This window comes from Bradyrhizobium sp. AZCC 1577, from assembly GCF_036924575.1.
In the GTDB taxonomy this organism is placed as follows: Bacteria; Pseudomonadota; Alphaproteobacteria; order Rhizobiales; family Xanthobacteraceae; genus Bradyrhizobium.
The window spans coordinates 6,255,407-6,313,077 of the sequence record NZ_JAZHRQ010000001.1 but is presented as its reverse complement, the minus strand read 5'-3'; the positions used below and the strand labels follow the sequence as shown (position 1 = coordinate 6,313,077).

Here is a 57,671-nt window from a genome sequence, read left to right as displayed (position 1 = left end):
CTCTTCCATCGCCGCCCTCGAGTTGATTGAGTGCGTGAACAAATCCGCCAAGCGCGGTGGAGTCCGCAGTCAGGTTGTCATTGCCTTTCCCGCCATCGAGGTAATTCGTGACATCCGTGACGGTGTTCTCCCCGTCGGTGGAATGAGTCGCATCGAGGGTGTCGTTGCCATCATCGCCCCAAAGCTGGTTGATACCAATCGGCCTGCCGCTATTGGAGTCTGTCAGGTTGAAGGCATGCAGCACGTCGTTGCCCCGACCACCGTGAAGCTCATTTGTAACCGACTCGGTGAAATTGGATCGCCCCTCAGCAGACGCGTCCAGGACATCGTTGTCGTTGCCACCGAACAATACGTTGCTGGCTGTGCCGCGGAGCGCAGCGAATTCCGTTTCGGCATGAGCTATGATGTGGTCGTTGCCCCAGCCGCCGTCGACGGTGTTCATCGCGATACTGGTTCCGATAACATTACGGCCATCAGCAACGGCTTGAATGGTATCATTGCCGCTTCCGCCGATCACGTTGGTTCTGACGGTCACAATTCCAAAGGCAGGAAGCGTCACATTTGCCGTGGCATTGATCGTGTCGTTTCCGCTGCCGCCATCGAGTAGCACATCTGCGATTGGCTCCGTGCTCTGAGGCGTGCTCCCACCCTGAAGGGTGACGGTCGCATCAAGGTCATCGTCGCCTGTTCCGCCGAACTGAATGGCGAGACCGCGCACAGGCGCATCGCTTTGGAGCGGGACAACAACGGTGGTGGTCAGCGTGTCGTTGCCGCTACCTCCGATCAATGCTGTGCGGTTGAATGCACTGCCCAAAAGGTCATTGCCTGCAAGGCCCAGGACAACATCGCCGTCAGCTTGTGCATCTAGGACATCGTCGTCTCCGGTGCCAATGATCAAGCTGTTGATGGGATAAATAAGGGAGAGCCAATCAAAGGCAGAATCCGCAGAAGACTCAGTTCCCATTAATTGCTGAACGGCCCGGCTTTTTGTTGGATTGGCATTCGTCATCTTTTCCTCCATGGCACCCAGACAACGACATCGACCAAAATCCAGCGCTGAAATCGTATTAAAGACGCGCTGAAACATACGAGGTCGATTTAATTTGGTTGGCGATGAGATAATTAAATTAAAAGTTGCATCGTGTCCAATCACATTTAATTTGTTAATGTGAGAGTAGCCGGGCGGCAATGAGCGCGGACGCGATTACGATTGCGGCGGGGCGTGCATCACCGCCGGCCGCGTGTTTCGCCATGAAATGGTTCCTTGTTCTCGGTGGGGAACCCTTGCTGGGCGGAAATGACATCTAATCGCAGGCTTCAATGGACTGTCGTGCAGGAACATGGACGACGCCCCAGCGCTATGCGTCTCTCATGCGTTTGACGGGAGACGGTTTGCGCGACTTCAGCTCCAGCTTCGCGAGTCTGCGGTCCGCCCAGGGCGGGTGGAAATGATCGGTGGCAAAATCAGAGGCCGCTTTTCCAGCAGACAATCGACCCGAGCGCGCCTGTGTGTCATTGAACATTGTCACTCGCTGATCGCTCCTGCTGAAATTGAAGAACAGCCGACGATCTTGTTGCCAAACTCAGGGCTCTCAGAAGACCGTGCGCAGCATCCGCCGTGCTGAATCGCATTGCATAGCACGAAAGTTCCCAAGCTTCGATAAGCTTTGAAGACAAGCCGGCGGACGATATGCCCATCTGACGAGAGTGAGGGACGAACCCCCGACGAACTGGCAGCGAAACTGAAGAAGAATCTGAAGCTGGAAGCTAAGTCGACGAGCTGCTGCACTAAATTCCGGCGCGGGAACTTTGACGGGACAATTGAGAAATCACCTTGGGTGGGCCGACATGTCGTCCCAAAAAAGCCTCCGCCGACGGCGACCTCGTCCGTCGGAATGTATGGTTGGCGACGACGGGACCACACAACACGGTAACGTTGGTCGGTACAACGGTTGCTCAATGAAAAACCGCTGCGTGCACGGATGCGGCGCTTAAGGAAACAAAACACGATGGCCACCTACGACAACATCCCTCTGAACTGGAACGACCCGTTGTTGAGCGGGGTTACGAGTTCGAGTTCGGTCACGCTTAGAGATGGCGGGACGCTTTCGTACAAGAGCATTACCGACACTGGCTCCACGGCGTCCGTTGTCGGTCTTGGCTCGTTCAGCCTCGACCATATGCGTATTAGTTCGAGGGAAGGTGTGCGCATCGGGGGTGACGGTGACGTCACGATCAGCAATTCGTATCTCGAGTCGACGGGACAAGGGAGCGATCATGCCGATACTATCCAGATCTATGCCCCCGGCAGCACCGGGAATGTGGCGATCACGAATACGACGATCGTCGCCCACACCACCGCTGCAACTGCAGGTATGTTCGTTGCGGATGGTTGGAGTGGCACGCTCACGTTCGATAACGTGGTATTCCAAGGTGGTCCGTTTGGCTTGCGTATTGCCGCGGATGCGAACGATATCTCGGTAGCGCTCAAGGACGTGTATTTTGTCGGACCGTTTGGTTACGACGATATCCTCTTTGAGCAAGTCAATGCGGACATAAACATTACTCAGTGGGAAAATGTCCGCTCCGCAACGATCGTAAATGGTGAACTCGTTCCGGGCGAACTTATCCCGCCACCTTTCCCGGTGGAAGGGGGTGGTGGCGCTGGGTTGACGACGATCGACCACTTCTCGAACGACAGCGGCACATCCGGTGATGGCATCACCAACGACAGTACGCTGACCCTGAGCGGCAGCGCGGCCGCGAACAGCACGGTGAAGGTGTTCGACGGTACGACCCAGATCGGGACCACCACGACCAACAGCAGTGGCGCGTGGAGCTACACGACCGCTGCGCTGTCGAACGGCAATCATAGCCTCAAGGCCACGGCCACCACCACGTCGGGCACCAGTTCGACGTCATCGGTGCTTGCCGTGAAAATTGACACGGTGGCGCCCACGGCCCCGACGATGGCGACGCCCACCAACAACGCCAACGGCGGCCTGAACCTGACCGGCACGGCGGAAGCGAACAGCGTCGTGAAGGTGTTCGACGGCACGGCCCAGATCGGGACCGCGACGGCCAACAGCAGTGGCGTGTGGAACTACACCACCGGTGCCCTTGCGGCCGGTTCGCACAGCCTCACCGCAAAGGCGACGGATGCGGCAGGCAACACCGGCGCGGCGTCTGCCGTGGTCACGGCCAGCACCGGCACCTCGGCACCCCCGGCTACGCCGGCGACGCCGACCATCGCGTCGTTCTCGAACGACACCGGAGCGGCCGGCGATGGCATCACCAGCGACAATACCCTCCAGCTCAAGGGCACCGCGGCCGCCAACAGCACCGTCAAGATTTACGATGGCTCGACCCAGATCGGCACGACGACCGCCAGTTCGACCGGGAGCTGGGACTACATCACCTCGGTCCTGACCAACGCCAAGCATGTGCTGACCGCGACCGCGACCACCTCGAGCGGCCAGACCAGTGCCGCATCCGGTGCGGTGACCGTGACGGTGGATACGCTGGCGCCGACTGCCCCGGCCCTGAGCAGCAACGCCATCGTCAATACCAATCAGGTCAAGCTGTCGGGGACCGCCGAGGCCAACAGCACGGTCACGGTCTACGACGGCACCACGGTCGTCGGAACGGGGACGACAAACTCGACCGGAGCCTGGAGCGTCACGACGAACGCCTTGTCGACCGGCACGCACGCGCTGACGGCCAAGGCTGCCGACGCGGCCGGCAATGTCAGCGCCGCCTCGCAGTCGGTCAGCAGCGTGATCGGTGGGACGTCGCCAACGCCAACTCCGGGTGAGCAAATCGAGTCGGCTGGTGAGACAAGTCTCGTTGAGAGCGGCGGCAAATATTACCTCAACAGCAGCAGCGGATCCGGCCCCACGTTGAAGTATGGCGGTGCGGATTTTGTGGACGGGCAAGATGGCACCTGGACGCCGATCGGTTCGGAGAAGACGGCGACGGGCTATCAGGTTGCCTGGAAGGAGGCGAGCACCGGTCAGTACACGGCCTGGAACACCGACAACAACGGCAACTACGTTTCCCATGTCAGCGCCCTGACCGGCTCCGTGTCGGGCGGCTCCGTGTCGGGCACGAACGATGGCCTTAAATTGCTCGAGACGAGCTTCCATCAGGATCTCAATGGTGACGGACAGGTCGGTGCTTCCAGTGCACCTGCGCCGACTTCGTCCGTCGATTTGACCACCATGTACAAGAACTGGAGCGATATCGTCACGATCAAAGGCGTCGCCGATGCCAACAGTCAGATCAAGCTGTATGATGGCAACGCATCACTGGGAACGGTGAATACGGCTGCCGACGGCACTTGGTCCTTCAAGACATCGTCCGCCGTATCCGACACGGTGCACACGTATACTGCCAAGCAGATCGATAGCACCGGTCAGGTTGTTGGTACTTCGGGCAATGCGATCCTCGGCTCGACAGGGAGCAATACACTGACGAGCAGCTCCGCCGACGATGTCTTCGTTGGGAATGGAGGCGCTGACACCTTCGTATTTGCGCCGAACTTCGGGAACGACGTCGTCAAGGATTTCGGTACATATGGACAGTCCCACGATGTGGTTCAGTTCAGCAAGAGCGTCTTCGACAGTTTCGCGAGCGTTCTCGCCCATGCAACGCAGGTAGGCCAAGACGTCGTCATTTCGGCTGATGCGGACAACTCGGTGACGTTAAAGAACACCAAGCTGGGCGCCATCAATAGTCATGACTTCCACTTCTCGTAGTAGCTCAGCCTGAAAGCGTTCGGATGCGCTCAGCCAAATTTATGAGCGCATCCGAAGTATCGGCATAAGCGTTGGTCGTGCGAAGGATCGCCGGAGAAGCAGCAAACGCTGGCTCGCAAACCGCTAGCAGGCATTGATGATCTCCGATGAGCCAGCTAGCGACGGCAACCTAACGCGTTGTTTGTACTGAACCTCTCGAACGTTGGCACCACGGCCAGCAGGTATCAACCTGCCCAGCCGCTAGCCGCCTAATACCTAACTGAAATGACCGCACTCGCTCGATAGCGCCAGCAAGGTCCGTAATGCGCAGGTCCAGGATACCAGCCGGACCCGAAAAACGGCACGGTCAGGGGGGTAGCACCCCGGACCCCTTCTACTAGCTCGCACCGAGCATGGCGAGGTCCGACTGAACGCGGCGGTCTTGCGTTCCAGCGGTGCGCGCTAACATCCGCTCCTGCCATCGAAGTCGGCTGAACGGCCCTATCTGCTGCTTCTATGGAGCTCGTGGAAATAGCCAGACATGCGGTCAACGAGACCGACAAAATGAGAATTCGAGGCGCAGTCGACATTACGGTCCCTCTTGTTGATGTGTCCCGAGACTATCCTCAAGCTCCAGCTTGGCCCAGCCCGATCAACAGGGGAAGGTCCCGCCCCGGTATCCCCAACTCCCACGGGATTCCATCCTGAGGCTCGAACTGCCGTGGACTGTTCACGCTAGGTCCCCTGCCAAGTGCATTGGCGGGAGCTGATCGGCCACCGTAGCATCCGACCAGATTATCGTTCCGGCTTCTGTCGGCGGCCCCCTCATTGCAACGCATAAACTTCACGGAAACATTGAACCTACTTCCCGCCACCGTCGTCTAATCTTCTCGGGAATTCCAGCTTTCCTGGTGCAAGGGGGGCTTCTATGGATGACGATCTTACAAGCAACGCCTACAATAGAACTCTTCAGGATTCGCTCAAAACAATAAAGCAGGCTAACGAGCAGCTTCACGTTGTGACCAAGGCTAACGCAACACCGGCAGCCCTCACATCATGCATGGAACTTTACGGGATATTGCTTGGGGAAGTCACAGGTATTCGCAGCAACTTAGTGACCTACCTCGAGTGCACGCGTGCAGCGGGCCAAAATTCCTACGCAATGGAATGCGTTAACCGCGACCCGCTTCAAGAGGTCTCGTCGTTGTGATTATCGTCGTCTGCAAGGTTAACGCTTTTGTCTATTACAAAGTCTTCCAACTTCCGTCCGGCGCTTAAGGCGGCGACCAGCCATCTCGGCTGCTTTCCGCGCCCAGACCACTTTTGCGAGGGCTGAGAGGGGTTCCAGTATTTTGGCTGAACTTTTGGATATTTGCGTCGCGGACGGTTGGCAGGCGCGCCCTCAATGTCGCGCATCTGCTCTACGCGGCTCAATTGCGCCAGCCGCCGCTCCAATTGAAGTTTTTCTGTCGTGATTTTTTCGGACAGGAGTTTGGTGAGCTGCTCATGCAAGAGCCAAAGCTCGTCAAAATCCATTGTCTCCAAGTCTGTCCTGCGCATCGCGGGTCCGTTAAGGCTAACAGATTGCGGTCTTTCCGGAAGCATCCAATCCTCGAAATATCGCTGGCGATGACGCCAAATACGTGCGAAGTTTGAATCGATAGGTTTAGGTTTTTAAACATTATTTGATTGTAAATTTAATAATTTAATTCAGTTAAAAGCAAGGGCGTATTTAGGGTTTTGAGCAGAGCGGGTGGGCGTCGGAAAGGGAGCGTGACACGCTGCTATGAAATGATTGGGGTAGGGTCGTTGCTGTAGAGTTTTTGTGTAGGTGCCCAAATGGATTTTCAGATGGATTCTATCGGTTCATCCCTTTCTCGCCTTCAAGATGCGGTTGGCCGCTGCATGGTGCCGTCCGGCGCATCGAGTGATGTTAGCCAACTTAGACACCAGATTGAGCTTCGGCAGCGTGTCCTGAAGGATATCGAAGTCATCAGATGCCGGCTGTCGCTTTTCTTTCGCCACAGAGGCGAGGGGCCGCGCAGGAAAGCGCAGCACCGGCGGGGCCGATCGAGCCTTGGCGCACGCCAGGACCACGGCTGGCGAACTCCTCGTCCTTGACTGCAGCTTTTTGATCGGTGCAGTTCAAAGGGCCTCCCAGGCTGGGGATTTCGCGCGGCTAGATTTCTGTGTAAAGCAATCGCGAAGAACGCCAGAATAATCCATTTTCCCGTGGAACCCTTGTAATCCCCCTTGATTGTTATTCGGGGGTGTGACATCGCATTATGTTCTAAGGGGAAATCAAGAGCGACGGCATGGCTCCGAAGAAGATCGATTTAGAGTCCTGGTCTCTGGATGAGCTTTGGGCGCTTCACGGAGAGATCAGCGGGATTTTGTCAGCGCGGATCAGGGCCGAAAAAGGCGAACTTGAGAAGCGCTTGGCGGTGCTTAGTCGCGGCACAATTGTCGGTGATGATTCGGGAAATTTGCAACCGGACCGCAAGCCTCGCCGCAAGTATCCCCGGGTATTGCCAAAGTATCGGAATCCTCAAACCTCCGAAACTTGGTCGGGTCGCGGCAAGCGGCCGAGGTGGCTGGTTGCGGCAGTCAAGTCGGGACGCAAAATCGAAGATTTCCGGATTGGCGAGGCTGGCACGAAGGCTCGTCAGCGAGCGTGAGCTGATCGACGGGGTATTGTATTATTAACCACAAAATTAATGGGTTAGAGGCGCGGCTGGCGAACTGAGATAATTTGCCGTCAGGCATTATCGATGCGCGGCAGAGGCAAGCGGTGACCAATCGGGATTGGACAGAAATCGAGAATGAGCTGAATGGGCTGGTGCCCGGCCTTCCACAAGGCGAAAAGAGGACGTCGCGCACTCAAAGCGTTCGCCAAACGATCCAAACGGACGAACATGCGCTTCTGGCGCACATAGCTGACGCTCTGGTCCAAGAGAAACAATACTGACGTGTAATTCCCGGGCTTGAGTTGGCGCTACGCCGGCCATGTTGACTTGCAAGGTGCCGCCTCATTGAGCGCGCCTTGAATCAGTTCGGATCAATCTGCTCGACTGTCAGGCCAATTCTAGCGCCTAGTAGGCGTTGCGACCGCGCAGCACCTCAATCGGTGTCCGGACCAGGATAGCCAGATCCAATCGAGCGCTCCAGTTGTCGATGTACCAAAGGTCGTACTCAACCCGCCGTTCAATGGAGGCGGCGGTGGGTGTGGGTCCTCGACACCCGTGTATCTGCGCCCAACCCGTCAACCCGGGCTTCACGCGCCGCCGAAAGGCATAATTGCGGACAACCTTGTCAAACTGGCCGTCTTGAGAGATGGCGTGCGGCCGCGGCCCGACAAGTGACATGCTTCCGTAGAGCACATTGATGAGCTGCGGTAACTCATCGATGCTCGTCCGGCGCAGCCATTTTCCAACGCGAGTCACACGGCTATCGACCGGCCGCGCCTGGATGACCGATGGCCCGTCCTCCAGCACGCGCATGGTGCGGAACTTGTAGATTGAGAAACTCCGACCGTTGAAGCCACAACGTTGCTGCCTGAAAAGGACCGGACCAGACGAGTCCAGCTTGATCGCTAATACAACTACAGCAAGCAGCGGCGACAGAGTAACCAGGGCAAGTCCGGCGCCGACCAAATCCGTAAACCGCTTGATGGCTCTCTCAAAGAATGTAAGTGGCCCTCGCTGGATTTCCACGCATACCGTGCTGCCAAGGTCCCGCGTGGGTCGCCTGAACATCTCCGAAAGCGCGCCAACGGGTACAAACGAGACGGGAGTCGGCAGAACCCGCAGTTCGGCGACAAATGCACGCAATTCCGACCACTGGTTCGGATCTGCCTCAACGATGATTTCCTCGACGTTTGAGCCGCGAGCATTTTCAATTACGCGAGCGCTAAGCCGCTTGCGGTGATCAGAACCGAAACGAGGCGAAGGCAACCTGAAATGCTTGGTCACACAAAATCCGAGCATGTTCAGCGTTGGCAAAAGTCCCACATCACTAGACTGTGGTTGATCCGAAATCAGAATGATATTGCCGCCGGCGAATTTTCTTTTGCTGAGGCCTCTCATGAGCAAGCTCTTGATGAGAGCTCGTCCGACAACGAGTAATGCAAGACTGGTAAGGGCAAAGGCCATTCCGGCGCCGCGAGGGTATTCGTCACTAACGTTGAGCGAGCCGGCCGCAGCGGCTAGAACGATAAATGCGAATAGCAAGGCGCCGCAAACGGCGCGAACCTGACTGCGCAGGACCAGTAGTTCACTTGGATTGTACATACCTTGCATTTTTAACAACGATACGAACATCGCTGATACGACGATGGCCGAGCCAATGGCGTTTGTGAAGCCGGCCGCGGTCCAACCAATGCAGAGCCGATACAAGAAGACTGAAACGATGCTTGCGAGGACGATGGTGCCGAGATCGGTACAAATCGCGACCAACTCGATAGACCGATATCGGATTGGCCATTTTCGCTGTGAGCCCGAGGGAGGGCTGTACAGTTCGAGGGCAATCTCCTCGTGGAGGCCGGCTGCAACCTGTCGGTTAATAAAGTTCATGCCAGAACCAGACTGTTCGAGGCTTTCTGCAATAAGTTTAATCTATTATTAACGCTTTAAATAAATCAAGCCAAAAACCGCGTTGAATTAAATGAGTCGAGTTATTTTTTGGGCGCTGATTATAGCGGCGCCGGTTTCTCGCGCGGGGGGTGATCCGTGCAGCAACTCGTAGTGGAGCGCCGCATCGCCCGCCGGTGATGATGATCATCATCCTCGCGGGATCGATCTGCCGTGGTCGCTCTCCGGGCAGCGTCGGTCGCTGGCAGGTCAAGTCGTTAGCAGCGTGGCTGCGCGGATCTTGCGCCGCTATGGCGCGAGAAGGACAACCTGATACGAAGAGTAGTTCACTTGGCGGAAGCCGTGCCGGCGCGGTCACTTCTTGCGACCCGCACCGATACTCAGATCTATTGGCCGCATCAGGCCGCGTGTTCCGGTTGTTCAGCCGGGAACTGAACTACTATGGGGTGGTGGTCGTAATCGGCGGCGGCGTTGTGATAATCGTCGTCGTTCCGGTGCCCGAAGCAGCAGCTTTGAGAGCAAAGAAGTTGGTTGCGTAGATGATCGGGTCGTTCACGGTCGCCATGATGGTTCTCAGGAAGACCAGGAACTTGGTGGTCTCCACGCTAACCGAGTTAGATGTGTAAATGACGTCCTTGTTCCGCATGGCGAAGGACTGGGCCAGGAAATAGCCGGATGGATCCCGCAGATTCACGTGAAAAATGATCGGAATGATCTCGCCCTGAAACGGTCTGACGTCGACACCTATCTCCTTAGCAATCGCCCGCGTTTCGCCGCGGTATAAATACACCGACGCTGGATCGGCTTGAGAATCATTCAGTCCGCCTTGTTTTCCGATTGCCTCGGCCAATGACAGGCGCCAGGCGTCGAACTTGAATAGGCCTTGGGTCCCGCCGGCGCCAAACCCGACGAAGGTCTGCGGCATATTGAATAGGTAGATGACATCGTTGGGGAGTACATAAATGTCATTGGCGGGCTCATACATCAGCGCGCCAAAGGGCACGCTCGCACGATGTCCCATACGTTTGAGTGAGACCCAGGTGTCGTAGCCTTGCGCAGATGGGCCGCCCGCACGTGCGATCGCATCGAGCACGCGTTCGCCAGAGGGACTGGCTGGAAAACGGCCGGCGGTACGCACGTCCCCTAGGACGGTGATCAAAGAAGTGTTCTGCGTCGCGAGGCTGACGACGACTTGCGGTTCTAGGGCGCGAGCCTTCAGTTTGTCCGTGATCTCCTTGCTAATCTCAAAGGGCGTGCGGCCCTTGGCCCGAACGGAGCCCGCGTATGGAACCGAGATATTGCCTTGTTCGTCGACCGCTTGGTTGGGAATGGTGACAAAATTGCCGGCGCGAACGCCCGCATCGGACGTGAAAAGACCGCCGGCTGCGGCCTCAAAAATCGTGACGCTGACAATGTCGCCGATCCCGAAGCGAAATGCTTTCGGCGGCGTTTGAGCGGCAAACGCCGTGGATAGCCTGGGTATGTGGTTTCCAAGAATGTTGACGACTTCCGGGGTCAGCTTGACCAGCGCGTAGGGGAGGGCGGCCGGCTCGCTGCCTTCCTTGGCTCTTTGGACGTCCGCGCCCAACGGGCCGCTACCGGGCGTGATGATACACCCGGCACAGAATAGGGTCAGGATGCCGACCGCGATTGTCGCGCCAATTTGCAGCGTGCGGATCAGAGCCGTTCCCCCAACTATCAACTGAGACCAATCGCCGGGCACGTTGGCACCGTCGCGCGAATCGAACCAGCCTGTTCGCGTATCTATATGAAAAGCAGTCCCCGTGTGTTGCGCGGCTGCAACAGTTGCGGCCGGCGCTAACAACTAATTATCACCGAGATAGAATAACAAATCCCTGCTTAGCCGGAGTTGGACAGGCCGTAGCGGGCGCAGTGGTCGTCGCTGTAGTAGTCGCGCAGATAGCTGTCGTAGCGAGCCATTGCCTTGATGTCGGTCTTGTTGAGGACAGTGCCGATCAGGCTGTCGTGGATGGTAGGCGCGGTGTGCAGGGCATGCTTGACGACGTCGATCTTCGTCTGTCCCCATTCGACAACCAGGATAAAGTGGTCGACGAGCTGTGTGGTGGCGCGAACATCAACCAATGGAGTCAGGGGCGGAAGATCGACGATGACGTAGTCATAGCTCGCCCGTAGTCGGTCGAAGAGCTTGTGCATCGAGTCAGTTGAAAGGAGTTCGCTGCTATGCAGCAGGTCACTCCGCCGAACTGCCGGCAAGAATGCCAGGTTCGTTGTTGGATCCCGCCAGACTGTCTCTTCTATCGACCGGCTGCCATTGGTAACCTCGATTATGCCGGCGGCTGCATTTGGGGCTAGACTGGAGGACAGCGAGGGATTCCTCAGGTCGCAATCGACGATGATGACGCTCTTTCCACCATGCCCAATGAGCTGCGCCAGCGAAGCTGCAATTGTTGTCTTGCCCTCATTGGGCAGAGCCGAGGTGATGCCAATAACCTGATTTGAGGTCTTGGTCGCATTGAGGTCAATTGCCAGCTTGATCGAACGTATCGCCTCGGCGAACCTCGATAGCGGCCTGTCAACGACGGCACGGTGGATAGCCGAATCCCTCGCAATGGTCCGTTGGCCCGAATCCCCTTCAGTCGAACGCGATTTGGCTCTGCGCATCGGCGAATGCGGCACGACGAGCTCCGGCACCAACGCGAGGCATGGCAGTCCCAGTTCGGCTTCGATCTGGGCGGAGGTGCGAAAGACCCGATCCATTAGCTCTCGGAACAAGCCCAACATGACCCCCAAGCCGATGCCGCCAATCAAGCCCAGCGCCATGACGACCTTGCTTTTCGGCTTGCTCTTGCTCTGCGGCGGTAAGGCAGGCTGGATCACCCTCGTCTCGGAGATGGGAAAACTCTCCTGTTGCTTGGAGCCGATGTAGCGCTGCTGGAACATGTCAGACAGGCTGCGCAAACCCTTCGCACGGTTTTCCAGTTCTCTTATGGTCAGTTCAGCCGCATTCGTTGTGCGGGATTGGACCACCGCCTCGGCGAGCTGTTTCTCAATCTGTACCTGTCGCTGCTTGGCAACTTCGACGTCATTTCGAGTATTTTCGGCAAGCCTCCTGACCTCGTCGAAAATCGAAGAACGCAGGTCACGCATGCGATTGCGGAGAGTGAGAACGGCCTGATGGCTAGGTCCGAATCTGGCCGAATACTCGTTTTCGCGCCTCGTCAGTTCAAGATACTGTTGCCGGAGGCCATTTATAATCGGATTACTGCTGACATCGGAGCCAACTGCGTCCAGGGTACCCATCGAAGACGAATTTGCCGGGTTGGTGCGCAAGATGGCTTCATACTGACTCAACCTCGCCGATGCTTCGGTGAGCTGCGCCCGAATGGCCATTAGTCGATTATTGAGCTCTGTGACCTGCTGCTCGTCGATCGACTTTCCTTCCGGGGAAACGATGTTGTTCTGAGACTTATATTGGTTAACTTCCCGTTCGGCGTTGAGCGCCTGATCGCCAAGATCGCGCAGCCTGTCCTGAAGCCAAGTCGTTGCACTTCGATTGGCTTCGAATTTCGCGTTCAACTGCTCCGTGATGTATGCCTTTGCTACCGCATTCGCGATTTGCGCGGCCCGTTCGGCGTTACTCGAATTGAAGCTGATCTCCAGTATGCTGCTCATGCCGACCCGCTTTGCTGAGAGTCGATCCTGGAACGCCGCGATAACGGCATCCGACAGCCTTTCCGGAACACCGGCCTTGGATTGATCCGGCGGAGTCGAGTTCCCTGTTGGTGTTCCGCGCCATAACGAGGATAGCGACGGTCCGGAACCGCTGAAATCAGGGTCATTGACGAGGTTGAGCTGCGTGATCACTGAAGTTGCTAGCGCGCTCGATTTGAGCACCTGGATCTGGGTCTCGATCTGGTTGAGATCGAAGGCTGGCTCCGAAAGTATCGACTGCTGCTGAACGAACTGTGCCCTGGGGTTTGCCAGAAGGACTTGCACATGCGCGGTATAGGTCGGTGGGGTGATCCGCAGGTAGATTACGCAGGATGTTAATGCGAATACCGCGGTAAGGATGATCACGAGATATTGGCGTCGCAATAGACCCAGCGCGAGATTGACAAGCTCCGCCACACCGCCAGATCCGGCATCGTCGCTGGGCGCCGGACCGGTCTGAGGACTGCGGCTCTTCTCGGCGTTTAACATATTAGTTTGAAGCATTCTGGTGCTCGCTGCGCCGCCTGTGATCTCGCCGCCCGGCGGCCGCACCAGTAATTTGTGTGGGGCCGGACGCCGGTGGAAGCCTCCGGCCGAGGATTTGAGGCATTTAAATATAACAGGAAAGAAATCTGCTGTCCAAATTAAATGATGGTAGTTAATGTGACGCTTCCAATGCGCTGCGGCTCAAAGGCATGGACCAAGGAGGTGAGGCGGATTGAATTTCGGGCGGCGTGACCATCCGTCGCGGATCTGGAGTACCATCCATGAACATGGCCGGCGCTGCTTGGGACAAGCTAGGCTCCGGCGCAAGATGCCCGGCACGGTTGCGGGATAGCCGTTGTTCGGGGAGTATGGCGGTTCAATCGCGCGAGCGATTAGGGGGTTTGCGAGAATTCGATTTTTTCCGGGAATGTGGTTGTTTTGACCGGGCGAGCAGCCTCTCAAGTTCTTCTCGCAGGCGGAGAATTTCCTCGTAACGAACCGTCAGATCATCCTTCATGTGCGGCCTATCGCGCTTTGGCATGTGCTGCAACTTAGCGAGAGCCCAATCGCCTGCAACAAAACTCCTTGATTAAGCTTGATAGACGCTCAGGATGTTAATTCTGGAACCGTCGCTCGCCGCTACTTATCTTGCGGCTGCAGATGGTAAATGGATCCATCGTTCAGAATGGCGCTCCGCCGCCGCTACATTGAATCAGCCCGATCGCCGTCTCCTATAAACGATACCTCATTTAATTTTTAGAATCGAATTGACGGCGCTATTAAATACAGATTAATGTATTATTATTCTGTCGGGTTGCCATGCTGCTGATGCAAAATGCTTTCCGATCCTCCTTTACGATTTAGCCTCGGACACAGGCACCTATCTGCGTCGGCTCGAGGCTGTTTGCGACCGACGCTTCAATTCGATCAGCTACGGCGCTGACCCAATCATCAGGCCAGAATTGGCAGCATAGGAGTCACGACAATGGAAGCGGAACTCTTTACGGACGGCATCGGTGAAATCACCGTGGGCGGCTCGATCGTACGTGTGGACCTGTTCAGTCTTTCACCGACGGAACGGGACGCCAACAACGCTCCGAAGCGGGTATTCCGTCAAAGACTGATCTTCTCGGTGGAGTCGTTCGCGAACTCGGTCGAGGTGATGCAGAAGGCACTTCAGGGCCTGGTCGATGCTGGCGCAGTTCGGCGCACCGAACCGTCACATGCTGGTTCACCTACGGGCCAACCTACTCCGAATAGCCCACGGTCTCCGAATGTCTCAAGCAATTTCCGCTGAAACCGATAGTGCTGGCGCGTTGGAAGTGGCGTCGCAGGACGCGTGTCCACAGACGGCGCTAGACTGTCTTGCCAGGGTGGCCACTCACCACGGCATTGATTTGCCGGCCGAGCGCCTGCGGCATGCCTATGCGGTCGACGGCACTCCGACGTCAGTGGACCTCCTGCTGCGGATGGCGAAGGAGGCGGGCCTGCGCGCGCAGGCCGCGCAGCTCGATTGGGGCGTTCTCTTCCGGATGGGACAGGCATACCCGGTTCTGCTCCGTCTCTCGAACGGTAATTGGGTCGTCGTTCTTCGCGCTGCGGAGATGTCCGATGGCACCGCGGCGGTTGTTGTTTTTGACCCGCTTGCCGAGCGTCAGAATGAGCCGCTCGTCGTTGGCCAAGAGCAATTTTGCGCGCGATGGCGGGGGGACGCCATTCTGATAAAACGCGAAAACATATTGTCGGATGGCCGGAAGAAATTCGGGCTTCGCTGGTTCGTCCCCGACCTGATGCGTCAGTGGCGGCTGTTCACCGATGTCGCCATTTGTGCCGTGCTGCTTTACGCGCTCGGTCTCGCGCTCCCCATCTTCTTTCAGCTAGTCATCGACAAAGTCCTGGTGCATGAGAGCTTCACCACGCTTTATGTGCTGGCGGCCGGCGCCGCCGCTGCGCTGGCTTTCGATGCGATATTCGGTTTCCTGCGGCGCTACCTGCTGCTCTATGCGACGAACAAGGTCGACATCCGCATAGCGACCAAGACATTCGGCCATCTGCTGGGCCTGCCTGTAACCTTCTTCGAGCACATTTCGGCCGGCGTTCTCGTGAAGCATATGCAGCAGGCTGGGCGAATTCGTGAATTCCTGACGGGGCGGCTCTTCCTGACAACGCTCGACGCGTTGTCGCTATTGGTGTTCATCCCGGTACTGGCGCTCTACAGCTTGAAGCTGACCTCTGTCGTTCTGGCCTTCACCGCTCTCAGCGGTCTCGTTGTTGCCTTGTTGATGGGGCCATTCCGCCGGCGACTTTATGACTTGTACCAAGCGGAGGGTGCGCGGCAGGCGCTGCTGGTCGAGACCGTACACGGCATGCGCACCGTGAAGTCACTGGCCATGGAGCCATTGCAGGGCAAGACTTGGGACGACCGCTGTGCACAAGCTGTGTCTATGCGTTTCGGAGTCGAGAAGATTTCAGCGACCGCCCAGGCAGTCACCGGATTTCTCGAGAAAATGATGACGCTCGGGATCATTGGCCTGGGTGCGCTCGACGTCTTTAGCGGCGAACTGACCATCGGCGCACTGGTAGCCTTCAATATGCTGGCGGGGCGGGTTTCTGGGCCGCTGGTTCAAATGGTCACCATGGTTCACGAATATCAGGAAGTCGCTTTGGCCGTTAAAATGCTGGGCGAGGTGATGAACCAAAAGCCGGAAAGGGACGGCAACCGCGACGGGTTGCGGCCGGATCTGACCGGGAAAATCGAGTTCGAAAACGTCTCCTTTCGGTACGGTGCCGAAGGTGCGCCGGCGCTGAATGACGTGTCGTTCTCGATTGCGCCTGGCTCGGTATTCGGAATAGTCGGCCGAAGTGGTTCAGGCAAGACAACGCTCACGCGCCTGATTGCTGGAATGTATCCGGTGCAGCAGGGTTTGCTGCGGATCGACGGCTACGATTCCCGGGAGCTTGAGCTCGAGCATCTGCGCCGGAATCTCGGCGTAGTTCTGCAGGATAGCTTTCTGTTTCGAGGCACGGTTCGAGACAACATCGCCTGCGTGAAGCGCGATGCGACGTTTGCCGAAGTGGTGAGGGCCGCGCAGCTCGCCGGCGCCGACGAATTCATCGAGCGCTTGCCGCGTGGCTTCGATACGATCATTGAAGAGAACGCTTCAAACCTGTCGGGCGGGCAGAAGCAACGTCTTGCGATCGCCCGGGCACTCATCACCGACCCCCGTATTCTCATTCTCGATGAGGCAACCAGTGCGCTCGATTCCGAAAGCGAGATGATCATCCGCCGCAATTTGCGACGGATCGCCGAGGGACGAACCGTTATTATCGTTTCGCATCGGCTGTCGATGCTCGCGGACGCCAACGAAATCCTGGTGATCGACCGAGGTCAGATCGTTGACGTGGATCGTCACGATCATTTGCTTTCGAAGTGCACTATCTACCGACATCTCTGGAACCAGCAGACGAAGCAAATCGCATGAGCACGGAGAAACCGCGAGCCGTTGCGAAAGCGGATAAGTTGGCGCAGCCCCGAAAGGTTGAGCGGCGCCGGGGAAGGCTGTTCAGGGCCTCCCGACAACCGCGCGTGATTGCCGAATTCCAGTCCGATGCGATCGAGGTAGAGCAACGATCGCCACCGCGATTCGCTCGCCTCACGCTCTATTGTATCCTTGCGCTGATTGTAGCTGCGGTTACCTGGGCCACGGTGTCACAGGTCGACATGATTGTAACGGCCCAGGGCAAGCTGGTTACCATGCGCCCGAATCTCGTGGTGCAGCCGCTTGAGACCTCGGTTATCCGCGAGATCCATGTCAAGGCTGGTGATAGGGTAAACCGCGGCGACCTGCTGGCGACGCTCGATCCGACATTCTCGCAGGCGGATCACGACCAGTTGCGAAACAGGGTTGCTGCTTTCGATGCATCGATTGCTCGTCTGAAAGCTGAGTTGGCTGGCTCCGATTATGTCGTGGCCAATTTCGGCGATGCCGATTCTGTCCTGCAGCACAAGATGTTCCTCCAAAGGAAGTCGGCGCGCGAAGCGCAGATGCAGAATTTCGATGCGCAGATCGCTTCCGCTCGGGCCAATTTGAAGACAGCGCAGAACGAAGAAGCGGTCCTGGTGCAGCGGCTTGATAACATGCGGTCGATCGAGTCAATGCGCAGCACGTTGATGGACAAGGAAGTCGGATCGAAGCTGAATTTCCTGCTTTCCCGCGATGCCCGCCTCGACGTCGAAAGCAATCTGGCTCGTGTTCGCGGCAATATCGCCGATTACACCCACCGGGTCGACAAAGCACGAGCCGACCAGAAAGTGTTCGCCGAGGATTTTCGCCGCACAGCGTACCAGGACCTGGTCGAGGCGCTGACCAAGCGAGACAGCGCATCGGAAGAGCTAAAGAAGGTCGAACTGCGCAGACAACTAATCGTATTAAGGGCCCCGGCAGACGCCATCGTGCTCGAGATCGCCAGCCGTACGATCGGTTCGGTCGTGCGCGAGGCGGAAACGCTTTTCGTGCTCGTCCCGCGAGATGTACCGCTTCAGGCGGAGGTCAACGTCGAGGGCAGGGATGTCGGACAGATGTCAATCGGCCAGCCGGTGCGGATCAAGTTCGAGCCTTTCCCGTTCCAGAAATACGGGACGGGAACAGGAACGGTCCGCGTCATCAGCCAGGACTCATTTGCGCCAGATCCTAAAGCCGAAGCTGCGCGTCGCACGACAGTTCCCTATTACCGCGTACTGATCGATTTGTCCGACGTGCAACTTCGGCTGCCCTCCGCGCGTGCTCAGCTGATCCCCGGGATGGCTGTTACGGCAGAAATGAAGGTCGGGCAACGCAGCGTGATCTCTTACTTTCTCTATCCATTGCTACGTGGATTGGACGAAAGTATCCGCGAATACTGAAGCAATCATAGCATGGCAGTCATTTCATGAAGATGGGTTCAAAAGTTGGCGTTCAACTGGTTGCAGGGGCTCCGAGTGAGCCGTCACGAATTCGAACTTGGTGACCTATGCGGCGAGAGGTCTCCGGCCGTGCTGGTTGCGCGAGCGCGGTTGCTGGTCGCAAACCCACCATTTCGATAAGCGCCTGCTGCGGCGCCGCGAGCCGGAGTTAAGACAGGAAGAAGGAATCGAGGACAGCTCATGCAAGATAGTCGTGTTGGAATAGGCGTTGTTGGATACGGCTACTGGGGGCCGAATCTTGTACGCAACTTCGTCGGCAATCCGTCCGCTCGCGTCGTCGGCGTCGCGGATTTTGATCCGGAGAAGCGCGCAGCGAGCGAGCGCCTCTATCCGGGAGTAGCTACCACTGGTTGCTACGAGGACCTGCTCAAGAATCCGAGCATCGATGCGATCGTCATCGCTACTCCAGTGCGAACACACTACGAATTGGCACTTTCAGCTCTCAAGGCCGGCAAGCACGTTCTGGTGGAGAAGCCTTTGGCACCAAGCGCGGAAATGGTGCGCCGACTAATCGATGAGGCTGATCGGCGTGGGCTGACGCTGATGGTCGACCACACGTTTCTCTACACGCCGGCAGTTCAGAAGATACGCGAGCTCGTGCAAAAGGACGAACTGGGCGACATCTATTACTACGACAGTACGCGCTCAAGCCTTGGGCTGTTCCAAAGCGATGTCAATGTCATTTGGGACCTCGCGGTCCATGATTTGTCGATCATTCAATACATTCTGAATGAGGATCCTGTAGCTGTCTCGGCGACGGGGTCGTGCCATGTGACCGGCACACCGGAGAACATGGCCCATATCACGCTGTTCTTTGATAGCAAATGCGTGGCTCATGTGAGCGTTAACTGGCTCTCCCCCATCAAGGTTCGTCAAACCTTTGTAGGCGGCAGCAAGAAGATGATCGTCTATGACGATCTCGAGCCGAGCGAAAAGATCAAGGTCTATGACAAGGGCATTACCCTCAGCGGTTCGTCCGAGAATGCCCATCAATTCCGGATCGGATATCGTGCCGGTGACATGTGGGCGCCTCATATCTCCGCGAAGGAGGCACTGCTGACCGAGATCGAGCATTTTATCGATTGCGTGCGTACAGGATCGCCGCCAATCTCCGGCGGCATGTCGGGCCTGCGTGTGGTCGAAATTCTTGAGGCGGCATCACGTTCGATAGCCGACCAGGGCCGTCCCGTTCCGCTGACGGGAAGGCGAAGCCCAGTAAGGCCGGTCAGAGCGATGGCCTGATACATGAGCGACCTCGATCAGCCCGATCAGTCAAGCGTTGCGCCAGGTTCGCAACGCTCGGTGCACCGTTCGATCGCTTTTTCCGCGATCGAACGGTACGGCAATCTTGTGCTGTTCTTGGTCACTATTGCCGTGCTGGCACGTCTGCTGACGCCCGCTGAGTTCGGTATCTATGCGGTCGTCAATGCTGTGACGGCAGTCGTTGCCGCGTCCTTCCAGGAGTTCGGAGGTGCCAATTACCTGATTCAGAAGCGCGAGTTGTCGCGCGCCAGTGTGCAGACTGCTTTTACGGTCACATTTGGAATTTCGGCACTTGTCGGGCTGGCGCTGCTCGCACTTTCGGGCGTTCTGTCACATTTGTTCGAGCAGGAAAGTTTGCAGAAAGGGATCGCGGTCTCGGCGCTGAGCTTCCTGCTTGTACCGTTCTCGGGAACGATTACCGGTCTGTTTCGCCGCGATATGGAGTTTGGAAAGCTCGCCATTTGCAATCTTGGATCGGGCGCCGTTGGGGCCGCGGTATCTATAGCACTAGCAATGTTGAGCTTTGGCTTTATGGCCCCGGTCTGGGGCGGCGTAGCGGGCAACGTGGTCTTGACTATCATGTTGCTGAGGCAGCATCGCGATCTCGGCGCGTTCAGGCCTTCAGTTGCACAGTTCCGCGATGTCGTGGGCTTCGGCCTGTATTCCAGCGGCGTAAGCGTCATCAACGTGCTGTACAACCTGTCGCCGCAGCTCTTCTTGGCGAAGATTCTCGACTTTACTTCTGTCGGCTTGTACAGCCGTGCCACGAGTATAACTCAGATTTTCGACAAGCTCGTTGTGCAGGTTTTGAATCCCATCATCATGCCCGCCCTTGTCTCGAGACGCAAAGATGCATCGAATTTGAGGGTTGCCTATCTTGACGCGGTTGAGCTGCTCTCGGTTGTACAATGGCCCTTTCTGCTCTTCATCGCGATCATGGCGCATCCGATCATTCTGATCTTGCTCGGTCAGAACTGGTTGGAAATCGTGCCACTGGTTCGCTTGCTCTGCGTCGCGAATTTGGCCCTGTTCGCTGCCTGTTTGACCTATCCTACACTGGTGGCTACCGGAAGCGTGCGCGATGCGCTAACTTCGTCATTGATCTCCCTGCCGCCCTCACTTCTCGTCGTTCTGTGTGCCGCTTTCTTTGGGGCCCAGGCCGTGGCAGCATCAGCATTGTTGACCCTGCCGTTCCAGGCTGCGGTGGCTTTGTATTTCATCGGGCGACGGCTTACCATTAAGCCAAAACACCTTTCTTGTGCGTTGCTCAAGAGCGCCGTGGTGACTGTTATGACCGCTTCAGGCGTCATGGTCTGCGCGGCGCTCATCGAGGCGAGGATCGTACCGTCCTTCGTGGGCCTGATCGCTGCGGGCGGTGTCGCGGCCTTCTGCTGGTGGTTAGGGCTGATGGTTACCGGACATCCCTTGCTGCACCATCTTCATCGAGCGGCAGGTGGGTTGGTCGTGAGTGCGCCGTGGCTTAGGCTGCGGCGTCTATGAGACTGTTGCAAGGTTGTTGAAGAGCTTGGAGATAGCAGATGCCCATCGCGAAGGACGTGCAGCTCGGTCGCGACGTCCGAATATTCCATCCGGACCTCGTTAATCTCTATGGCTGCTCGGTCGGAGACGACACGAGGATAGGAACTTTCGTGGAAATTCAGATCGGCGCGAAAATCGGCGCGCGCTGCAAGATATCTTCGCACAGCTTCATCTGTGAAGGCGTGACCATCGAGGACGAGGTTTTCATTGGGCATGGCGTGATGTTCACCAACGACAAATACCCGAGGGCCACCACTGCGGACGGCAAGCTGCAGGGACCAGCAGACTGGAAGGTGGAACGAACTCATGTCGGCCGCGGGGCATCCATTGGCTCCAACGCCACCATTCTCTGCGGTATTACGATCGGCGCCGGGGCCATCGTGGGCGCCGGCTCGGTGGTGACAAGGGACGTTCCACCACGGGCTATTGTTGCTGGCGTACCCGCGCAGGTTCGAGAACCGCGCCACGTTGCAATGGAATCCGCGGACCGTTAATCAAGGATTAAATTCAACCTAAATTCCCCTGCGCGGCTATTTTCATTGCCCCGTTTATATGATTTAATTTTGCCGAAAATAATGGTTTAAATGAATTTAATGGATCGGGCTTGCCCGGCGAGGATAACCACTTGATACCTTTTCTGGATCTGAAGGCTCAATATCGCCAAATCAAGCCACAGGTTGATGCCGCGGTTTTGCGGGTCATCGACAGCGCTCAATTTGTTCTGGGACCGGACGTCGCCGCCTTTGAGGATCGCTTTGCGGCCTATTGCAACGTTGATCACTGCCGCGCGGTCAATAGCGGAACCTCGGCGTTGCATCTTGCGCTGCTCGCGGCCAACATCGGGCCGGGCGATGAGGTGATCACGGTGTCGATGACGTTCGTCGCTACGACAGCAGCCATCCTGTACAGCGGCGCCAAACCGGTCTTCGTCGACGTCGACCCTGTCTCCTGGACAATGAACCCGGAATTGATTGAAGCCGCGATCACGCCTCGAACGAAGGCGATCCTGCCCGTGCACTTGCACGGACTGATGGCGGACATGGATCCGATCATGGAGATCGCCCGCCGCCATGGGCTTGTCGTCATCGAGGACGCGGCGCAGGCTCATGGTGCAGAATACAAGGGTCGGCGCGCCGGATCCATCGGCGATCTCGGCTGCTTCAGCTTCTATCCGGGCAAGAATCTTGGAGCGTACGGAGAGGGCGGAGCGGTCGTTACCAACAGCCCGGACCTCGCTCGACGAATTTCGCTGCTCCGTGATTGGGGCCAGGAATCCAAATACAATCACGTTGTCGCCGGCTACAATTTCCGCATGGACGGCATTCAGGGCGCCGTGCTGAACGTCAAGATGGACCACCTCGAATCCTGGACCGAGGGGCGCCGGACAGTGGCCATGCAATATGACTCTGTGCTGGAGAAGCTTCCGTTCGAACGTCCCCGAGCGCCGACCCACAGCCGGCACGTCTACCATGTGTATGCGGTGAGGCTGCCTCGGCGCGACGAGACGCTGAAGGTGCTGCAGGAAGGCGGGATTGGCGTGGGCATTCACTATCCCGTTCCGGTTCATCTGCAGAAGGCCTACGCGAATCTAGGCTATCGCGCAGGCGATTATCCCGTCACTGAGCGGCTGGCGAACGAATTCCTCTCGCTGCCGATCTATCCGGAACTGCGGCCGGATCAGGTTGCGGAGGTCGTGGCTCAGCTACAGAGGGCGGCAGTCGTCGAGGCTGCCTAAGGCATCCCGGTCGAAGCGAACGTCATGCACGTCTGCTTGCCGAGACCAAACAATAGGAGGGCATCTTGGCTGATCTGAAGGGTAGGCGCATTCTGGTTACGGGCGGAGCCGGCTTTATCGGTTCGCATATCATCGACCTGCTGTGCAACGAAGGCTGCGCCGAAATCGTTGCGCTCGATAACATGGTGCGAGGGCGGCCGGAAAACCTCCGGCGGGCCGTCTCGCGCGGGCCCGTGCGTCTGGTTCACGGTGATATCCGCGACCGTGAGCTCATGGCAGGGCTGGTGCAGGCGGCGGACATTGTCTTTCATCAAGCAGCACTTCGCATCACCCACTGTGCGGCCGAGCCGCGCCTTGCCATGGAAGTCATGGTCGATGCAACCTTCGATCTCCTGGAATTGTGCGTCGAGCATAATGTCGAAAAAGTCATCGCTGCGTCCTCGGCATCGGTGTACGGCATGGCGGAGGAGTTCCCGACGACGGAGCGCCAGAATTCCTACGACAACCGTACCCTTTATGGGGCGGCCAAGGCGTTCAACGAAGGGCTGTTGCGCACGTTTAATGAAATGCACGGGCTCGATTACGTCGCCTTCCGTTATTTCAACGTCTATGGCGATCGCATGGACATCCATGGCCGCTATACCGAGGTCTTGATCCGCTGGATGGAGCGCCTGGAAGCCGGCCTGCCCCCGATCATCTTCGGCGATGGTCAGCAAACCATGGATTTCGTCCATGTTCGCGATGTTGCTCGCGCAAATGTTATGGGAGCGAAGGCAAAGCTTACCGACCAGGTGTTCAATGTCGCGAGCGGGACCGAAACCAGCCTGCTTCAGCTTGCTAGGGCTCTTGCATCAGTGATGGGTCACCGTGGCCTGACGCCGGAATTCGCGCCGGAGCGATCGGTCAATCCGGTGCCGCGCCGGCTGGCCTCGACAGGGAAGGCGGAGCGCCTGCTGGGCTTCCGCTCGAGTGTGCCGCTCGAACAGGGGCTTGGCGATCTTGTGAAATGGTGGCGAGCCGAACGCGGATCGCTCGTGGCAACCCACCAGAGGGAGACGGTGGCTTCGTGATATCGAAAGCACTGCCGCTGCTCGCGGATGAGGAGGCAAACGCCTCCAGTGCGGCGGTGCTGTCGGGATGGGTGTCGCAAGGTTCGCAGGTGGATTTCGCAACGCTGTCAGTGCAACGTTTGCCCGCACCGCACCCGCGCAAGGTCACATGGTGAGGCTGAAGCAGTGCCTCGAGGTTGACCGAAGCTATGGCAGCCTCAAAGACGCACTCAAGTTTAATCCACTTCGACCTGGCTAGTCATGATCTCGATCGTCGTCCCAGCCCACAACGAGAGTTCCGTGATTGCACGGACCTTGAATCCATGGGTCACCAACTCGGCTTCGGGCGAAATCGGCGTGGTCGTTGTTTGTAACGGGTGTGTAGATGACACCGCGAACGTCGCCCGGCGCTTCGGTCCAACCGTCCATGTTGTCGAATCGGATATCGCAAGCAAAACAGACGCCCTGAACTTGGGAGATCAAATTTCAGGCGTGTTTCCGCGGATCTACGCTGACGCCGATATTGTTATTACCGTCGATGCTATTCGAGCTCTGGCAAGACGCCTAGGGCAAGGCGACGTTTTGGCGGTAGCACCCACACCCCATATCAATCTGACGGGCTGTTCCTGGCTCGTTCGCAAATATTACGGAATTCGGTCACGGCTGCCATCTTCGCGCGAGGGGATTGGTGGGTCCGGCGTCTACGCCTTATCCGAGGCGGGGCGTAGGCGATTTGGACAGTTTCCCCACGTCATTGCTGACGATACCTATGTTCGCCTTCAGTTCAAACCAGAAGAGCGAGAGACGCTGCCATACGCGAGGTCCACGGTATTCCCCCCACGTACTGTGCTGCAACTGATCGCAGTCAGAACTCGTGCCTATAGGGGAACATCCGAGCTCGCCCGGCGCTTTCCAGAGCTGCGCGTGAACAGAGGGGAGGGCAATAATCGGACGCTTATTGCATTGTTCAAAAAACCTCATTTGTGGCCCGGATTGTTAATTTATTGTGCTGTCAACATTGCCGCCCGGTGCAGGGCGACCATAGATTTGCGTAGTGGAGTTCATCGCTGGCAACGCGACGAGACTTCCCGCACAGCGCTATCGGCAGATTCACTTAAATGAACGCGTAAATGAGTACGCCAGCTCGGTGTTCGATCGGGGTGATGAAATCGGCCGCGCGTTTACTACAGAGAAATATCTTGATTTTAAATAATCCGACCTTTATTTTGAATATTGAATTTAAACTAAATAAATTAAATGCAGGGATCCCCGGGCGCGAGCCGAAATCCGACCCGCAGGGGCCCGTACGAGTCTCGCAGCGTTTTAGGAGGCCAGCCGATGTTTCGGAGCACGGTCTTTCACCGCAGGAGGTTGCGGAATAACAGCACGCCACAGCCGCGCAGCGTTCGCACAAGGTTGCTGGCGGTCTCTTCGGGCGGAGGGCATTGGGTGCAGCTATTGCGTATCAAACGCGCTTTCGAGAATTGCGAAGTCACGTTCGTCACTGTCCATGAGTCATATCGCGCGCAGGTGCCAGGCCATAAATTCTACCTGGTCAATGATGCCAACCGCTGGACTAAGATCGCGCTATTGAAGGCTGCGGGCAGGTTGGCCTGGATCGTTTGGAATGAAAAGCCCGATATCGTGGTTTCGACCGGTGCGGCTCCGGGATACCTAGCGCTGCGGTTCGGACGAATGATGGGTGCGCGCACCATCTGGCTCGACAGCATCGCCAACGTCGAACGGCTTTCGATGTCTGGAGACAGAATTGGTCGTTGCGCTGACCTCTGGTTGACCCAGTGGCCTCACCTGGCGCGACCTAATGGACCCCATTACACAGGCTCGGTGCTATGATTTTCGCGACAGTCGGAACGCAGGGGCAGTTTGACCGTTTGATCCGAACAATCGACGAGTGGGCCGGCGCGCACGGAAGAACGGATGTCTTTGCGCAGACGGGCCCATCAGACTACCATTCCAAACATATCCGCGCAGAGCGGTTTATCGATCCGACCGAATTCCGGAAACGCGTCGAAGCGGCAAGCCTTGTGATTTCCCATGCCGGAATGGGCTCCATTATTACTGCTCTCGAGCTTGGAAAGCGGATCATAGTCATGCCTCGTCGGGCGAGTCTGGGCGAACACCGCAACGACCACCAACTCGCAACCGCAAAGCGCTTCGCTGAACAAGGCTGCATCATGGTTGCTTTCACCGAACATGAGTTGGTCGATAAGCTGGATCAACACCAGATCTCCGACGAGCCCGAGCGGCTCAGCGCGCTAGCGTCGCCACGCCTCATATCTACAATTCGGACATTTATTGAGACCGGCCGCATTGGTTTCGAGAATAGAGACATTTCATCGTAGGCCAGAGTCAGGTAAAACGTTGATCCCCCGTAGACAAGAGGCGCTGGCTTCATGATCCCGATCGCAAAACCGTGTCTCGACGAGACTGAAGCCGATGCCGCGCGCGAGGTCACTCTCTCCGGCTGGATATCGCAAGGGCCGCAGGTGGCGGCCTTCGAGCGCGAATTCGCCGCAATGGTTGGCGCGCCTCACGCAGTTGCGGTGTCAAACTGCACTACTGCGCTGCATCTCGCACTGCTTGCCTTGGGCGTTGGGCCCGGCGACGAGGTGATCACCGCGAGCCACTCCTTCATCGCAAGCGCCAACAGCATCCGCTACTGCGGCGCGACCCCGATCTTTGTCGATATCGATCCTGCCACCTACAATCTGGATCCGGCGCGCGTGGCTGAGGCCATTACCGAACGCACCCGTGCGATCCTGGCCGTTCACCAGATGGGCATGCCGTGCGATCTGACCTCACTTGTCGTATTGGCAAATCGCCATGGTGTTGCTCTGATCGAGGACGCCGCCTGCGCAATCGGCAGCCAGATCAACGTCCATGGCGATTGGGAGTTCATCGGGAAGCCGCACGGAGCGATGGCTTGCTTCTCCTTCCACCCTCGCAAGGTCATCACGACCGGCGAGGGCGGCATGTTGACGACGTCCGATCCCGATCAGGACCGCAAGCTCAGGCTATGGCGTCAGCATGCAATGGACGTGCCCGACACGGTGCGGCACGGCTCACCGCAAGTCATCTTCGAAAACTACCTGTTTGTCGGCTTCAACTATCGGATGACGGACATGCAGGCTGCCATTGGGCGAAAACAGCTCGAACGGCTTCCTGATCTGATTGCGCGTCGGCGCGCACTCGCGGCCCGCTACAGCGAACTCCTGGGCAATTTGGAAGGATTGATCCTGCCGCACGAACCGGAGTGGGCCCGATCCAACTGGCAGAGCTACTGCGTGCGCCTGCCGGACTGGGTCGATCAGAGAACGCTGATGCAGAACCTTCTTGATCAAGGCATTGCCACCCGACGCGGGATCATGTGCGCGCACCGCGAGGCGCCCTATGCAAGCGGTGAGCAGCGCCACGATTTGCGTCAATCCGAACTCGCGCAGGATCGCGCGATCTTGCTTCCGATCTACGCACAAATGGCCGAGGGGGATGTAGTTCGCGTTGCTGATAGTCTCAGACAGGAATTGCGGCAATGACCGTGGGTGCGGGGAGTGGCCGTACTGTCCCCGCGACATCCGCACAATGTCCGCTCAGTACTGATCCCAGGAGTTCAAATGGCCAAGGTTGACGTCGTTATTCCCTGCTATAATTACGGTCGCTTCTTAGAAGAATGCGTGCGGAGCGTGCTCACGCAAGATCTGGGCGTGCGCGTTCTTATTATCGATGATGCATCATCAGACGATTCAGCATCCGTGGCGATGAAATTGGCCGAGGCCGACCCGCGAGTCAGTGTCATCGTCCACACGCAAAACCGAGGTCACATCGCCACCTACAACGAGGGCCTTCTGGACTGGGCCGACGCTGAGTACTCCGTACTCTTGTCGGCGGATGATGTTCTCACTCCGGGTTCCTTGACGCGGGCGGTCGCGGTGCTCGACGCAAATCCTTCCGTAGGAATGGTCTACGGCCACGCTGCGTTTTGGAAAGCCGGCGAGCCACGACCGGTACCGCGCTTAAAGGCCACCGGAGCGACGGTATGGCCGAGACAGAGGTGGTTACGTATCGTTTGCCATCTCGCTCACGCGGTGACGTCCACTCCCGGCGTGGTCGTTCGGACATCGGTGCAACAATCGATCGGCGGCTACAGACCGGAGCTACCGCACACCGGGGATGTCGAGATGTGGATGCGGTTCGCGGTGCACTCCGACATTGCCTACGTTCAAGGCGTCGACCAAGCTTGGTACCGGATTCACGACACAAACATGACGACCCAACGTGTCCCGGTCGTCGATCTGCGGCAACGGAAGGCTGCCTACGACTATCTCTTCGCCAACTATGGCGCGTTGATCGCTGATGCCGAATACTTGAAGCAGGGAGTAGATCGTAAGATGGCCAAAGAAGCCCTCTGGCGAGCCTGCAGCGCGTACCACCGTGGGCGTATGGATTCCACTCCTGTCGCTGAGTTAATTGACTTTGCCCGCTCGACGTACGCCGAATTCGATCGTCTACCCGAATATTGGGGCCTGCGATGGCGTCAGTATTTAGGGCCCGAGATTTGCCCGTATCTCCAACCTCTCATGCTATCTGCCGTTTACCGTCGTGTTCGCGACTGGCTGTGGTGGCGCACCTGGAAACTGCGCGGTGTCTGAGCGTGATGTAGAGAACCGGTTCTTACGGCTTCAACAACGGGACGAACACGTCGAGCAAGTCCTCTCTTTCGGCTTCTAGCGAGTACTGCTCCTGAACGAAGCTCGCGCCGGCGGCACCGGCTGCCGTCATGTTCATGGGCTCACTATCGATGAGGCCGATAACACTTTCCACGGCTTGGGCGAAGGCGACGACATCTCCGTCCTCTATGGCGACGGCGAACGGGGGGCGGAAAAACTCGCGCCCGCCAAACCCGTGATATCCGATGACCAAACAGCCACAGGCCAAGGCCTCAAGAGCCGGAAGTCCAAATCCCTCGAGGCGGCTGAAACTCAGGAAAATCTGCGCGGTTCGAAGCAGATCGGCAACTTCGGCTTCGGTCCGCTGGTCAATGGCGATGACCTCCCAATCGTGGAGCACACCCCGGAGCTTCAGCAATTCCAGCACACACGCCGCCTCATGCGCTCGTCTTCTAGGCATGTAAGCGATGCGGCGAAGCTTTCCTCCTGTTGGCGGGTGATGGAGAGTTTGATTGAGGCCCTGACGGACGCGATGGACCGGTATTCCAGGAAAGGCATACTTGACAACTGCCGCACTGTCCTTGGAAACGACCAGCACGGCAGCAAGGTCTGGATTGTCGATGTATGGAGCGGTGGCGCCGGGCTCTCTCGCGAATGAATCAAGCATGAGGTACGCGCCTTGGTTGAAGATAACTTGGCGGACACCCCGCGGCAGATCGCGAATGGACCCGCCGTAGATCTCGGGGACTACAATCACGTCCCGCTGACTGACCACGACACGACTGCTGCATACAATGCGGGTTTGATGCTCAAACCATGTGAAGCTTAATCCAGCTCGCTCGCGAACTATTGCCGCCTGCAGTCCGGCATCGTTCAAAATATCGACCGATCGATATAGCTTCCGAATGCCGCCGCTCGGTCTCTCAAAATCAGGACAAATAAACCACGCGGTCGGGGGCCTCTGCGTGGAATCCTGGGTCGCAGCAAGTTTCGGGACCGGGATCTTGGCCTGATGACGAGACCGGCTGATCTTCCGTACGAGGTGCCGAGCGGCATCGGATATCGAGAGCCCATGATACATTGACAGATTCCAGGCGGATCGCCTTTGCCCGACTTTTTGCGTTGCAATTTCGACCACTTAACCCTTTCTTGTCCAATAGAATCCGCAAGATTGGATAATTTTGTCTCCGTAACCTGAGCGCTTGAGGAGATAGGGTTGATCGCCCCCCGCGTACGACAGCTCTGCTACACAAAGCGATCGCTCGGACGAGTTGCTTGCTGCCTCAAAACATGGGCCGAACGGCGGAAGGGACGTCTTGCGTATCGGTCGCCCCCTCCCGGTTCTCATTTTCAAAAAGCCACATGCCGCTCCCGAGTAGGAAAATAAACAAGACGTAAGTCGCGTTCCAGAAGTGAACCGTAATGCCAGCGATGGCGAACCCAAAAAGGGTAATGATGAGGCCTTTGCGGCACTGGGAAGCCTGGAATGATAATTTTCTTATTCGTCCGAGACCAAAGCAGACCGAAGTGAAGCTGCAGAATAGAAATAAGAATCCAGGGATTCCATAGCGGACCGCATTTACCAGCCAGAAATTGTCGATGCTGCCGGCCATCCAGGTTGGACGTTCCCAGTCATGTAGGCCGATCCCAAAGATCGGATTCTTCATCACTGACTGTGTACCGTAGTTCCAGATGAAAATGCGCATGTATGAATTGTCTGCGCTGAACGTTAAGTACGTCACCAAGACCTCAATGGCGCTACGATTGGACAGAGCGCTCATGGCAACAAAGGCAACGACGGCCAGTGCTGCCAGCACTATCCAACGATGCGTCACACTCGCCGTCACCTTGTCCCAAACGATCAACGCACCCTGGACGACGAGCGAAAGAAGAGCTCCCGAGGACAGAGAGGTGAATGTTGTTATCGCCACAACGCCTGTGGCCAATCGTCCCGCTTGCCGCTTTGCGGCGGTCAAAACATAAAAGCTCAAGGCGAATGCGCTTGAACAAACTATACCAAACAGAATGGGATGCTCAAAAGTGACCTGGGCGCGACTCAACCCAAATCGCGCTTCGTTAGGACCATACAGCTCGAAAACGGAAAACACGGTCCCAAACAGTTTAACCAGGATCGGCGATGCTGTGAGGTTCTCGTATACAGCGAATGGAAAAAGGAATGCAACCACGAGTACAAAAGATTTCACCATACGGTGGAAAGCAAAAATGTCTCGAATATATCGCTTCGCGAAAAGGAACGCTCCGAATGTCTCAGTGACAAAGATGCCTGCGGTCTGCAGCCCACCGTCGATGCCGTGAACGCTCACCAATGCAAGCGTTGCCCATATCGCCGTCAAGAGCATGAAAAAGTCGGGGGCCCGTATCCGCCCCGTCCGCCCAGATAACCACGCTACCAAGCAAGGAATGAAGGTCGCTAGCAGCAGCAGCCGATACGGGGACAAGCGTAACGAGCCGAGGTGAAAATTGATCGGCAGGGCCAACAAAAAAAAGAAAATCGGGAGGAGCGGGGAGATCTTGCTGCGCCGCGTCAGTGGTGCCGCAGTTCGTCCCCTGGCGGAAGGCAGTGACCTTCCAACCTGACGAGACGCCTTCGTTGCAATGCTTGCCACCCGTTGACCGCTATGTAAATGCCTTGGCTGCTTCGATGCGAAATGTAGCGCCTACTGGCCTGCTGATACAACGATAGTTTTTGGATCAATGCGAATTTGCGCTGGAGCCGAGTAGACACAGGGGTCCCGAGGAAGACCGGCAAAGGCTTGAAGGGGACTTTCAGCGTGATGGCCTGATGAGGCTATCAATATCGCCAACGCATCAGTTGGCGATATAACCCCAGCTTTGTGCTGATCCTCCAGGGAAGGCTGCGCATCGCGTCCGGATCAAGCAAGTGCTGGCGCATGTATTCCGTATCCATACTGTTCGTCAGACAAAGGCGCGAATAGAGAAAGGATTCGAATCCGCGATGATACCCAAGCTGGATCGTAAAGAGGTGCGTGTAGCCAGCCTTCAGAGCTGCGTCCCAAACCCGTCGGGAAAAGCGACCGTATGGGAAGGCGAAAAGAGTGACACGTTGCCCAAGGCGATCCTCCAGTATCGACTTGGATACGGTAAGCTCGCGATCAAGTTCGACATCCGAGGCAGTTGTCAAATCTACGTGGGCCATGCCATGTGAGCCAATCGCAACGCCACCTCTGCCAAGTTCCTCAATCATTTTCCAGTTCATGCGTCCGGGCGAACCCACAAAATCTACCGGGATAAAGGACATGAACCCCGGAATCCGGCCGGTCTTCACGTAACGAGCATAGACGTGCGCGTAGTCCGAAAGAAATCCATCGTCGAAGGTGAGTAGGACCGCGCCGGTGTGGCTGGCCTTCGGATCGGAGCAATCCTTTAGAAAACTCGACGGCGAGATCAGCCTGTTTGCGCAAAGAGCGAGATGCGCATCAAACATCTTGTGCGTCAGGCACCAGGCATTCGGAGGCGATGCCTCTGCCAGCTCGTGGTAGTTCAGCACAATCATAGGGCTTGTATCAGATGTGAGACATGTTGGGCCCAGGTCTGCCAGTTCAACCGGGCCTCGAACGCGTCGCGACTCGATTGTCTCAGGCGTGCCATTCGGCCCGGGTTCGCGAAGGTCTCGGAGATCGCCGTTGCATAGTCGGCCTTCGTCGCATTCGGCGGCAACAAGATGCCGCTCTCCCCGTCGCGTACGGCGGATGGGACGCCACCAGTGGCCGGTGCAATGCTGGGCACCCCATGGGCCGCCGCTTCGCAAAATACGATCCCGTAGCAATCTGCCCGGGTGGGCAATAGAAAGAAATCCGCGTCGCGATAGAGTTCGTCCAGTCGCTTACGCTGTTCACGATCATTCTTGTCGAGGTATGGGATGATCGTCAGACCTTGCTGGGTGACGGGCCTCGGCGGAGTGCATCCGCAGATCGCGAGTTCTGTCTCCACGCCCCTATCCCTCAGTTCAGCAAGAGTCTCGACCGCGATGTCCGCGCCCTTATCTTCCCAGTTGGCACCGATGAAGAGCAGCCGGCACGGACCCGGCTTGCGGCATCCAAGTACAGAGTCACGGTCGGGCGCCACTTCGAGGTTGGCGCCCCAAGGAATGATACGCACCCGCGCACGATCGGCGCCGTAATCCCTCACAGCAGATTCGGCTGCCCATTCGGACGGGTAGAGGAGCAAATCCGCGCGCGCGATTGTGTCGCGTTCCAAGCGTTCAGCGGTCTCCCGGGCGGCACGTGACAAGTTCCGATAGTTAGGATGGTAGTCTTCAACAAGCCGAAAGGTTGCGTCGGACGCATAGACGAGGGGAACGCCATTTGGCACGCTCCAGGCGAAAGTGGATCCGGCAGGCGCTAGAACGATATCGGGTGAAACGGCTCGGATCCTGCGTACGGCGTCTGCGGCGTACTGTGCAACGACGGGCCGCGCATGGAAGGGGGATAAGCCCCGAATGCGAAAGGTCCGGCAAAATCTGGAGTACGCCTTGTACAAAGGCAGGATCGGTGCCTTCAGGGGACCGATATGAACAACCTCGTGTCCTTCATTTGCGAGCGATTTCGACATGTGAAATGGAGTGCCTGACCAAAACCTGACCTGGGCCGCGTCACCGACCGTGGCGAATGCGATCCGCCGCGCCGCTGGGCTGTTGTAGATTTGGCTTTGCCCCATTTTTGTCCTCTTACAGCCACCACAGTCAGCAGATTGCGTCAAAAAGCAAATCGAGTGGCACTTCGAAATGTACGTTCCATTATCCCTAGCAACAAGACCGGAGGTAGCATCTACGGTCGCGGTCGCGGGATGAACCCTCCGAGGACGAGTTGATTACCCCTCCAACTGGCCCAGCGCACGTTTTCCCATTGCGCGATGAAGATGCGCTGACCTTTGACCACGTCGAATAGGAACGGCCCATAGACGAATGAACCGCGCACGAAGTAGACATTCTTTAGACTTACCGAGGAGCCACCGTCCGCTGGGATACGGAGTCCGTAACCGCCGCCCTCGAACAGCACGTTCTCGAAGACATGTGAGCCTCGCCAATCGTCGGCCGAGAAGTAACCCGCAGTCGTGACGCCGGCCATCTTGAAGGTCGAGTTCTTCACCGTGACCGCGCCTGTGGAACCTGGGGCATAGCACTGCAACCCGTCAGCGTGATCACTGCCGATTCCCGTGGCTGCGATATAGACCCACGCCAAATCGATATTGCCGCTGACGCAGCGAACGCCTTCTCTCGACTGAATTCGAACCCGTGTGAGGCTACAGGAGCCCTTACAGGTGATCGTCGGCTCCCCTGAGTTCTCGACGATAGACAAGTCCGTTTTAGACGAACCCGACGACAGCATGATACGACTCGTGCCGCTTGTGACATTGGCATAGACGGAATCGTTGAAACTCAAAGGCACGCCAGCCGAGCTCGGCACCGGGTCAGGGGACGCAGCAATGACGGTCGGGGCAGAAGTAACAGACTCCGCTACGGTGATTTGATCGTCGTTTGGGCGTGTCCCGAAAACTTGGGTAGGAGCCGTCAATGCACGGTTGCTGCAAGCCTTCGATGCCTTGTCAGCCTTTATGTAGCTTGAGAATACCGCGCTCAAAGGATCGCGGCACGTCCGCTCCGCAGCATCAACCAGTGTCGAAGTGACGGTCCGTTCAACGCAAACTGCCCCTCCCAGCAAGAGGGCCAGCGTCATCAGGTAGCGCATGGAAGCTCCCAAGCGGATTCCGCTGATAATCGCGCCTCGCTCATTCGCGCGTGGCTGCTCCTTGGCGAGCGCTCTTGCTGGAGAACTTTCGACGATGTTGTGCATCAAATTCAAGCATGAAATTATATTTAATTCTCTAACTTATTATAAGCAATGATTATATTGGCTATTATGTCCCGTTTGCACTGAGCGAAAGAATATTTACTTGTAGTTAATTGCGGTCACGATGCATCGGCCGTAATATAATACCGGTCAGCTTCGCTATCGACTCCGAACCTTCCGACCGAGCCATATTATGGGTGGATGTCATCTCGTTCGCTGGGATCCCTGACGTGATCACTGGGACATCAAAAAAGCCGATGAAATGTTCGTCGGTGGCGAAGGATTGGAAAAGGCCATCATCCAGCGTATCATCTGTTTAATTCAATTTAATTAGAAAAGCCGCCGGTCAGGTATTCCATGCGACGCCGCGTTACGCACTTATTTTCCCCATCAACTTTCGCCCTAGAGGAACTCTCATGCCGATCGGGCCAGCCCTCGATTCTGTACTACGTACCACAACGATCGACGAGTCTCAGGTCGCGGGTGCGCAAGATGCGATAATAGTCGGAGGTGGAGCTGCAGGAGGATTGGCGGCACTCCTACTCGCGGAGGCGGGGCTGCGCGTGCTTGTGCTCGACGCAGGATGGCGTCAGTCGGCGCGAAGCTCTTGGGTGCGTCGATCGACAGCGTCCATAACTCGAAGGCTAGCCGATCCCGCCACTCTTCGCTTTCTTCCTCCCAGAGCTGTTCCCTTGGGGAAGATTGCTTTGAGGAGCGTCGGCTTGCTGCGTCAACCCGTCCAGTCTCGCTGCAGTATTTGGGGCCGTACGCCGGAAGCCTTCGTAGATGATCGTGATTGCCCGTATGTGACACCACCAAACCAACCGTTTGTGTGGATACGTGCGCGAACGCTTGGCGGTCGTGTTGGCCTTCCGGGACACGGCCGGCAATACTATCGCCTTAGCCCGTCCGACCTTTCGCCGCGCGATGGATTGAGTCCGCCTTGGCCACTCGAGCCGGGTGAGTTGGATCCTTGGTATTCGATGATCGAGCGACGGCTCAAGCTCAACGGAGCCCGTGACGCTGTACCTTGGCAGCCGGACAGTGATCTCTCGCGTGAGATTGAACCTACACTCAACGAACTTGCTTTGATGAAAGCGATTACAGCACGATGGCAAGGTGCGCGGCCGATGCACACACGCTTCGCGCCACCGCTGGACGCTCTGGAAGACGCCGCTCTTACAGGTCGCCTGCGCTGCCGTGAGGGTGCGATCGTGAAGCGGATTGATGTGGATCGGGGGGATCGCGTGCGCGGGGTCGTTTACTTCGATCAACAGAGCGGCACTGAAGTACGCGTTTGTGCTCCATTGGTATTTCTTTGCGCGTCGTCATTAGAATCGACTCGCATATTGCTGCTTTCGGGTCTTGGTTCCGAGTCAGCTGCACTTGGGCGCTATTTGATGGACCATGTTGTTGTTACAGGCTGGGGGGGAGGAGCGCCGCTCATGCCCGGTCCCGATCTCGACGACGGACGCGCGGTCTATTTGCCGCGATTCGACGCCCGCGACGATCGGGAAGCTTCCCCCGGGCGGGGTTTTGGCGTCCAAGTATACCAATTTCACGGAGCACGCGGACGTTCCCATTTCACCGCGGTCAGTTTCGGGGAGATGCTGCCGCGGCCTGAGAACTGCGTAACGCTACATCCGACGCGGCGAGACGCCTGGGGAATCCCAATATTGAAGATCGATTGTCGCTACAGCTCAGCGGAATTGGCGCGTGCCCGCGATCAGGCTATAGCCATACGCGACATTGCCGCAGCAGCTGGCGTGAAGCTAAGCGGCATCAATGAGCGCCCGGCGCCGCCAGGCTCCGCGATTCATGAATGCGGCACGGCACGAATGGGCAGTGATCCTGCGACGTCCGTGCTGGATTCCAATAACCAATGTTGGCAGGCGCGGGGTCTCTATGTCACAGACGGTGCGAGTTTTCCTTCCCAAGGTTCGCAAAATCCAACCTTGACCATCCTCGCACTGACCGCCCGTGCATGCCATCATGCCGTGAATGGAGCAGCGCTAATCGAGAAAGAAACGGAATTCGGATTGCCGGAGAAGCTTGCGCAATGAGCGTCGCAACAAGCAAGCCACGAGAAATTTTTCCTCGGGATATGCTTCCTCTGGGTTTCGGGTCTGGTGCATTGTTGAGCAAGCGGCGAAGCCGCCGTGAAGCACTTAAATTGCTCGAAACCGCATTGGATTGCGGCATCACGTATTTCGACACGGCGCGAATGTATGGATCCGGTCGCGCAGAGACCATCTTGGGTGAGTTGGTGGCGCGAAACCGGGATCGTTTGATTTTGGCGAGTAAGGCAGGCATTCTGCCGCAGAGCCGGTCAATTTTTGTCCGAGCGATCGGGCGCGGCGTTCGTTTTCTTCACAACACTGTCCCAATGTCAAAGCGCCACGTGCCAGAGCCGGCGACGTACACACCGCGGTTCGGCTTCTTTGGACTGGCCGACATCCGAAAAAGTGTCGAGACCAGCCTCAAAGAACTGCGCACCGATTATCTCGACATCTTGCTAATGCATGAATGTACCGCCTCAGATTTCGAGAACGCAGCGTTGTTGAACTACCTTGATGATCTCAAGAAGGAAGGGAAGATACGCGCCTTTGGCATCGCGACTGGCATAGAAGAGACAACCGCTATACTCGGCAGACACAAAGGGCTGTCAGATGTAGTGCAGATTCCCAGTGCCATTTGGAATATGAACATCAAAAAGCTCTCACCGATGGACTGCGGCTTGGTGATTACACACTCTTCCCTTACAGGTCGGTTCAATCTGCTGCTTGATCGATTGTCAAAGGATGAGAACATGGCGGCCGAATGGTACTCAATGACGCATGTCGATCCTCGTGACGCGACAGGTTTGGCGCAGCTCCTGCTAGCTCACGCATTGAAGTCGAACCCAAACGGGCTAGTTGTCTTTTTCTCGTCGAGTCCCCAGAATATCGTAGCGAGCGTAAATTGCCTGAAGAAACAGACCATTGATGAGGCCCAGATCGAAGGCTTGAACGCGTTGCTCGCAAGAAGCCACGTTCGCGCCTTTCTTGATTCGAGCTACTAATGGACCTATCGGCTCAACCGCGGTTACGGCAGCCAAGCGCGCTTTGGCGTTGTGTACCTGGGAGTTCGCCAGCCAGGATTTGACCGGAGTGCCGGGCGGATTGACGTGGCTCTAATCCGTACCAGTATCAGACCTAAGGGACATAAACGCCGCCTCGAGACCTCTGAGCAGATTGCGTTTCTTCGATACAATGTGGCCCGACAAATGCGCGTTCGTTCTCATCATTCGCCAACGCTTCTCGCCGAAGCCATATGTGCATAGTGGGATCGCACCTTATCTGGAACGGCGCTGTCGGCGAGTGTCTTCGAATCACGCGGGCCTTCATATGGCGGTCGTCCGGTAGCAACAAATGAGAATGTATCAGGTCATGTCAACCGCTAGCATCAAACTCGCCATCATCATCGTCTCATACTGCAATGCCGATGATGTCGATCGCTGTTTGAAGTCACTTGCACGTTCGAATTACGATCACTTTGATGTTTTCATATGCGAAAATGGGGGTGAAGCAGCCTACGAGAGATTACTGGCTGCGCTCGTGGGATCGGATCGAACGTTGCATCAAGTTTGTGATAGGACGGACACTCTTGACCAGCCGCAGAAACGATTGGCCTCAGTGGCGAAATGCCGATTTCAGACTCGCGCAAATGTCGTCCGAGTTGGGCTCGCGACCGAGAACCTTGGTTACGGAGGCGGCGTCAACGCGTGGCTTGAGCCATTACTCGGCGCCCCCGGTTGGGGGGCAGTGCTTGTGCTGAATCCTGATACCGAAGTGGATAGCCGCGGCCTGGCTGAATTGATAGCCAAGTCTGCTGAGGGATTCGGTATGGTTGGCGCAAGCCTCGTCTTCGACGACACCCCCAATAAGGTCATTAATTACGGACTGCATTGGTCTCCTATGACGGGCCGTGTCATCGCCGTGGGAAGGAATGCGGCAGTTGGCAGTGCACCGTCGGTCGAGGATCTTGCCAGAATCGATGCGGTAAGCGGGGCGTGTGTTCTGGCAACGCGAGCGTTCGTCGAAGACGTCGGTCTCATGGCCGAAGACTATTTCCTGTACATGGAAGATCTGGATTGGGGACGTCGCCGGGGAAAGCACCGCATCGGCTTCGCGAGCAAAGCCATCATTCGCCACATTGGAGGAACGACTATCGGATCTGCCGTTACTCCCGAGAAGCGTTCGCATCTTTCGATCTATCTGTCTGCCCGCAACGGCATTCTCTATGCTAGGCGCTTTGCGGGATGGCGTTGGATCTGCCATTTCGGAGTCGGCCTGTTGTTCGCAGCGCGATATGCGCTCAAAGGCTCCTTGTCGGCCGGACAAGTCGCTTTCGCGGGGTTGCTCGATGGTGCAAAAGGCAAGACCGGGCGTCCGGAGGCAGGGCTCGGGCCGCAACAGCCCGGCTGATCGGCGCGTCATCCCAATCGCGATCGACGGCACACCCACAGATCTGAGAACCTATGACAAGAAGGCGGCAGCATCCCGATTGCTTTTCCATGTCGGCAGTCGAAACGAAATTAGCACGATGAGTATGCTTTTGAATTTGGGAGCGATCGTCTCCCACGTGATATGTGTATTCCTCTGGCCGGGAGCGCCTCTTTTTGCAGAATAAAGTAGAGGACACTTCTTGAATTGGCGGGAGGATGGATTTTGATGAGGCAATACATTTGGAAGAGTATTTTTCTCCATTTTAATTGAGGCTCGTGCTTTGGAAGCCGTGAACCCGAGGAGCCGCAAGCCATTCCGGCAAGTATCGGATCCTATCAAACTCCTTATTCCGACATTTACTCTGTGCAGCAACTGCCAGGCTGCTGCCGTTTTCTCGCAATCAAATTAACTGAGCCGAAATTGTCGCTCCTTACGATGAAATCCATGATTAGCGGTGCTTAGAACGCCGATTTTTTCATCATGTGGCTTTTTAAGCACACGGGGCGGATGCTTGAGTGAATTATAAGGAATTGCTGCCGCTTTAAATCTGTGCGGTGAGACTTTGGCCAAGTAGTTGAGAAATTACCTTGGATGGGCCGTCATGTCGTCCCAAAAAAGCCTCCCCGGACCGAGCAAGACGAATGCCTTGGTGCTGCGCCAATAAAGCCGCACCTGGGGTACTGTCGCGCGGGGAATTTGAAATTGGGCGCGCCCCTGGGGACGAACTGGATCGAACCTACCAGGAGAAAACTAGATGGTAGCCATCCCTCTGAGCTGGAACGACCCGTTGTTGAGCGGGGTTACGAGTTCGAGTTCGGTCACGCTTAGAGATGGCGGGACGCTTTCGTACAAGAGCATTACCGACACTGGCTCCACGGCGTCCGTTGTCGGCCTTGGCTCGTTCAGCCTCGACCATCTCCGGATAAGTTCGAGGGAGGGTGTGCGCATCGGGGGTGACGGTGACGTCACCATCAGCAATTCGTATCTCGAGTCGACGGGACAAGGGAGCGATCATGCCGATACTATCCAGATCTATGCCCCCGGCAGCACCGGGAATGTGACGATCACGAATACGACGATCGTCGCCCACACCACCGCTGCAACTGCAGGTATGTTCGTTGCGGATGGTTGGAGTGGCACGCTCACGTTCGATAACGTGGTATTCCAAGGTGGTCCGTTTGGCTTGCGTATTGCCGCGGATGCGAACGATATCTCGGTAGCGCTCAAGGACGTGTATTTTGTCGGGCCGTTTGGTTACGACGATATCCTCTTTGAGCAAGTCAATGCGGACATAAACATTACTCAGTGGGAAAATGTCCGCTCCGCAACGATCGTAAATGGTGAACTCGTTCCGGGCGAACTTATCCCGCCGCCTTTCCCGGTGGAAGGGGGTGGTGGCGCTGGGTTGACGACGATCGACCACTTCTCGAACGACAGCGGCACATCCGGTGATGGCATCACCAACGACAGTACGCTGACCCTGAGCGGCAGCGCGGCCGCGAACAGCACGGTGAAGGTGTTCGACGGTACGACCCAGATCGGGACCACCACGACCAACAGCAGTGGCGCGTGGAGCTACACGACCGCTGCGCTGTCGAACGGCAATCATAGCCTCAAGGCCACGGCCACCACCACGTCGGGCACCAGTTCGACGTCATCGGTGCTTGCCGTGAAAATTGACACGGTGGCGCCCACGGCCCCGACGATGGCGACGCCCACCAACAACGCCAACGGCGGCCTGAACCTGACCGGCACGGCGGAAGCGAACAGCGTCGTGAAGGTGTTCGAGGGCACGGCCCAGATCGGGACCGCGACGGCCAACGGCAGTGGCGTGTGGAACTACACCACCGGTGCCCTTGCGGCCGGTTCGCACAGCCTCACCGCAAAGGCGACGGATGCGGCAGGCAACACCGGCGCGGCGTCTGCCGTGGTCACGGCCAGCACCGGCACCTCGGCACCCCCGGCTACGCCGGCGACGCCGACCATCGCGTCGTTCTCGAACGACACCGGAGCGGCCGGCGATGGCATCACCAGCGACAATACCCTCCAGCTCAAGGGCACCGCGGCCGCCAACAGCACCATCAAGATTTACGATGGCTCGACCCAGATCGGCACGACGACCGCCAGTTCGACCGGGAGCTGGGACTACATCACCTCGGTCCTGACCAACGCCAAGCATGTGCTGACCGCGACCGCGACCACCTCGAGCGGCCAGACCAGTGCCGCATCCGGTGCGGTGACCGTGACGGTGGATACGCTGGCGCCGACTGCCCCGGCCCTGAGCAGCAACGCCATCGTCAATACCAATCAGGTCAAGCTGTCGGGGACCGCCGAGGCCAACAGCACGGTCACGGTCTACGACGGCACCACGGTCGTCGGAACGGGGACAACCAACTCGACCGGAGCCTGGAGCGTCACGACGAACGCCTTGTCGACCGGCACGCACGCGCTGACGGCCAAGGCTGCCGACGCGGCCGGCAATGTCAGCGCCGCCTCGCAGTCGGTCAGCAGCGTGATCAGTGGGGCGTCGCCTGCGCCGACGACACAAATCGAATCGGCTGGTGCGACAAGTCTCGTTGAGAGCGGCAATAAATATTACCTCAACAGCAGCAGCGGTGGGACCGGTCCCGCATTGAAATTCGGCGGCGCGCCGGTGACAGAGGGCATGTGGGCGGGCTGGGCACCGATTGGCGCGGAGAAGACCACAACGGGCTACAATGTAGTATGGAAAAACGCGAGCACCGGTCAGTACAATGCTTGGAGCACTGACAGCAGCGGCAATTATATCGCCAATACTCTCAGCTTCGTGTCAGGGACCAACACCACGCTAAGATCGTTCGAGACCTCTTTCCAACAGGACCTCAACGGCGATGGCACAATCGGCGCGCCCACCGTGGTGATCGAGTCGGCCGGCTCGACCAGCCTGACCCAGATCGGGAGCAATTATTTCCTCTACCAGGCCGGTTCTGGTCCCGTCTTGAAATTCGGAGGCGCGCCGGTGACCACGGGCATGTGGGCGGGCTGGGCGCCGATCGGCGCGGAGCAGACCGCAACCGGCTACAATGTAGTATGGAAAAACGCGGGCACCGGTCAGTACAATGCTTGGAGCACTGACAGCAGCGGCAATTATATCGCCAATACTCTCAGCTTCGTGTCGGGGACCAACACCACGCTGCAATCGCTCGAGACCTCGTTCCAACAGGACCTCAACGGCGACGGTACAACCGGCGCCCCCACTGTGGTGATAGAGTCGGCCGGCTCGACCAGCCTGACCCAGATCGGCAGCAATTATTTGCTCTACCAGGCCGGTTCTGGTCCCGTCTTGAAATTTGGAGGCGCGCCGGTGACCGAGGGCATGTGGGCAGGCTGGGCGCCGATTGGCGCTGAGCAGACCGCAACGGGCTACAATGTAGTATGGAAAAACGCGGGTACCGGTCAGTACAATGCTTGGAGCACTGACAGCAGCGGCAATTATATCGCCAATACTCTCAGCTTCGTGTCGGGGACCAACACCGCGTTAAGATCGCTCGAGACCTCTTTCCATCAAGACCTCAATGGCGATGGTTCGATTACTGATTCAAGTGGGAATGCGCCGATTTCGGCCGTCGCCTTGACCACCATGTACAAGAACTGGAGCGACATCGTCACCATCAAAGGCGTCGCCGATGCCAACAGTCAGATCAAGCTGTACGATGGCAACACGTCGATTGGAAAAGTTACGGCGGCGGCCGATGGTACCTGGTCCTTCCAGACATCGTCGGCCGTGTCCGACACGTTACACACCTATACTGCCAAGCAGATCGATAGCGCTGGCCACGTCGTTGGTACTTCAGGCAGCGCGATTCTTGGCTCGACAGGCAGCAACACGCTGAAGAGCACCTCAGGTAATGATATCCTGGTTGGCGGCGGCCAGTCCGACACTTTCGCGTTTGCCGCAAATTTCGGCCGCGACGTCATCAAGGATTTCGTGGCCAGTGGAAGCGCGCAGGACACGATCCAGTTCAGCAAGACGGTGTTCGACAGCTTTGCGAGCGTTCTCTCGCACGCGAGCCAAGTTGGTCAGGATATCGTCATTTCTAGCGGAAGCGATACACTCACACTGAAGAATACCAAGCTGAGTTCGCTGAGTAGTCAGGACTTCCACTTCGCCTGAGCAAGGTTTGTAAAAGGGAGTTGGTATAAATCTGCCTTGGGGATATCACCTCAATAAGGGCATGGTTCAAGGGGCAAGTACCATGACTGATGTCGCACGGCGGGCGGAAATCCTCCCGTCTGAGAAGTTAGACGAGATAGACGTATCGAATTGGGCGGTATTTGTCGCCGCCTTGGGGATTCTGGCGAAACGTGCGCGCTCGCACTTGCGCATTTCAGAGTTGATTGGATCGGCAGAGCGTTTGGTCGAAACCATTCGACAGCGCCTATTCCCGCGGTGGCGCTCGACGCGGGACTACGATGAACCGCGATCTGAGATGAAGGCCTTCTTGGGGTCTTGCCGGCGGATTTTTTGGGGCCTGGCAATGTTCAGTGGCCTGAGCAATCTTTTGATGCTCACGGGCTCATTCTTCATGCTCCAGGTCTATGATCGGGTGCTACCCGGACGGAGCATACCGACATTGGTAGCGCTCTTGTTCCTTGCCACAGTGCTCTACGTCTTTCAGGGTGGCCTGGATCTGGTCCGAAATCGAATAAGCGCGCGCATTGGCCGCTACTTTGACGAAACGCTTGGGGCGCGAGTCTTCGATTCGATGGTTCGTCTTCCGCTGAAGACCCGGGGCGACGGCGACGGCATGCAGCCTCTTCGGGATCTTGATCAGGTCCGAAGCTTTCTTTCAGGAGGCGGACCAACTGCGCTGTTTGACCTGCCCTGGATGCCCGTTTATCTCGGCATCTGCTTCCTTTTTCATTTCTGGATCGGCGTGACCGCCCTGATCGGTGGGCTGTTGCTGGTCTCCATAACAGTATTGACTGAAACGCGAACGCGCGGCCCGGCAAAGGCATCTGCGCAGTTGGCAGTTTCACGTAGTGCGCTTGCTGCGGAGGGGCGACGAAACGCCGAAGTTCTGCAGGCCATGGGCATGAGGCGGCAGGCTGCGCAGCGTTGGCAGGCCACGAATACCAAGTACCTTGCCGCACATGAGAGAACGAGCGATGTGGCGAGCGGGCTCGGTGGGCTGTCCAAGGTGTTTCGTTCATTTCTCCAGTCGCTTGTCCTTGCCGTTGGCGCGGTCCTTGTCATCAATCAGGAATCTACGGCCGGCATCATCATTGCTGGATCGATCCTGACGGCGAGGGCACTTGCCCCGGTAGAGACGGCGATCGCCAACTGGAAAGGATTCGTCGCCGCGCGTCAGTCCGGACAACGGCTGGATCAGCTGCTTGAACTTCTGCCCAAGGAGAAGGAGCCGCTCGCGCTGCCGGCGCCGACCGAAACGTTCGTGGTGGAGCAGCTTTATGTCGCGGCGCCGGATTCAGACAAGCTGATCCTTAATGATGTTTCGTTCCATCTGCGAAAGGGCGAGGCCGTCGGAATCATCGGGCCGAGCGGTGCCGGCAAGTCGACGTTGGCCCGTGCGCTTGTTGGTGTCTGGCCACGGCTTCGTGGCAAGATCAAGCTCGACAACGCTGCGCTGGATCAATGGTCCTCGGAAGCATTGGGTAAACATATCGGCTATCTGCCGCAGGATATCGAACTGTTCGAGGGCAGCATCGCCGTTAATATTGCGCGATTCGATCTAAAAGCCACCCCGGACGCCGTCCTGGAAGCGGCGCGAATTGCAGGCGTGCATGATCTCATCCTTTCATTCCCGGAAGGCTATAGTACCCAGGTTGGTGAGGGCGGAATGTCCTTGTCCGCTGGCCAGCGACAGCGGATCGGGCTTGCGCGTGCCTTCTACGGCAATCCCTTCCTGGTGGTGCTTGATGAGCCGACCTCAAATCTCGATGCAGAGGGGGAGGCAGCGCTGACCGAGGCAATCGTCAACGTGCGTAACCGCGGGGGCATTGTCGTAGTGGTTGCCCATCGTCCAAAAGCGCTTGAAGCCGTCGATCACGTATTGGTAGTGGGCGATGGAAGAGTGCAGTCGTTTGGTCCGAAAGAGGAGGTTCTCAGGACCGTGCTGCGGACACCCGTCCCGCTCAAGGTGGTGGCGGATAGCCAGGGAGGCGGCAGATGGACAGTGCGGTAACCCCGGCGCTGCACTCGATTCAGCGATACATGGTCGTCGGGATCATCATGACGACTTTCGTGACGTTTGGAATCGGCGGCTGGGCGGCGACTTCGCAGTTGTCAGGCGCCGTGATCGGACAAGGCGTCGTCGTCGTCGATTCGAGCGTGAAGAAAGTTCAGCACGGAACCGGCGGTATTGTCGGCGAACTGCGGGTGCGGGACGGAGACAAGGTTAGTGCGGGTGACATACTAATTCGTCTTGATGAAACTCAGACGCTGGCTAGCGCGACGATCGTCACCAAGAGCCTCGACGAACTGCTCGCCCGCCAGGCTCGCCTTGAAGCGGAACGGGACAGCGTCGACCAGATCGCATTTCCGAAGGCGCTGCTGGAAAGGATGAAAGACAGCCGTTCCGAAGCCGGGCGCGCCATCGCTGCCGAACGGGCGTTATTTGACCTTCGCGGCCAGGCCCGGAACGGGCAGAAGTCGCAGCTCAAGGAGCGACGAGCGCAGCTGCAGGACGAAATCAAGGGCTATACAGGACAAGCCGAGGCCAAGCAGAAGGAAGTTAATTTCATCCTTGGAGAACTGGAAGGAGTTCGCGGCCTCTGGCAGAAGAATCTCGTGCCGATCGCTCGGCTCAACGCGCTGGAGCGCGACAGCGCTCGTCTGGAGGGCGAGCGTAGTCAATTGGCCGGGATGATCGCGCAGGCAAAGGGCAAAATTGCCGAGGTCGAACTTCAGATCATTCAAATCGATCAGGATTTGCGAACCGAGGTTGGCAAGGATTTGATAGAAACCCGCTCAAAGCTGTCCGAACTTGCTGAACGCAAGATCGCTGCCGTAGACCAGCTCAATCGCATCGACATTCGAGCACCCCAGTCCGGCCGAGTTCACCAGCTTGCGGTCCATACTGTCGGAGGCGTGATCGCCCCGGGCGAGCAGATCATGCTCATCGTGCCGGATGCCGACGCCCTCGCAGTTGAGGTCAAGATTGCTCCCCGAGAAATTGATCAGGTCTATGTTGGTCAATCGGCAACGCTTCGGTTTGCGACCTTCAATCAGAAGACAACCCCCGAGATAGAGGGGGAAGTCGCCGTGGTCTCAGCAGACCTCACACAGGAACAGCGGACCGGCGCGAGCTATTACACGGCTCGGGTTCTGCTCAAGGCCGAGGAACTGGCAAAGCTCGGATCGGCCAAGGTGGTGCCAGGCATGCCGGTCGAGGTCTTTATCAAGACGCCGTCGAGAACCGCGCTGTCCTATCTGCTCAAGCCCTTGCAGGATCAGGCGCAGCACGCGTTGAAGGAACGCTGAACGTTCCGTCCAACTGAATCTCGTCACTGGCTAACCGGGTAACGGCAGTGTTCTCGATGACGACGCAGGTAAGCCGTCCTGTTGCGTAGGCTCCCGTGTCGATATTCATCCGGTTCAGCCGCAGATCGGGCTCGTTCACCGGTGTATGGCCGTGCACTACGAAGCGTTCGAACGGCTGTTCCCAGTTGAGAAAATCGTCACGGATCCAGAGCAGATCATCCTCGGTCTGTTCGTGGATTGGAACGCCTGGGCGAACACCGGCATGGACGAAGAGAAAGCCGCCACAGCTAAACGTCAATTCGAGCGCTTGCAGAAAATCGAGATGCTCTCTCGGAAGTGTTTCCGCGAACTCGGTCGCCAGCATGGTCTGTTCGTTTCGATCAGGATTGATGCTCGGTTTAAGACCGTAAGACAGTAGGGTTTCGAGACCGCCGTACTGTCGCCATTCGTCCAGGCTTCGTGGATCGGTAAGGAAACGCGGCAAGAATGTTTCATGGTTTCCGCGAAGGAAGATTGCTTCGTGGGACTGCTGCCATCGTAGCAGCAGATCGAGCACACTTCGCGAGTCGGGTCCCCTGTCGATATAGTCACCGACGAAGACGGTAATTGGACGGGGAACCGGACGTTGTTTGCAATCGGCATCGATTGCGGCCAACAGCCTCTGCAGAAGATCGGAGCGGCCGTGCACGTCGCCCACTGCATATATTCGGATACCTTCGGGGAGTGCCGCATGCGTTTGGCTGCCTTGGCCAAGCGTGCGGGTCGAGAGGTTAGCCTTCGACATGGATTGCGCGCGTCGCGAACCCCAAGCTCGATCCGCCGACGCCGAGACGTGGGCGGCTGAAAGGCGGCGAATGTAAGAGCGCCACAACTCCCACCTCCGAACACGTGTCGGTTCGGAGCTACGGGGCAGAGGCGGTTTTGACCTCTCGTCGAGCGGAGCGGTCAGCACGTCCTTCTGTCGTGCCGTTTGCTCGCATTCGAGCTGCTCGATACCCAAATCAGGCGTCACGTGATCGCTTTGATCGTTTGCAAAGTAGCGTCCACTAAGCACATCCATTCGCCTGTGATGAAACGTCATCGCTGCGATTGAAACGAGTAGAACCACTTCCATGCCAATAATGACAAGGAGCCCTGCGAGCATAAAATAAACTAACTCTTATTTTAAATATCAATATAATATTTTTAAATTTAGCTTGCTGGGGAATTGGATGCAATATAATATCTTATATTAAATTTGAGGTATTTAACGTGGTTCGCTGGTTGTTCGACCAGGTCACTTGGGATGGGCAAGCTCTTCTGGTGCCTGCAACAACAGATTCCGGCCAAGTAGTATGCAAGGTGCCGCGCAACACGATCCATATGCTGCGCTTGTATTCCGACGCGATCGGTCGCGAAATACATCTGGAGCGGCAGAGGATCGCCGAGAAGCTCGCGCCGTTTTTGGCTGCGAAGTTGTCGCAGGCCCCTAACGTCGAAGCGGTGGAGTTATTTCCTTGGGAAGTCCGGGATTGACGAGAAAGCGTTCCTGAGTGGAAGACTGCTCGCGCGTTAGATGTGCAGGAAGCGGGATTGCTTCCATAGGTGACCACGACCCATGACGCCGGGTGCGACACCGGCAACTTCGCAATTCCCATGAGATGTCAGAACGGGCAGTTAGGTCGAGACCCTATTCATCTTCGACCTACCTTGAATTCGCGATGATAGTTGGGCAGATTGACGCATATGCAAACCCGGCTCCGTTGTCCGACCTGCAGCCGAATCCCAAGCCAGTAACACGCGGAGAGCGCGGAAGCCCAATGGACTCAAGGTTTGATCATCGAATAACCGAAGAACAGGCTGACGAATGGTTGGCGCTCTGCCGGCGCTTTTTTCAACTTCTCGCAGCTCGCAAGAAGCGACAGTTCAATCGAAGAGTGTCGATCGCGGACCTACTTTCCGAACGCCATGACAACGCTGCGGCTTGTGGGTTCGGAGAGGGCACGACAATGTATGATAATGTGCTCGTTCTGAGTGAGGTCACCGTTGGACGAAATACTTGGATCGGCCCGGGCTGCATTCTGGATGGATCGGGTGGGAGTCTCGAGATCGGCGATTGGTGCTCCATTTCCGCCGGTGTTCAGATCTACACGCACAACACCGTGAATCGCTCTACCTCGCTTGGAGCGGAGCCGGTCGACTACGCGCCGACAAGAATCGGTCACGGCGTCTACATCGGTCCAAATGCCGTCATTCAGATGGGGGTCACGGTAGGTGACAGAGCGGTGATCGGCGCAAACTCGCTGGTTAATCGGGATATCCCACCAGGAGCTAAGGCGTTCGGGTCTCCTGCACGACTTTACGGCATTGAAGCGTCTCGGCCGAAATCCGCACGGCCCGACGAGTAAACTAAATCCTCAACGTTTGGCAGCAATCCGTCGATCTGACGTGCCGTCCCGCATCGAGGCGTCCATCGGAGCCGGGCGAACGAGGGCTTAGTCCAAGTCGCCGAAGCTCCGGTGAAGGAAGCAAAATCTCCTTGTCAGGCCACAAGTTGCGGACGGAACAGAACGTCGACGCCATAACTCGTGGAGTTGTAGCTATTCGTTGGGAAAAGGGCGCCTGATCCATAAGCGTACACGCCGTTTCCTCCACTCGTGGCGGACGATGGTGCAGTCAGCGGTCCGTTGGTAACTGCCGAGTTAAACAGGCCGGGATCGGCGGCGTAGTTTCCTGACGTGTGATAGGACGCAACATACGTTGTCCCGGCCGTGATCGTCACCGGTGTGGCGAAGTCCACCTGCTGCCAGCCGCTCGCCGTCTCGTTGGTAAAGGTGGCGGTTGCAAGCAGGGTACCGGTGCTGGTCCAGAGATGCGCGACATGGGTGCCGGTGTTCGACGCGCCCTTGTAGAAGCGCAGCCCTGTGACGTCTCCGGTACTGGACGCCTGGAATTTGAGCCCGAGCTCGACTGAGTTCGGGTCATTGACTGATACCAAGCTCGGTGTCGGATTGGAGCTGAACAGGCTTACGATGCTCGCAGACGCTGCGTTGACGGTCAAAGAGGCCGTTGCGTTGGCCGTCCCGCCGCGGCCGTCAGAGATGGCATATGTGAACGACGCCGGTCCCGTATAGCCAGAGTTGGGCGTGAACACTACCGTGTTGTTTTGGGCATTGAAGCTTGCGGTGCCGTTGACGGCATTGCTTACGCCCGTGATCGTCAGGTTATCGCCGTCCGGATCGGTGTCGTTGGCGAGCAGCGCCGACGCTGCGATCGAAATCGGGGTGTTCTGAGTAACGCTGAAGCCGGAATCATTCGCCGCTACGGGTGCCTGGTTAACTCCGCCGCCTGCGGGGTTGAAGATCACGTCCACCCAGTAGTTTGTTGCACCGAAGGTACTGGTCGGGAACAGATTGCCAGTGCCATAGGTGTAGACGCCATTGTTGGTGGAGGGTGCCGTGAGCGAACCACTGATGCGCGAAGTGGTGAAGTAGTTGCTGGTGGATGCGTAACGGCCGTTGCTGTGGTAGCTAGCCACGTAGGTGGTCCCGGCATCGATTGCTACCGGGTTGCTGAATGTCACGGTCTGCCAGCCACTCGCCGTTTCATTGGTGAATGTCGCGGTCGCGAGCAGAGTGCCCGTGCTGCTCCACAGCGACCCGGTGTGGGTCCCGGTGTCGTTGGTTCCCTTGTAGTATTTGATTCCGGTGATCGTGCCGGCCGAGGATGATGTGAACCGCACCCCGAGATTTACCTGCGAGCTATCGGAATTAGACAGTATTGCTGGCGTATCCGAGCTTGAGAACAGGCTCACGCTGAACGGCGTCACTGCGATATTGAAGGTCTCACTGGCAGTGAGGCCGCCAGCATCGGTGACCGAAACCCTCACACCAACCGTGCCGGTCGAAGTGGGTGTTCCGCTGAAAGTCCGCGTCGCTCCGTCAAAGTTCAGCCATGCGGGAAGGGCTGACCCGTCGAGGGCAGTCGCAGCATAGGTCAACGTGTCGCCGCTATCGACGTCGGTGAACGTGCCGGCGGGGAGCGTCAGGGAGAAGGTCGAGCCGACGGTCGTGTTCTGATCACCGGTCTGGACCGCAAGCACCGGCGCATCATTTGCGCCATGAATAGTAACCGTAAGTGTCGTCGACGAAGTGGCACCGGCGGCATCGCGCATGGTGTAGTTGAAGACCTCCGTCAGCGTGTTGGTCGATAGCCGCAACGCCTGCACGGCGGAGGCGGTCTCATTGACGGTGTAGGTGTACACGCCCGAAGCATTGAGCACGAGACTGCCATACGCACCGGCGAGTGCCGTGCCGAGCGTACCCGCAGTCGCGCCGAAGCTCACGGCTGACACAGCCTTGGTGTCGCCCGCATTCTGATCGGTGTCGTTGGTCAGCACATTGCCGGTGGCGACCGAGCCGCCGGTGGCGTTGTTGGTACCGCCTCTTTCGGTGGCGTCGCCGGTATCGGCTACCGCCGTCGGTGGCGTATTCGGCGTCGACATCACAACAATATTGAAGGTCTCACTGGTGGTGAGGCCGCCAGCATCGGTAACTGAAACCCGCACACCGACCGTGCCAGTCGAGGTGGGTGTTCCACTGAACGACCGTGTCGCTCCGTTAAACGTCAGCCATGCGGGGAGCGCTGCCCCGTCGAGGGCAGTCGCGGCGTAGGTCAACGTGTCGCCGCTATCGACGTCGGTGAACGTGCCGGCGGGGAGCGTCAGGGAGAAGGCCGAGCCGACGCTCGCGGATTGATCGCTGGTCTGGACCGCAAGCACCGGGGCGTCGTTTGCGCCATGAATGGTAACCGTAAGCGTCGCCGATGACGTAGCGCCGGCGGCATCGCGCATGGTGTAGTTGAAGACCTCCGTCAGCGTGTTGGTCGATAGCCGCAACGCCTGCACGGCGGAGGCGGTCTCATTGACGGTGTAGGTGTACACGCCCGAAGCATTGAGCACGAGACTGCCATACGCACCGGCGAGTGCCGTGCCGAGCGTACCCGCAGTCGCGCCGAAGCTCACGGCTGACACAGCCTTGGTGTCGCCGGCATCCGGATCGGTGTCGTTGGTCAGCACATTGCCGGTGGCGACCGAGCCGCCGGTGGCGTTGTTGGTACCGCCTTTTTCGGTGGCGTCGCCAGTATCGGCCACCGCCGTCGGCGCGATGTTGCTGGCGCCGCTCGGCGAAAACACGACATCGACCCAATAATTTGCGGCGCCATAGGTATTGGTCGGGAAGATGCCGGTCGTGCTGGTGCCGCCATATGAATACACCCCGTTGCCGCCGGCGATCGTCGTGGTGGAGGGGGCAGTCAAGGGGCCGTTCGTGACGGCCGTTGTGAAGTAATTGTTGGTCGCCACATAGGCGCCGGTCGTGTGGTAGGAGGCAACGTAGGTGGTATTGGCGGCGATGGAAACCGCTGACGGCAGCAGAACGGTCTGCCAGCCGCTGGCTGTCGTATTGGTGAAAGTCGCGGTGGCGAGACGGGTGCCCGTCGAAGTCCAGAGATCGACGACGTCGATGCCAGTGTCGCTGGCGCTGCGATAGAATTTGAGAGCAGTGATCTGGCCGGCCACCGAGGACGTGAACTTCATCCCGACTTCGAGCGGCAATCCGTCATTGAAGCTAGTCAGCGCCGGTGTAGCTGACTCGCTGAAGAGGGTGACGGGTGCTGCTCCGGGGGGAACTACCGTCAAGCTGACGCTGGCTGTAGCGGTCCCGCCGCGTCCATCCGAGATCGTGTAGCTGAAGCTCGCCGGACCGGTATAACCGGCATTGGGCGTGAACGTGATGGTGTTGTTCTGCGGATTGGATTGGGTGTTGAGGACAACGGTGCCATTCGTCGGCGCGCTCACTCCGATGACGCTTAATGCATCGCCATCTGGATCGCTATCATTGGCGATCAAGGACGCCGCCGTGATTGTCGAGGCCAGATTCTGAGTCAAAATCGGTCCGGTGTCGTTCGTGGCCACCGGCTGGCTGTTGGCGGTTGACGGATTGAACATGACGTCAACCCAGTAATTCTCTCCCGAAAACGTGCTTGCCGGAAACGCGACGTTGCTACTGTACGTATAGACGCCATTTCCGTTGGCGAGAGCCGTTAGTGGACCGCTCGTCACATTGCTCGTGAAGTAGTCAGGGCTGACGGAGTAATGGCCCACGTTCGTGTGATAGGACGCAACATAGGTCGCGCCCGCGGTCAACGCGATCGGCGTGGTAAAGGTCACAGTCTGCCAACCGCTAGTGGTTTCGTTTGCAAAGGTAGCGCTTGCCAGTAACGTACCGGTGCTTGACCAGAGCTGGCCGGTGTGGGTCCCCGTATCCTGGCTGCTCTTGTAGTAGCGGATGCCGGTTACCGTGCCTGCCACCGAGCTTTGAAACTTGACACCTAGCGTGACCGCGCTTGCATCCGTGACGTTGACGATATCGGGGCTTGCCGAGCCCGGGAAGAGCGTAATGTAAGGCGGATCAGTGACGACCACCGTGCGGCCTGCTGACGGCGTTTCGAGATTGATGGAATCGTCTACCGCCCGGCTCTTGACGGTGTAGGTGCCCGCAACCTGCGGCGACCAGCTATAGGTCCAGTTTTCGTCACCGATTGCATTATACCAAGTCAATCCACCATCTGTTGACACTTCCACGGCGCCGATCACACCTCCGCCAAGGTCCGATGCCGTGCCAGAAATTGTGATCGTACTCTGCGCGCTGAAGCTAGCTATCGCATTGATGCTGGAGGTTGGAGCGGTAGTATCGGTTGAGGCGGTTGTGGCAACCAGTCCCGACTGAAGCGTCCCCGGCTGGATGCCCATGTCAGCCAGAAGGTTGACCATCGCTTGTTGCACGCGCGGGTCAGTGGGGGTCGGCGCCAGATCGTGGTTGTCGCTCAGGCCCCATGACCAGTAAACCGTCCCGGCCCCAAAGACCAATGCACCACTCGGCGCGCGATAGAGGCTCAGGCTATGCGTTGAGACGCCACTTCCGACTGTGTTGCCGTAATCGAGTAGATAGGTATTGACTGGAAGCGTCGTCGAGGACAGCCGAACCAGGCCTGCGGGATCGAATCCGTTGTCGGGTGCTTCATCCCACTCATAGCCGAGATAGTTCTTTGTCAGCGTCGCCGTCTGTCCGGCCTGTAGATTGGCAATGCTGGTGTTGCGCCAGAAGCGGAGATTGGCGTCATCGTAGGGAACTGTGATTGCCTGGAGGTCGGTTTGGCCGATATCATCGACCTGGAACATCTGTCCTATTAAGGCGTTTTCAGGAACTCCTCCGCCGACCGCCGGTGGGCTGAAGCGCGGATCACGAAACGTTCCTGTCCACTGATCGCTCGGATCGATGGATGAATTTGCCCAGGTCTCCTTATAGGAGATCAATGTGCGGTAGGCTGTGCCGTCGCTACTGATGCTGTTGCCCCAGCGCGTGCGCCAATACATCTCGTTGCCGCTCCAGAACGACAAATTCACGCCGGCATCGCGTGCCGCCTGGACGTTGTCGCGTTGCTGCCCCGACCAGTATTCGTCGTGGCCAACGTCGAGATACATTTTGTGGTTAAGGAGCAAGCTGCCGTAACGGTCAGTATCGACGCCCGCCATGTAGGAGACATCGTAACCGTTCTGCTCCAGCCAGTAGATCGCCGAGTACTCGGCCCCGAACAAATAGTCTTGTGGACCGGCGGCCGTACCGACCCCGCCGCGGGTGGCGATCGGACGGTTGTAACTCACCGCGTACGCGCGTCCTCCGCCTTGACCCGTTGCCGGACCGTTGCCGCCATAGAAATTTGCTCCGCCCCAGCCATTATAGGCCTGCCACGTCGTGTCCGACGTTTGGAAGATGATGTCGCTGGTGCTGCTGTCATCCCTCACGATGAATGGGATATGATTTTCGCCGAAGGTTCCATCCTGGCGCACGAGCTTCGCAATGTAGACGCCGGACACTGCATCCGCCGGAATGTCCCAGGATGCGGAAACAGACCAATTGCCGGCATCGACTAGGCCGGTGGTCGCGTCGCGCAGCGGTGCAGGCTGATTTTGTACGCCCGTGTGCTGGATCGTGGTGACCAATCGAGCACCCATGCCGCCGTAGTATCCGAGGCGATAGATTTCGATCCGGTAGTTTGATGAGTTCGTATTGATCTTGAAGTCAATTCTGTTGCCATTATCGACGCTGATGTCGGTAGCAAAACCTTCGATATTCGAACTGCCAGCGCCGTCGATATCCCACACGCTTTGCGGGGTTCCCTGCTTCTGATTCTCAAGAACGATCGGGTTTGTGGACGCTGCCGCGGCGGCCGCGAGGGGATTGGGCGATGCCGTTGTGGTCGCACTCGAAGCCGTTGCAGTCGTAACCGAACCTGACAGAACACCGCCTTGGCCGGTCCCAGGCCCCGGATCGGTCTGGCCTCCTACCAACGCCCAATCTTTGATTGGAGCAACATTCTGTAGAGACATCTCCGCGCTGACTGAGGCCCCCATGATCCCGGCCTGGCCGGTTAACAGGAAATCTGCTCCGCCTGATGCTCGGCTGTCATTCACTTGGCCGCTCAAACGCACATGCGCCGCGTTGGCCGCTATCTGGTCGAGTACCTGTGTTGGAGCAAGGAAGTAGCCGCAACCACAAATGGCGGCAGCCGCCGGAGGGGGCGCAGATGAGCCAATGATAGTTGGGGCCAACGGCGCGGAAGGGACCCTGCCTAGGAGCACAACGGGATCTGACATTGCTGGCTCGGCTGCCGCAGGGGCTGGCGCTCGAACTTCCGCTGTCAACCCTGCGAAGCGAGCCTCGGCGATTTCGGTGAATGTCGACGCGGCGGCACCTAAGCCGATCATGCCCGGACCTTCCCACCATTTCCGCGCGGCGAGAAGCGACTCGCTATCAGTGTCCAAATCGGGTGCGCGGGCATTTCCTCGCAGGACAGTGCGTGGCCAAGCCTGCAGTCCGAGAGCAATACGGCCCAAACCGGAAACTTCGTAAAAGGACCTCATGATATCCTCGCGCGAGAAAGGGGAATACGTATGAGAGGCTGCAGCCGTGATGACTGAGGGGATGCCGAAGCGACGGCTTCAATGAACACGACGCTCGCGGACCGCTGGACAGCCAAGCTACGGTGAGCAGTGACGCTGAACGAGCACGCGTGCTGATACGACAAGACACAGCGTTCGATCTGCCGCTCGGCCACGATCGCATCGTTATCTGCAACGGCTGCTAAGACCATGGCCCCACCGGCAAATGTTTAATTTTCAACCAAATTAAACGGTAAAATGCAACAAATATATTTAATATCAATTCTCTTTCTGTGTCGAGCAACAAGTTTTGGTGATAATAAATAGATATCGAGTCAGATTGCCTCAATCGGTGAAGAGTATTGACTTTCCAATGGGTTGATTGGGGACGGGAGGTTTGTTTTTGGCAACCAATCTGGTTCTTTCGAATTAGAATAATCAGCCAGAGATTTACATTGATGGAATTCGCTCCCAATGAGCCCGCCGTCGCGGAGGTCCGACAACACTCCGGGATGCTTTTGCATAGGTCACGTTGCGGTGATACTTTCCTTCTGCCACAAAGCAGTGACCGACAAAGGGATGGTTGAGCAGGGCCGCGTCGTACGAGCCCCCGAGCCGCATTGTAACCTAGTGCGGGATGTAACCTAGCGCGCGGGATCCTACGGCCCGTTCAAAGAGCGCAGCCATGCTCTCGCTACCATGAGTCAACCGCCAAGCTGAACCAGCGTTGGCCGCAAATCCGCTCGTTCGGCTATCGCACGCCTTGCACCGTGTACGTACGCGGGGAGGCAAGGGTGTTGAATGAGCCGAGAAGAAAAAACTCTTCTGTAACATCTAGAGAGCCAGCGAGAACTCACAAGCCGGTCGGTTCAAAGCTGTAATCCGCGTCCTTAGCTTTCGAGTGGCAGGAGGTCGCCTGGCCCTGCTGGTTGCTCCAGGTTTGTATTGCCGGTCGCGATCAATCACCCTGCTGCAACATCAGTCTTGTGACTGGGATGCGGCTGGCGCAGTGTTCGGTGTTTAGGTCTATTGACGCATATGTTCGGCTAGGCCTAAGTTTGTTTTTTGCTTTGGGTGCCCCGTCTCGTTTAGAGAAAGAAGTTAGGGCTATGAGTCATAATCTTGTTAGTCTAACGAAAGCGATTATTCCCGCTTCCTTACATCCGACGTTAGGGCGCCTGCGCCTAAGGCTCGCGCCTAGGTCGACACCGCGTTTTCAAAATTGGCGATATAAGGAATGGCCGGTGCTACAGTGCGATATTGCCTACAATGCGTTGGGAGGCTATTGCGTGCCGCTTTCGTCTCGGCATCGATATGCAGCCCAAGTAATCCTCCGAGGAAATGTATATGAGTCGCACACCATTGATTTCATCGTTCAGAATGCCAAAGATGGAGATGTTGTCCACGCGGGTGCGTTTTTCGGAGATTTCTTGCCGGCCTTGTCTCGGGCGTGTGCGCCCTTACGCAAGGTTTGGGCTTTTGAGCCGGACCCTGAGAACTATCGTTGTGCTTTGATTACGACTTTGATTAACGACCTGCAAAACGTAAGCCTAATGAATGCAGGTTTGGGTGACACAAGGGGTGTTGCTAAGCTGGTCACGCATGATGAGGCCGGCAAATCTCTTGGAGAATTAAGCCATATTCAACTGCATCATCCTAGTCCAAGGCCAGTCGAAGCTGTGACCGTCGAGATGGTAACGATCGACGAAACAATTCCGGCCGACCGGAAAGTCAGCATTTTACATCTCGACGTCGAAGGTTTTGAGCAACAAGTCCTAACTGGAGCACTAACAACTATTCGCCGCAACCGCCCCTTCTTAATTTTAGAGGATGTTCCATCAGAAGATTGGTTCGCCAAAAACCTCAGCCCCCTTGGCTATCGGGTTGACCGCCGTATTCATCACAACACATTGCTTGTGCCCGACCGTACCTCCTGATGTCCTCCCTTATTAAGAGAGTCTGCTCTTATTACGCCTGATGGCTGGCGCTTAACCAATCGTGACAGCCGCTTCGTCGGCCACCATTTCACCGGCAACAGCTGGAGCGGCCATACGCGGCGCGGCTCAAAACCAAGAGATCCACCCCACCCAAACCTCCGCCCCAAAGGAGCCTTGAATCTGATGCGCCTCTAAGAGCGAATCCTCAGGATTGA

General features: G+C 57.4%; 38 protein-coding genes and 1 pseudogene (1 of these 39 cut by a window edge). 26 read left to right on the top strand and 13 right to left on the bottom strand.

What is annotated here, in order from left to right; genetic code table 11:
* On the bottom strand, nt 1-1,009 hold the 5' portion of the coding sequence (locus V1278_RS29775; protein WP_334383172.1) for a calcium-binding protein. Its footprint begins 599 nt before the window's first position; the window shows 1,009 of its 1,608 coding nt (coding positions 1-1,009); its start codon is at nt 1,007-1,009; its stop codon lies off the left edge, out of view.
* A gap of 1,000 nt (nt 1,010-2,009) precedes the next feature.
* Between V1278_RS29775 and V1278_RS29770 the strand changes: the two genes are divergently transcribed.
* Complete coding sequence (locus V1278_RS29770) at nt 2,010-4,757, top strand: Ig-like domain-containing protein (protein WP_334383171.1); 2,748 nt, start codon at nt 2,010-2,012, stop codon at nt 4,755-4,757.
* Nucleotides 4,758-5,924: 1,167 nt separating this feature from the next.
* Here the strand turns inward: V1278_RS29770 and V1278_RS29765 are convergent.
* Entirely contained in the window at nt 5,925-6,272 is a 348-nt protein-coding gene (locus V1278_RS29765; protein WP_442893718.1) for an H-NS histone family protein, read from the bottom strand.
* Between the two features lie 779 nt (nt 6,273-7,051).
* On the opposite strand from V1278_RS29765, the gene V1278_RS29760 reads away from it, so the two are divergent.
* Entirely contained in the window at nt 7,052-7,414 is a 363-nt protein-coding gene (locus V1278_RS29760) for an H-NS histone family protein (RefSeq protein ID WP_334383169.1), read from the top strand.
* Between the two features lie 414 nt (nt 7,415-7,828).
* On the opposite strand, the gene V1278_RS29755 is transcribed toward V1278_RS29760, so the two are convergent.
* From V1278_RS29755 to V1278_RS29745, 3 genes are all read right to left on the bottom strand, one after another.
* Nucleotides 7,829-9,307, bottom strand: a complete 1,479-nt coding sequence (locus tag V1278_RS29755; protein ID WP_334383168.1) for an exopolysaccharide biosynthesis polyprenyl glycosylphosphotransferase — start codon at nt 9,305-9,307, stop codon at nt 7,829-7,831.
* Nucleotides 9,308-9,764: 457 nt separating this feature from the next.
* Nucleotides 9,765-11,003 (bottom strand): polysaccharide biosynthesis/export family protein, encoded by a 1,239-nt coding sequence (locus tag V1278_RS29750; RefSeq protein WP_442893811.1) that lies wholly within the window; start codon nt 11,001-11,003, stop codon nt 9,765-9,767.
* Between the two features lie 182 nt (nt 11,004-11,185).
* On the bottom strand, nt 11,186-13,522 hold the full coding sequence (locus V1278_RS29745; RefSeq protein WP_334383165.1) for an AAA family ATPase: 2,337 nt from the start codon (nt 13,520-13,522) through the stop codon (nt 11,186-11,188).
* A 967-nt stretch (nt 13,523-14,489) separates the two neighbouring features.
* Between V1278_RS29745 and V1278_RS29740 the strand changes: the two genes are divergently transcribed.
* The 7 genes from V1278_RS29740 to V1278_RS29710 all read left to right on the top strand — a co-directional run bounded on the left by V1278_RS29740 (nt 14,490) and on the right by V1278_RS29710 (nt 23,004).
* Nucleotides 14,490-14,801 (top strand): hypothetical protein, encoded by a 312-nt coding sequence (locus tag V1278_RS29740; protein WP_334367633.1) that lies wholly within the window; start codon nt 14,490-14,492, stop codon nt 14,799-14,801.
* On the top strand, nt 14,779-16,986 hold the full coding sequence (locus tag V1278_RS29735) for a peptidase domain-containing ABC transporter (RefSeq protein WP_334383164.1): 2,208 nt from the start codon (nt 14,779-14,781) through the stop codon (nt 16,984-16,986). The genes V1278_RS29740 and V1278_RS29735 overlap by 23 nt, the downstream gene beginning before the upstream one ends.
* Nucleotides 16,983-18,407 carry an HlyD family type I secretion periplasmic adaptor subunit gene (locus V1278_RS29730; RefSeq protein ID WP_334383163.1) on the top strand — a complete coding sequence of 475 codons (1,425 nt, stop codon included), beginning with the start codon at nt 16,983-16,985 and terminating at the stop codon, nt 18,405-18,407. The genes V1278_RS29735 and V1278_RS29730 overlap by 4 nt, the downstream gene beginning before the upstream one ends.
* Nucleotides 18,408-18,647: 240 nt before the next feature.
* Nucleotides 18,648-19,709, top strand: coding sequence for a Gfo/Idh/MocA family protein (locus V1278_RS29725; protein WP_334383162.1), 1,062 nt, complete (start codon nt 18,648-18,650; stop codon nt 19,707-19,709).
* A 3-nt stretch (nt 19,710-19,712) separates the two neighbouring features.
* Nucleotides 19,713-21,230 carry an oligosaccharide flippase family protein gene (locus V1278_RS29720; protein ID WP_334383161.1) on the top strand — a complete coding sequence of 506 codons (1,518 nt, stop codon included), beginning with the start codon at nt 19,713-19,715 and terminating at the stop codon, nt 21,228-21,230.
* Nucleotides 21,231-21,268: 38 nt separating this feature from the next.
* Nucleotides 21,269-21,763 (top strand): acyltransferase, encoded by a 495-nt coding sequence (locus V1278_RS29715; RefSeq protein ID WP_334383159.1) that lies wholly within the window; start codon nt 21,269-21,271, stop codon nt 21,761-21,763.
* A gap of 131 nt (nt 21,764-21,894) precedes the next feature.
* Complete coding sequence (locus V1278_RS29710; RefSeq protein ID WP_334383158.1) at nt 21,895-23,004, top strand: DegT/DnrJ/EryC1/StrS family aminotransferase; 1,110 nt, start codon at nt 21,895-21,897, stop codon at nt 23,002-23,004.
* Here V1278_RS29710 and V1278_RS29705 read toward each other — a convergent pair.
* Nucleotides 23,001-23,252, bottom strand: coding sequence for a hypothetical protein (locus tag V1278_RS29705; RefSeq protein WP_334384345.1), 252 nt, complete (start codon nt 23,250-23,252; stop codon nt 23,001-23,003). The two genes, V1278_RS29710 and V1278_RS29705, sit on opposite strands and share 4 nt — an antisense overlap.
* Here V1278_RS29705 and V1278_RS29700 point away from each other — a divergent pair.
* The 7 genes from V1278_RS29700 to V1278_RS29670 all read left to right on the top strand — a co-directional run bounded on the left by V1278_RS29700 (nt 23,133) and on the right by V1278_RS29670 (nt 28,720).
* Entirely contained in the window at nt 23,133-24,074 is a 942-nt protein-coding gene (locus tag V1278_RS29700) for an NAD-dependent epimerase/dehydratase family protein (RefSeq protein ID WP_334384289.1), read from the top strand. The genes V1278_RS29705 and V1278_RS29700 overlap by 120 nt on opposite strands.
* Complete coding sequence (locus V1278_RS29695) at nt 24,071-24,229, top strand: hypothetical protein (protein ID WP_334383157.1); 159 nt, start codon at nt 24,071-24,073, stop codon at nt 24,227-24,229. The genes V1278_RS29700 and V1278_RS29695 overlap by 4 nt, the downstream gene beginning before the upstream one ends.
* Nucleotides 24,230-24,314: 85 nt before the next feature.
* Entirely contained in the window at nt 24,315-25,175 is an 861-nt protein-coding gene (locus tag V1278_RS29690) for a glycosyltransferase (RefSeq protein ID WP_334383156.1), read from the top strand.
* Nucleotides 25,176-25,502: 327 nt separating this feature from the next.
* Entirely contained in the window at nt 25,503-25,907 is a 405-nt protein-coding gene (locus V1278_RS29685) for a UDP-N-acetylglucosamine--LPS N-acetylglucosamine transferase (RefSeq protein ID WP_084029681.1), read from the top strand.
* On the top strand, nt 25,904-26,416 hold the full coding sequence (locus tag V1278_RS29680; RefSeq protein WP_334383155.1) for a glycosyltransferase: 513 nt from the start codon (nt 25,904-25,906) through the stop codon (nt 26,414-26,416). The genes V1278_RS29685 and V1278_RS29680 overlap by 4 nt, the downstream gene beginning before the upstream one ends.
* Nucleotides 26,417-26,467: 51 nt before the next feature.
* Complete coding sequence (locus tag V1278_RS29675; RefSeq protein WP_334383154.1) at nt 26,468-27,607, top strand: DegT/DnrJ/EryC1/StrS family aminotransferase; 1,140 nt, start codon at nt 26,468-26,470, stop codon at nt 27,605-27,607.
* Nucleotides 27,608-27,685: 78 nt separating this feature from the next.
* Nucleotides 27,686-28,720 (top strand): glycosyltransferase family 2 protein, encoded by a 1,035-nt coding sequence (locus tag V1278_RS29670; protein ID WP_334383153.1) that lies wholly within the window; start codon nt 27,686-27,688, stop codon nt 28,718-28,720.
* Nucleotides 28,721-28,742: 22 nt separating this feature from the next.
* Here the strand turns inward: V1278_RS29670 and V1278_RS29665 are convergent, their stop codons facing one another.
* The 5 genes from V1278_RS29665 to V1278_RS29645 all read right to left on the bottom strand — a co-directional run bounded on the left by V1278_RS29665 (nt 28,743) and on the right by V1278_RS29645 (nt 34,467).
* On the bottom strand, nt 28,743-29,876 hold the full coding sequence (locus tag V1278_RS29665) for a glycosyltransferase (protein WP_334383152.1): 1,134 nt from the start codon (nt 29,874-29,876) through the stop codon (nt 28,743-28,745).
* A 145-nt stretch (nt 29,877-30,021) separates the two neighbouring features.
* Nucleotides 30,022-31,098 carry an O-antigen ligase family protein gene (locus V1278_RS29660; protein WP_334383151.1) on the bottom strand — a complete coding sequence of 359 codons (1,077 nt, stop codon included), beginning with the start codon at nt 31,096-31,098 and terminating at the stop codon, nt 30,022-30,024.
* A 452-nt stretch (nt 31,099-31,550) separates the two neighbouring features.
* Entirely contained in the window at nt 31,551-32,273 is a 723-nt protein-coding gene (locus V1278_RS29655) for a polysaccharide deacetylase family protein (RefSeq protein ID WP_334383150.1), read from the bottom strand.
* Nucleotides 32,270-33,331, bottom strand: coding sequence for a glycosyltransferase family 4 protein (locus V1278_RS29650; RefSeq protein ID WP_334383149.1), 1,062 nt, complete (start codon nt 33,329-33,331; stop codon nt 32,270-32,272). Before V1278_RS29650 ends, V1278_RS29655 begins: the two co-directional genes overlap by 4 nt.
* Before the next feature lie 215 nt (nt 33,332-33,546).
* A complete protein-coding gene (locus tag V1278_RS29645; protein ID WP_334383148.1) occupies nt 33,547-34,467 on the bottom strand; it encodes a hypothetical protein in 921 nt (306 codons plus the stop codon).
* Between the two features lie 518 nt (nt 34,468-34,985).
* Between V1278_RS29645 and V1278_RS37055 the strand changes: the two are divergent.
* The 7 genes and pseudogenes from V1278_RS37055 to V1278_RS29615 all read left to right on the top strand — a co-directional run.
* Nucleotides 34,986-35,162: pseudogene (locus V1278_RS37055) on the top strand (NAD(P)-binding protein); the annotation flags it as partial.
* Between the two features lie 372 nt (nt 35,163-35,534).
* The gene (locus V1278_RS29640; RefSeq protein ID WP_334383147.1) at nt 35,535-36,632 is read left to right on the top strand and encodes a GMC family oxidoreductase; all 1,098 of its coding nucleotides are present in this window, start codon (nt 35,535-35,537) and stop codon (nt 36,630-36,632) included.
* A complete protein-coding gene (locus tag V1278_RS29635; RefSeq protein ID WP_334383146.1) occupies nt 36,629-37,630 on the top strand; it encodes an aldo/keto reductase in 1,002 nt (333 codons plus the stop codon). The genes V1278_RS29640 and V1278_RS29635 overlap by 4 nt, the downstream gene beginning before the upstream one ends.
* Before the next feature lie 349 nt (nt 37,631-37,979).
* Complete coding sequence (locus V1278_RS29630) at nt 37,980-39,035, top strand: glycosyltransferase family 2 protein (RefSeq protein WP_334383145.1); 1,056 nt, start codon at nt 37,980-37,982, stop codon at nt 39,033-39,035.
* 775 nt (nt 39,036-39,810) lie between these two features.
* Complete coding sequence (locus tag V1278_RS29625; protein ID WP_334383144.1) at nt 39,811-43,209, top strand: Ig-like domain-containing protein; 3,399 nt, start codon at nt 39,811-39,813, stop codon at nt 43,207-43,209.
* Between the two features lie 316 nt (nt 43,210-43,525).
* Nucleotides 43,526-45,241, top strand: a complete 1,716-nt coding sequence (locus V1278_RS29620) for a type I secretion system permease/ATPase (protein ID WP_334384288.1) — start codon at nt 43,526-43,528, stop codon at nt 45,239-45,241.
* The gene (locus V1278_RS29615; RefSeq protein ID WP_334383143.1) at nt 45,226-46,539 is read left to right on the top strand and encodes an HlyD family type I secretion periplasmic adaptor subunit; all 1,314 of its coding nucleotides are present in this window, start codon (nt 45,226-45,228) and stop codon (nt 46,537-46,539) included. The genes V1278_RS29620 and V1278_RS29615 overlap by 16 nt, the downstream gene beginning before the upstream one ends.
* Here V1278_RS29615 and V1278_RS29610 read toward each other — a convergent pair.
* Nucleotides 46,493-47,683, bottom strand: coding sequence for a metallophosphoesterase family protein (locus V1278_RS29610; RefSeq protein WP_334383142.1), 1,191 nt, complete (start codon nt 47,681-47,683; stop codon nt 46,493-46,495). The two genes, V1278_RS29615 and V1278_RS29610, sit on opposite strands and share 47 nt — an antisense overlap.
* A gap of 119 nt (nt 47,684-47,802) precedes the next feature.
* On the opposite strand from V1278_RS29610, the gene V1278_RS29605 reads away from it, so the two are divergent.
* Together V1278_RS29605 and V1278_RS29600 are read left to right on the top strand one after the other, a co-directional pair.
* Complete coding sequence (locus tag V1278_RS29605) at nt 47,803-48,054, top strand: hypothetical protein (protein ID WP_334383141.1); 252 nt, start codon at nt 47,803-47,805, stop codon at nt 48,052-48,054.
* Nucleotides 48,055-48,338: 284 nt separating this feature from the next.
* Nucleotides 48,339-48,926 carry an acyltransferase gene (locus tag V1278_RS29600; protein WP_334383140.1) on the top strand — a complete coding sequence of 196 codons (588 nt, stop codon included), beginning with the start codon at nt 48,339-48,341 and terminating at the stop codon, nt 48,924-48,926.
* Between the two features lie 134 nt (nt 48,927-49,060).
* On the opposite strand, the gene V1278_RS29595 is transcribed toward V1278_RS29600, so the two are convergent.
* The gene (locus tag V1278_RS29595; protein ID WP_334383139.1) at nt 49,061-55,345 is read right to left on the bottom strand and encodes a DUF4082 domain-containing protein; all 6,285 of its coding nucleotides are present in this window, start codon (nt 55,343-55,345) and stop codon (nt 49,061-49,063) included.
* Nucleotides 55,346-56,763: 1,418 nt separating this feature from the next.
* On the opposite strand from V1278_RS29595, the gene V1278_RS29590 reads away from it, so the two are divergent.
* On the top strand, nt 56,764-57,456 hold the full coding sequence (locus tag V1278_RS29590; RefSeq protein ID WP_334383138.1) for an FkbM family methyltransferase: 693 nt from the start codon (nt 56,764-56,766) through the stop codon (nt 57,454-57,456).
* Nucleotides 57,457-57,671 lie beyond the last annotated feature (215 nt).

Excerpts from the sequence above, each read along its gene's own strand:
- V1278_RS29770 (WP_334383171.1), top strand. The coding sequence starts at position 2,010 with ATGGCCACCTACGACAACATCCCTCTGAACTGGAACGACCCGTTGTTG.
- V1278_RS29765 (WP_442893718.1), bottom strand. The coding sequence starts at position 6,272 with ATGGATTTTGACGAGCTTTGGCTCTTGCATGAGCAGCTCACCAAACTC.
- V1278_RS29760 (WP_334383169.1), top strand. The coding sequence starts at position 7,052 with ATGGCTCCGAAGAAGATCGATTTAGAGTCCTGGTCTCTGGATGAGCTT.
- V1278_RS29755 (WP_334383168.1), bottom strand. The coding sequence starts at position 9,307 with ATGAACTTTATTAACCGACAGGTTGCAGCCGGCCTCCACGAGGAGATT.
- V1278_RS29745 (WP_334383165.1), bottom strand. The coding sequence starts at position 13,522 with ATGCTTCAAACTAATATGTTAAACGCCGAGAAGAGCCGCAGTCCTCAG.
- V1278_RS29740 (WP_334367633.1), top strand. The coding sequence starts at position 14,490 with ATGGAAGCGGAACTCTTTACGGACGGCATCGGTGAAATCACCGTGGGC.
- V1278_RS29735 (WP_334383164.1), top strand. The coding sequence starts at position 14,779 with ATGTCTCAAGCAATTTCCGCTGAAACCGATAGTGCTGGCGCGTTGGAA.
- V1278_RS29730 (WP_334383163.1), top strand. The coding sequence starts at position 16,983 with ATGAGCACGGAGAAACCGCGAGCCGTTGCGAAAGCGGATAAGTTGGCG.
- V1278_RS29725 (WP_334383162.1), top strand. The coding sequence starts at position 18,648 with ATGCAAGATAGTCGTGTTGGAATAGGCGTTGTTGGATACGGCTACTGG.
- V1278_RS29720 (WP_334383161.1), top strand. The coding sequence starts at position 19,713 with ATGAGCGACCTCGATCAGCCCGATCAGTCAAGCGTTGCGCCAGGTTCG.
- V1278_RS29715 (WP_334383159.1), top strand. The coding sequence starts at position 21,269 with ATGCCCATCGCGAAGGACGTGCAGCTCGGTCGCGACGTCCGAATATTC.
- V1278_RS29690 (WP_334383156.1), top strand. The coding sequence starts at position 24,315 with ATGATCTCGATCGTCGTCCCAGCCCACAACGAGAGTTCCGTGATTGCA.
- V1278_RS29680 (WP_334383155.1), top strand. The coding sequence starts at position 25,904 with ATGATTTTCGCGACAGTCGGAACGCAGGGGCAGTTTGACCGTTTGATC.
- V1278_RS29675 (WP_334383154.1), top strand. The coding sequence starts at position 26,468 with ATGATCCCGATCGCAAAACCGTGTCTCGACGAGACTGAAGCCGATGCC.
- V1278_RS29670 (WP_334383153.1), top strand. The coding sequence starts at position 27,686 with ATGGCCAAGGTTGACGTCGTTATTCCCTGCTATAATTACGGTCGCTTC.
- V1278_RS29660 (WP_334383151.1), bottom strand. The coding sequence starts at position 31,098 with ATGCTCTTGACGGCGATATGGGCAACGCTTGCATTGGTGAGCGTTCAC.
- V1278_RS29655 (WP_334383150.1), bottom strand. The coding sequence starts at position 32,273 with ATGATTGTGCTGAACTACCACGAGCTGGCAGAGGCATCGCCTCCGAAT.
- V1278_RS29650 (WP_334383149.1), bottom strand. The coding sequence starts at position 33,331 with ATGTCGAAATCGCTCGCAAATGAAGGACACGAGGTTGTTCATATCGGT.
- V1278_RS29645 (WP_334383148.1), bottom strand. The coding sequence starts at position 34,467 with ATGCGCTACCTGATGACGCTGGCCCTCTTGCTGGGAGGGGCAGTTTGC.
- V1278_RS29635 (WP_334383146.1), top strand. The coding sequence starts at position 36,629 with ATGAGCGTCGCAACAAGCAAGCCACGAGAAATTTTTCCTCGGGATATG.
- V1278_RS29630 (WP_334383145.1), top strand. The coding sequence starts at position 37,980 with ATGAGAATGTATCAGGTCATGTCAACCGCTAGCATCAAACTCGCCATC.
- V1278_RS29625 (WP_334383144.1), top strand. The coding sequence starts at position 39,811 with ATGGTAGCCATCCCTCTGAGCTGGAACGACCCGTTGTTGAGCGGGGTT.
- V1278_RS29620 (WP_334384288.1), top strand. The coding sequence starts at position 43,526 with ATGAAGGCCTTCTTGGGGTCTTGCCGGCGGATTTTTTGGGGCCTGGCA.
- V1278_RS29615 (WP_334383143.1), top strand. The coding sequence starts at position 45,226 with ATGGACAGTGCGGTAACCCCGGCGCTGCACTCGATTCAGCGATACATG.
- V1278_RS29610 (WP_334383142.1), bottom strand. The coding sequence starts at position 47,683 with ATGCTCGCAGGGCTCCTTGTCATTATTGGCATGGAAGTGGTTCTACTC.
- V1278_RS29600 (WP_334383140.1), top strand. The coding sequence starts at position 48,339 with ATGGACTCAAGGTTTGATCATCGAATAACCGAAGAACAGGCTGACGAA.
- V1278_RS29595 (WP_334383139.1), bottom strand. The coding sequence starts at position 55,345 with ATGATCGGCTTAGGTGCCGCCGCGTCGACATTCACCGAAATCGCCGAG.